Consider the following 55928-nt stretch of genomic DNA (forward strand, 5'->3'; position numbering starts at 1 on the left):
GGGAAGCCGTTGAAGGCGGTGTTCGCGGCCAGGACCAGCACCAGGGCGGTGGCGGCCTGGATGAAGTAGAAGCCGACGCTGTTCTCGCCGCCGAACACGGAAGCCGCCAGCTGCGCGATCACCGTGCGCTGCGTGTAGCCGTCGCAGTCGGCCAGCCCCGTCAGCCGGCAGGCGTCGTCGGTGATGTGCACCTTGGCGATGATCGCGAGGGTGGTGACGCCGACGAACATGGTGATGGCGATGATGCCCATCGCGGCCATGGTGGTCGCGGCGTTCTGGGACTTGGGCTTGCGGAAGGCGGGCACGCCGTTGGAGATCGCCTCCACACCGGTCAGCGCAGTACAGCCGCTGGAGAACGCGCGCAGGACCAGCATCACCAATGCGAGACCCGCCAGGTTCGCATCCCCCGGCTCCGCCTTCACGCCGTACGCGGCGGACTCGGCCACCGGCGCGTCCCCCATCAGATAGCGGAACAGGCCGGTTCCGACCATGATCAGCACGCCACCGATGAACAGATAGGTGGGGGCGGCGAACAACCGGCCGGACTCACGCACGCCACGCAGGTTCATCGCGGTCAGGACGGCGACGAAGACCAGCGCCATCAGCACCCGGTAGTCGACCAGGGCGGGCACCGCCGAGATGATGTTGTCCACGCCGGAGGCGACCGAGACGGCCACGGTCATCACGTAGTCGACCAGCAGCGAGGCGGCGACCACCAGACCGGCCGAGGGGCCCAGGTTCGTCGAGGCGACCTCGTACGATCCGCCGCCGCTCGGATAGGCGTGCACCACCTGGCGGTAGGACAGCACCACCACGGTCATCAGGGCAACGACCGCGCCCGCGATGTACGGCGTGAAGTGCAGATAGGCCAGGCCGCCCAACGTGAGCACCAGCAGGATCTCCTGGGTGGCATAGGCCACCGAGGACAGCGGGTCGGAAGCGAAGATCGGCAGGGCGAGCCGCTTGGGCAGCAGCGTCTCGCCCAGCTCCTCGCTGCGCTTGGCACGGCCGATAACCAGCCGCTTGAGTATCCCGGTCACATTGAGCACGGCGCGAGCGTAAGCCGCCCCACCAGCCCAAAAGCACCCTCACCGAGGCCTGAGGGGCATCAAGAACTCGTTAGGATTCCACGAGAGTTCGTACATATGGCGCAATTACGCCCGTAGCGGGGTGGTCCTCGCTACCTCAGTCCAGAGATCTTGAAGACGGAATGGGCGGTCTCGCCGTCGATCCGCCGCGACATCTGCTTCAGGGCGGTCGCCCCGGACAACAGCGTCCCTCGGCCCAGGGAGGTTCGGGCGCCCTCGTCCAGCAGACGCCACAGCGGAGGATTGGCGACGAGCACCCGCGGGTCCAGCTCGACCCGTCCACCGTCCAGGTCGCGCAGGACCAGCCGCTGCGCGACGCCGTCCGACCAGCGCACCGCCACGAGGCAGTCCGTGCGCACTCTCCGTTCGCGCAGCAGGCCGCGCGACGCCAGCCAGCCCTCGCCGGCGGTCACCCTTGCCGGCAGCAGCACCACGAACAGCAGGATCGCGAGCGCCGTCCAGAGCGCGGCGCTCGCGAAGGTGAGGGCGCCGGAGCCGCCGTCGATCACCAGCAGCAGACAGAGAAGCAGCGTGGCGCAGCCGACGGCCGATCGCATGTCGCCAGTCCAGTTCTCGTCGCGCACAGCATCTCCGGGGGGCTTCGCGCGGTCGGCGTCGCGCCCCGGACGAGATGGTGTGATCCGCCGTCCCATGCAACTGACGCTAGGGGCGTCGAGGGCCTGCGCTCGGCTCATTGATGAACCGCTTACGTGGTGTCGGTCAACTTTGACGTTGCCCTAATGGCTCTCGTCATGATCTCGTGAATTTGCGGCCATGACGCGACAAGGACGCGTCAGCACCGAGCAAGACCGGCCGGATACGGGCACACCCTGAGCGGACCTGGAACAAAGGAGCCCACCCGCATGTCCGTCCTGTCCGCCGAGACCGGCGCTGCGCCCAGCGCAGAGGATCCCCCGGATACCGACGCCCGTCACAAGCTCACCGCTGTCACCGGCCTCGCCGCGCTCTCACTCGATGCAATGGCCTCGGTCGCCTATGGCCCCGAGGCCATCGTGCTGGTACTCGCTGCGGCAGGCGGCTACGGGCTGGGCTTCACGCTTCCCGTCACGCTCGCCATCGCGGGACTGCTGGCGGTCCTGGTCGCCTCGTACCGGCAGGTGATCGCCGCCTTTCCGGACGGCGGCGGCAGTTACGCGGTCGCCAAGGCGCATCTGGGCGCCCGTACGAGCCTGGTCGCGGCCGCATCGCTCGTCCTGGACTACGTCCTCAACGTCGCTGTCGCAGTCACCGCTGGCGTTGCCGCGCTCACGTCCGCCTTTCCTGAGCTGTACGGCGACCGGATGTGGCTGTGCCTCGCGGTCCTCGTCCTGATCACAGCGGTGAATCTGCGCGGCATCGTCGAGTCGGCGCGCGCCTTCATCGTGCCGACTGTCGTGTTCATCGGTTCGATCCTGGTGCTGATTGCCATCGGGCTGTTCCGCGACGCCCCGGCCTCGACCGAGGCGGCCGCCGGTCACGCCTCCGTACTCGCCGACAACGCCACCACCGTCGGCGCGCTGCTCCTGCTGAAGGCCTTCGCCTCCGGCTGCTCGGCGCTGACCGGCGTCGAAGCCATCGCCAACGCCGTCCCGTCCTTCCGCGCTCCGGCCGCCCGCCGCGCCCAGCGGGCCGAGGTCGCCCTCGGCGCGCTGCTCGGAGTGATGCTGATCGGCCTGTCCGTCCTGATCTCCCGCTTCGGACTGCAGCCGGTCGAGGGCGTTACCGTCCTCGCACAGCTCGCCGATGCGTCCCTCGGCCACAACTGGGCTTTCTACGTCATCCAGTTCGCGACCATGACGCTGCTGGCGCTTTCCGCCAACACCTCCTTCGGCGGCCTGCCGGTACTGCTGAAGCTGCTGGCCCGCGACAACTACCTGCCCCACGTCTTCGGGCTGAAGGCGGACCGGCAGGTACACCGGCACGGTGTGCTGACCCTCGCCGGTGTCTCCGCCGCGCTGCTGGTCTTCTCCGGCGGCGACACCAACACCCTGGTGCCGCTCTTCGCGATCGGCGTCTTCGTCGGCTTCACCATCGCGCAGACCGGCATGGTCCTGCACTGGCGGCAGCTGCGCGGGCCACGCTCGGCGGGCAAGGCGCTCCTCAACGGCCTCGGTGCCCTCCTCACCGGCATCTCCGCCGTCGTCGTCACCGCGACCAAGTTCCACGACGGTGCCTGGCTGATCGTGGTCGCGCTGCCGCTGCTGGTCGTCACGTTCGAGTTGGTGCACCGTGCGTACGAGAAGATCGGCGGGCGCCTCGGGGTGGGCCGTATCCCGGAACCTCCGCACCGCGACCGCTCGTTGGTCATCGTCCCGGTCTCCTCCCTGACCCGCCTCACCAGCGAGGCCCTGACGGCGGCTGTGTCGCTGGGTGACGAGGTCCGGGCGGTCACGGTCTGCCACCCCGACGCGGAGGACCGCGCCCAGACCGAGGCACTGGAGCACGACTGGGCGCTGTGGAACCCGGGTGTGGAGCTGGTGCGGGTGTCGTCGGACCGCCGCACGCTGGGCCGCCCGGTCGCCGCGTACGTACGGGAGCTGGCGGCGTCCGCGCCCGGGGCCCGGATCACCGTGCTGATCCCCGAGGTCGAGCCCGCCCACCTGTGGCAGCGGGTCCTGCAGAACCAGCGCGGTGCGGTCGTCGCACATGCGGTGCGCAGGGACACGGACGCGGTGATCTGCCGGCTCCGGTTCCGGCTGGACTGAGGTTCCGGACTGAGTGCCGAGCAGGCGGCCGCCGACCTCGGGCGCGGCGGGCCGCCCACCGAGGGTCAGCGCCGGCCGGCCCTGCGGCCGTGGTTCGCCTTCTTCTTGCGGCGGGCCTTCTTCTTGCGGGAGCGCTTCGACATCTGGTTCCGGGGTCCCTTCAGGCGCTGTGGCCGACGAGAACGTCGGCGAGCTTGGTGAGGCGCTTGATCGTGCGCTCCTCGGTGGCGGCTGGAGCGGGCTGGACCCGCTTGTCGCCTTCGTAGTACGCGCCGTTGACGATCTCCACCGCCGGGTCGCAGAGCCGTACGACATGGCAGGCGCCGTCGGTGGCGGTGGCCCCGTTGTGCCCGTACAGCGGCAGCAGCGCGGTCTCGCAGATGCCGGGGTGGACGGAGACGGCCGTCACGCGCGGGTCTGCGGCGAAGACGGTGAGCGCCAGCTGCGATTGGGCGTAGGCGGCGAGCCGCGAGTAGCGGCGCGCGCGATTGGGGTCGCTCCACTGGATGGAGCCGGTGCGGTGCAGCGAGGAGGAGACGTTGATGACTCTGCCGACGCGGCCGCCCGGCACCCCGTTCAGTGCCCGCCCCAGCAGGCAGGTGAGCAGGTAGTGGGCGAGGAAGTTGACCTGGAAGGCGATCACAGGCGCTCGCCCGGGATTCCGGCGGTGCTGACGAGCCTGTCGGTCGCCGCCCGCGCCTCTTCGGCGGTGCGGCCGTGCATGAGAACGGTGGTGCCGCGCTCGGCGAGCAGCCTGGCCGTCTCGTAGCCGATGCCGGAGGTGGCTCCGGTGACAAGGACAGTGCGGGAGGAAAGGGTTGAGCCGGACATGTCATCCAAGGGTGTGGGGCGTACGGATGCGATGAGCGCATACGAAGAAGGGGCGCCGGACAAGGTTTCGGCGCCCCGGGGACTACGGACTACGTGTCAGCCGACGGCTGCCAGCCGAAGGCCGGCGTGTCCGGGCAGCGGGGCACCCGACGGGGCGACGCCTGATGAGGCGGCCGGTCGAGAAGGAGCCACTCGCTGTTCACTCTGTCATCCAACTGGCTTGCGGGCAGCGGCTCAAGGGCGACGGGTTTTCCTTGACATCCCCCTGACGACGCCCCCGCTGACGAGACTCAGCCCAGGCCCGGCACGTTCGAGATCAGCAGGTCGATGAGCTTGATCCCGGCGAAGGGCAGCACCAGCCCGCCCAGCCCGTACACGGCGAGATTGCGGCGCAGCAGGTCGTGCGCGGTGGCGGGGGTGTAGCGCACGCCGCGCAGGGCGAGCGGGATCAGCGCCACGATGATCAGGGCGTTGAAGATGATCGCCGAGGTAATCGCGGAGGTCGGGCTGTGCAGGCCCATGAGATTGAGGGCCTCGAGCCCGGGATAGGCGCCTGCGAACATCGCCGGGATGATCGCGAAGTACTTCGCCACGTCGTTCGTGATCGAGAAGGTGGTCAACGCACCGCGGGTGATGAGGAGTTGCTTGCCGATCTCGACGATGTCGATCAGCTTGGTGGGGTTGGAGTCGAGGTCCACCATGTTCCCGGCCTCCTTCGCGGCCGAGGTACCGGTGTTCATCGCGACGCCGACATCCGCCTGGGCGAGCGCGGGCGCGTCATTCGTACCGTCGCCCGTCATGGCGACGAGCTTGCCACCCTCCTGTTCCTGCCGGATCAGGGCCAGTTTGTCCTCGGGGGTGGCCTCGGCGAGGTAGTCGTCCACGCCCGCCTCCTCCGCGATCGCCTTCGCGGTCAGCGGATTGTCCCCGGTGACCATCACTGTCCGGATGCCCATCCTCCGCAGTTCCGCGAACCGTTCGCGGATACCGTCCTTGATGACGTCCTTGAGATGGATGATGCCGAGCATCCGCGGTCCGTCCCAGTCGTGGACGGCGACCAGCAGCGGCGTACCACCGCTCGCGGCGATCGAGTCGGCCCAGATGGCCGCCTGGGACGGGACGAGACCGCCGCGCATCTCCACCCAGTTGATCACCTGGGCGGCTGCGCCTTTGCGGATGAAGCAGGCCGCCCCGTTGTCCCACCGCAGATCGACGCCGCTCATCCGGGTCTGGGCGCTGAATTCCACGAACTGTGCGTTGCTCAACTCGCCCTGGGCCGGGGCCCGCAGTCCGTACTTCTCCTTGGCCAGGACGACGACGGAGCGCCCCTCCGGAGTCCCGTCGGCGAGCGAGGAGAGCTGAGCTGCGTCGGCGAGGATCAGCTCGTCGACGCCGGGCAGCGGTACGAAGCCGGCGGCCTCGCGATTGCCGAGGGTGATGGTGCCGGTCTTGTCGAGGAGGAGGGTGTTGACGTCGCCCGCGGCTTCGACCGCCCGGCCGGACATGGCCAGGACATTGCGCTGCACCAGGCGGTCCATGCCCGCTATGCCGATGGCGGAGAGCAGCGCGCCGATCGTGGTGGGTATCAAAGTGACCAGGAGGGCGACGAGAACGGTGGTCGACTGGGCGGCATTGGCGTACGCGGCCATCGGCTGCAGGGTGACCACGACCAGGACGAAGACGATGGTCAGCGCGGCCAGCAGGATGTTGAGCGCGATCTCGTTGGGTGTCTTCTGCCGTCGCGCGCCTTCGACCAGGGCGATCATCCGGTCCAGGAAGGAGTGCCCGGGGCGTGAGGTGACGCGTACGACGACCCGGTCGGACAGCACCGTGGTGCCGCCCGTGACGCCGCTGCGGTCGCCGCCCGACTCCCGGACGACGGGGGCCGATTCACCGGTGATGGCGGACTCGTCGACCGCCGCGATGCCGTCGACGACATCACCGTCCGCCGGGATCAGCTCGCCCGCCTCGACGAGGACGAAGTCGAACAGTTGAAGGTCGGTTGCTGCGACAGCCTCGGTCTCGGCGCTGTTCAGGTTGGTCCCGTAGCGCCAGTGCCGCAGCCGCAGCGCGACCGTGTCCGTACGCGCGCGGCGCAGTGACTCGGCCTGCGCCTTGCCGCGGCCCTCGGCCACCGCCTCGGCGAGATTCGCGAAGATCACCGTCAGCCACAGCCAGATGCTGATCACCCAGGTGAAGACGGACGGATGGAAGAGCGCGGAGAGCGTGGTGAGCACCGATCCGGCGGCGACGACGAACAGCACGGGGTTCTTGACCAGGGCGCGCGGGTGCAGCTTGTGCAGTGCCTCCGGGAAGGACTTCAACAACTGCACCGGATCGAAGAGCCCGCCCTGCCCGGAGCGCTTCCGGTGCGGGTGGGCGTGTGGCGGACTTCCATCCGGTGCCTGTGCTGTCGGAGCCTGCTGAGGAGCGGCGGGGAGCATCGCGGAACACCTTCTGATGGGGGCCTGCAGGAGAGAAGCGTCAGGCGCTGAGGCCTGGTCGACGCCGGGGCGCCCCGGCGTCGACCAGGCTGACTGCGGCCGCGACGCGGGGAGCCGCCGCGTACCCGCCGCCGAACACGCGTCATTCCACTGACGTCCGCGGTTCCAGCGGCCGAAAGGCAATCTAGCCGCCGCAAAACCCTCATCTCGCCTTTGCCCAGGGGTATTTACGGCCCTCTGACAGGCGCAGGCGGTGGGGCATCAAGCCCGCATCAAGAAGCACTGACATGGCGTCAGGGCGGCATCAAGGGAGGCCGATTCGTGTTGGAGCGTGGCTGAGACTCATCGCACGGGGGAACGGACGATCGTCCGTGGTGTGAGCTTGGAGGGCGTGTGACCATCACCGCCGGTACCGCGCAGAGTCCTGAGGCGGGATCCCGGACCGAAGCCGGAACACGCCACGCGACGGCCGTACGACCAGTCGGGAAGCCCGGCCCGCGGCCACGAGGGAGGCAGCTGCCGGGCCGCCCGCGCCTGGACGCCCTGAAGCAGCGGCTGCGGCGTCGCTGGGCGACCCTGCCGGCCAGGCTGCGTCTGGCACGTACGGGGATTGTGCTGCTCACGGCCGCGCTCGGGCTGCTGCTGCTACTGGCTGGGCTCGCCGTCTCCGATACATGGCACACCGTTGCGGGACGCGACGCCCCGCGCACCACCAGCGCCGCCGGTCTCGGTCTCGCGCTCAACGACATGGACGCGCAGGCTGCCAACATTCTGCTGTCCAGCGGGGACGGGGGCGCGGGCCGCATGGAGGTCCCGTACGACAAGGCCACCGGCTTCTACGACTCAGCTCGTCGCACGGTCAGCCGCGAACTGCGTACGCTCGCCGTGGCCGCCGAGGGCGACGCGCAGTCCGAGCGCACCGTCGAGGCGTTGACCGAGAACTTCGCCCGCTACCAGGAGCTGATCGGTCGCGCGCTGGAGAACGACGGCCGCTCGGGCGGCAAGGCCGCGGCCCTGGACGACTACCAGTCGGCCACCCGCCTGCTCGGCAGCCATATCCGGCCCGAATCACAGGCGTTGATCGCCGCCAACAACGAGGCGTACGAAGCCGAGTACGACGCCGCACGCTCCCGGCTCGACGCCGAACTGATCGCTGCGGTCGTGCTCGGCCTGCTGCTCCTCGCCGCTCTCGTCGTATTGCAGTGGTATCTCGCGAAGCAGTTCCACCGGATTCTCAACCCGGCACTCCTGGCCGGCACGCTCTGCGCCTTCCTCGCGTTCGCCCTGGGCGGCCAGGCACTTGCCGCCTCCTCCGATCATCTGCGCGGCGCCCGCCGTGACGCCTTCGACTCTGTCGTCGCGCTGTCCCGGGCACGCGCCATCGCCTACGACGGGAACGCCGACGAAAGCCGCTACCTCCTCTTCAGGCAGGAGCGGACCGCCTACGAGCAGTCCTTCCTCGACAAGTCACAGCAGCTGTACGGCATCGAGGGGGCGACCCTCGCGACGTACGACACAGGCGTGGACGAGACTTGGGCCGCCTACCGCACCGACCATGCCGATCTGCGCTTCACCGGTGAGTTCCGGCGCGAGCTCGACAACATCACTTTCCCTGGCGAACGCACCGCCGCCGAGCGGACCGTCGAGGCGTACGCCGTCTACCAGCGCGACGACCGCACCATCCGCCGTCTGATCGCGGAGGGCAAGGAGAAGGAGGCCATCGCCTTCTGCATCAGCTGGGACCCGGGCAAGTCCAACGCCCACTTCGGCGCCTGGATGGCCGCACTCGACCAGGTCACCGACATCAACCGGACCCAATTCGCGGCATCGGTGCGCGAGGGCAGGGGTGCTGTCTCCGGCCTGCTGCCCGGGGCCGGCGGCGCTCTCGTGGCGGCCGCGGCGCTGACCGTACTCGGTCTGCGCCCGCGGCTGGCCGAGTTCCGTGCCTGAGCGGGCGGGGTGATGTCCTCGTGTCAGGGAGTCGTCAAGGTCCGCGGGACCGGCAGCCCGGACGGGGTTCCCGGGCGGACGCTTTCCTTGTGAGCGCTGAGAATGCAGTCGGTCTTGTCATCGCTGTCGGCCTCGTCGGGTACCTGGTGGCGGCGCTGATCTTCCCGGAGAAGTTCTGAAGCCCCAAGACGCGAGGTGGGCCATGAGAACTCCGCTTCGTGACACGGTCGCGCTGGGTGCCGCCCTGCTCGCCCCGCCCGCGGTGGCTGCTGTCCTGGTGCCTTTCCGTGATGACGCGACGAACGCGACCCTGGCACTGATCCTTGTCGTGGTCGTGGTGGCGGTCGCCGCGATTGGCAACCGCACGGCGGGAGCCCTCGCGGCGCTGTCGGCGGCCGCCTGGTTCGACTTCTTCCTCACCCGGCCGTACCAGCAGTTCACCATCAACGATGCCGACGACATCGAGACGGCCGTCCTGCTGCTGGTCGTGGGCATCGTGGTGTCGCAGCTCGCCGCACGCGCCCGGAAACTCCAGGTGATCGCGGTGACCGACGCCGGTCAGCTGGCCCGTCTCCATGAGACCGCCCAGCTCGTCCAGGCCTCCGGGTCTCCCGACAAGGTCGTCGATCATGTGCGGCGCCAGCTCGTCGACGTACTGGAGCTGCGGGGCTGCCGCTTCGAGTACGACAGTCTGCTCGGGCAGCCGCCGCGGCTGGAGCAGGACGGCGGCATGGTCGTGGCGCGCAAGCACTGGGACGTCGAGCGGCGCGGCTGGCCGGAAGGCGAGATCGAGCTCCGCGTCTTCGGCAACGGCCACTACCGCGGCCGGTTCATGCTGCGGCCCGGCCCCGGGTCCGTCCCCTCTCTCCAGGCGCGGCTGGTCGCCGTGACCCTCGCCGACCAGACCGGCGCGGCCCTGAACACGGCAGGCCCTGTGCTGGAGCACTGACCTCCTGGGCCTTCCGGCCCCCTGACGTGTGTCGGATGACCGGAAAGGACGTCGTCGGCGGGCCACGGGTCCCATTCCGGGGTGTGACGGGCCTGTATTTCCAGTGGTCGGGGTCCGAGCGCGTAAGAGCTCCGTCAAGAGCGCTCCAATGGCCGTAAGAGGCCCGTCAACGGAACGCATATGCGCTGGGCGGGGCGCTTTCCTGGTCAGGTCCGTTCAATACGAATCTCTTCCAGGAGCTCACGATGGCCGACGTGGCCTTCGTCGTCACCACGATCGCGGTCTTCGCGCTGGTGGCCTTCATCGCCAAGGGGGTGGCAAAGCTGTGACTGCCGAGAACATTGTCGGGCTGATCGTGGCCGTCGCCCTGCTGGGCTACCTCGTCCTCGCCCTTGTGTACCCGGAGAGGTTCTGAGCACAGATATGAGCCCCGAACTCGCCGGTGTGCTCCAGCTGCTCGCGCTGATCGCAGCGCTCGCGCTGGCATACCGCCCGCTGGGCGACTACATGGCCCGCGTCTACTCCTCGACCAGGCACCTGCGGGTGGAGAAGTGGATATACAAGGCCATCGGCGCCAACCCCAATGCCGAGATGCGCTGGCCCGCCTATCTGCGCGGCGTCCTCGCCTTCTCCGCGGTCAGTGTCCTGTTCCTCTATCTGCTTCAGCGGCTCCAGGGTTCCCTGCCCGGCTCGCTCGGCTTCTCCTCCATCGACCCGGACCAGGCGTTCAACACCGCCGCGTCGTTCGTGTCGAACACCAACTGGCAGTCGTACTACGGCGAGCAGGCCATGGGCCACGTCGTGCAGACCGGCGGCCTGGCGGTGCAGAACTTCGTCTCCGCCGCGGTGGGTATCGCGGTGGCGGTGGCTCTGGTGCGGGGCTTCGCCCGCTCGCGGACCGGTGAGCTGGGCAACTTCTGGGCGGACCTGGTGCGCGGCACGGTCCGCATCCTGATCCCGCTCTCGGTGATCGGCGCGATCGTACTTGTCGCCTGTGGCGCGATCCAGAACTTCGCCGGGATCCACGAGGTCGGCCAGTTCATGGGCGGCTCGCAGCAGTGGAACGGTGGCGCGGTCGCCTCGCAGGAGGCGATCAAGGAGATCGGCACCAACGGTGGCGGTTACTTCAACGCCAACTCGGCGCACCCCTTCGAGAACCCCAACGCCTTCTCGAACCTGTTCGAGATCTTCCTCATCCTGCTCATCCCGTTCGCGCTGACCCGCACGTTCGGCAGGATGGTCGGCTCGATCAAGCAGGGTTACGCGATCCTCGCCACGATGGTCACCATCTGGGTCGGCTTCGTGCTGCTCATGATGTGGACGGAGTTCGCACACCACGGTCCGGCGTTCGAGGTCGCGGGCGGTGCGCTGGAGGGCAAGGAGACCCGCTTCGGCGTCGGTGCCTCGTCGATCTTCTCGATCTCCACGACGCTCACCTCGACCGGCGCGGTCGACTCCTTCCACTCGTCCAACACCGGTCTGGGCGGCGGGCTCAACCTGCTGGGTATGCAGCTGGGCGAGATCGCGCCCGGTGGTGTCGGCTCCGGCCTCTACGGCATGCTGATCATGGCGATCATCGCGGTGTTCATCGCGGGCCTGATGGTGGGCCGTACGCCCGAGTACCTCGGGAAGAAGATCGGCACCCGTGAGATCAAGCTGGCGGCCTGCTACATCCTCATCACCCCGGCGCTGGTGCTCTGCTTCACCGCCGCGGCGATGGCGCTGCCGACCCCAGTGAACTCGATGACCAACAGCGGTGCGCACGGCTTCTCCGAGATCCTCTACGCCTACACCTCGGCCGGCAACAACAACGGCTCGGCCTTCGCCGGTCTGAACGCGGACACGCAGTGGTTCAACACCACCCTCGGTCTGGCGATGCTGCTCGGCCGGTTCCTGCCGATGGTGTTCGTGCTGGCGCTGGCGGGCTCGCTCGCCGAGCAGAAGCCGGTCCCGGAGACCGCCGGCACCCTGCGGACCAACAAGCCGCTCTTCACCGGGCTGCTGGTCGGCACGATCCTGATCATCACCGGTCTGACCTACTTCCCGGCCCTGGCGCTGGGTCCGCTCGCCGAAGGGCTGGCGTCATGACCACCAACGTAAAGAAGCAAGAGGAGCCCGGCTCCATGTCCACTGTCACTCCGACCCGGGCGCCGCACTCCGATGTACCGACCGGTCACAAGACCGAGCCCGGCCGCGTCGGCGGGGGTCTCTTCGACCCCAAGCAGCTGCTCAAGTCCTTCCCGGACGCGGTCAGGAAGCTCGACCCGCGGGTGATGATCAAGTCGCCCGTGATGTTTGTGGTCCTGGTCGGCTCCGTGCTGACCACCATCTTCGCGATCAAGGACACGACCGACTGGTTCGGCTGGGCGATCGCCGCCTGGCTGTGGCTGACCACGATCTTCGCCAATCTGGCGGAGGCGGTGGCCGAGGGCCGCGGCAAGGCGCAGGCGGACACCCTGCGCAAGGCCAAGACCGACACGGTCGCCCGCCGCCTGTCCAAGGACGGCAAGACCGAGGAGCGGGTGCCCGGTACCGACCTGCGCATCGGAGACCTGGTGGTCTGCGAGGCGGGCGACATCATCCCCGGCGACGGAGACGTCGTCGAGGGTGTGGCCTCCGTCGACGAGTCGGCCATCACCGGCGAGTCCGCTCCGGTCATCCGGGAGTCGGGCGGCGACCGGTCCGCGGTCACGGGCGGTACGAAGGTGCTGTCGGACCGGATCGTCATCAAGATCACGACGAAGCCGGGCGAGACCTTCATCGACCGCATGATCAACCTGGTCGAGGGCGCTGCCCGGCAGAAGACGCCCAACGAGATCGCGCTCAACATCCTGCTCGCGTCCCTCACGATCGTCTTCCTGCTCGCGGTCGTCACCCTGCAGCCGTTCGCCAAGTACGCGCACGCCGAACAGACCATGATCGTGCTGGTCGCGCTGCTGGTCTGCCTGATCCCGACGACTATTGGCGCGCTGCTCTCGGCGATCGGCATCGCTGGCATGGACCGGCTCGTGCAGCGCAATGTGCTCGCGATGTCCGGCCGGGCCGTCGAGGCCGCCGGTGACGTCTCCACGCTGCTGCTCGACAAGACCGGCACCATCACGCTCGGTAATCGCCAGGCGGCCGAGTTCGTACCGGTGCAGGGTGTCACCGAGGCCGAGCTGGCGGATGCCGCCCAGCTGTCCTCGCTCGCCGACGAGACTCCCGAGGGCCGTTCCATCGTGGTCCTGGCGAAGGAGAAGTACGGCCTGCGCGAGCGTCACCAGGGCGAGCTGGAGCATGCGGAGTGGGTGCCCTTCACTGCCCAGACCCGCATGAGCGGGGTGGACCTCTCCGAGAACGGTGAGGCCCGCAAGGTCCGCAAGGGCGCGACCGGTTCGGTGCTCACGTGGGTCAGGGAGCACGGCGGCCAGGTGGCCGACGACGCCGACCGGGCCGCCAACACGATCTCTCAGGCCGGCGGCACTCCGCTGCTGGTCGCGGTCGAGGACGATAAGGGCGCCCGTGTGCTGGGTGTCATCCACCTCAAGGACGTCGTCAAGGACGGCATGCGCGAGCGGTTCGACGAGCTGCGCCGCATGGGCATCAAGACCGTCATGATCACGGGCGACAACCCGCTGACCGCCAAGGCGATCGCGGAGGAGGCGGGCGTGGACGACTTCCTCGCCGAGGCCACCCCCGAGGACAAGATGGCGCTCATCAAGCGCGAGCAGGCCGGTGGCAAGCTCGTCGCGATGACCGGTGACGGCACCAACGACGCTCCGGCGCTCGCCCAGGCGGATGTCGGCGTTGCGATGAACACCGGTACCTCGGCCGCCAAGGAGGCCGGGAACATGGTGGACCTCGACTCCAACCCGACCAAGCTGATCGAGATCGTCGAGATCGGCAAGCAACTCCTCATCACCCGGGGCGCGTTGACGACCTTCTCGATCGCCAACGACGTCGCGAAGTACTTCGCGATCATCCCGGCGATGTTCGCGGTGGTCTACCCGGGCCTGGACAAGCTCAACATCATGAACCTGTCCTCCCCGGAGTCCGCGATCCTGTCCGCCGTCATCTTCAACGCGCTGATCATCATCGCGCTGGTGCCGCTCGCCCTGAAGGGCGTGCAGTACCGGCCGACCAGCGCGGACAAGATGCTCCGCCGCAACATCGGGATCTACGGGCTGGGCGGCCTGATCGCCCCGTTCATCGGCATCAAGCTCATCGACCTGCTCATCTCCCTCATCCCCGGAATCGGCTGACTGTCATGAACAACTCTGTAGGCAGCACCGCACGGTTGATCGGGGCCGGGCTCCGGGCCCTGCTCGTCCTGACCGTCATCTGCGGCGTCATCTACCCGCTCGCCGTCACCGGTGTCGCGCAGGCCCTGTTCAACGACAAGGCCAACGGCTCCGAGATCAAGTCCGGCGGCAAGGTGGTCGGCTCCGAGCTGATCGGGCAGACGTACAACCAGCCGAAGAAGGACCCCAACGACGCGGAGGAGGCCGCGGTCCTGGACCTGAAGTGGTTCCAGCCGCGCCCGTCCAACGGCCTCGCCACCAACAGCGTCAACACGCAGTACTCGATCATCCTGTCCGGCGCGACCAACCGGTCCGGCGACAACGGCGCGAAGGACGGCCGCTGCCCGACGGACCCGAAGAAGATGGCGGAAGGCAGTCTCTGCGCCCAGGTCGTCACCGCCCAGGACGCCGTGATCGCGGACAACTCCACCGCCACCTACAAGGTCAAGCCCTCGGACGTGCCGGCCGACGCCGTCACCTCCTCCGGCTCCGGCCTGGACCCCGACATCTCCCCGGCGTACGCAAAGCTCCAGATCCACCGCGTCGCCGAGAAGAACCACCTCTCCGTCGCCGAGGTCGACAAGCTCGTCAAGGAGCACACCGACGGCCGGATCCTCGGCTTCATGGGTGAGTCGACGGTGAACGTCCTTCAGCTCAATATCGCGCTCAAGGAACTCATCGAGAAGTGATCTTGTTATGGCAGCAGGCGGGAGTCCGAGGCCACAGGGTTCTCCTGGGGTCGCCGGCTCCCGCCTCGGTCCAGGACCGCACAACCCTCGCGCACAGAAAGGCGGCACGCCGATGACCCGGGTGCTTGTGGTGGAGGACGAACCGCAGCTCGTACGGGCTCTCGAGATCAATCTGAGAGCACGCAAGTACGAGGTGGACTCCGCGCCCGACGGGGAAACGGCCCTTCGGCTCGCCGCCGCGCGCCGCCCGGACGTCGTACTGCTGGACCTCGGGCTGCCCGACATGGACGGCACCGACGTGATCAAGGGCCTTCGCGGCTGGACCCGGGTGCCGATCCTGGTGGTCTCCGCCCGCCGGACCTCGGACGAGAAGGTCGAAGCACTCGACGCGGGCGCCGACGACTACGTCACGAAGCCCTTCAGCATGGACGAGCTGCTGGCCCGGCTGCGGGCCGCATCCCGCCGAACAGCCACTGCGACGCCCACCGACGAGTCGGTGATCGTCACGACGGAGGACTTCACCGTCGATCTCCTGGCGAAGAAGGTCAAGCGTGACGGGTGCGACGTCCGCCTCACCCCGACCGAATGGCACCTGCTGGAAATCCTCATCCACAATCGCGGGAGACTTGTCACCCAGAAGCACCTCCTGCAAGAAGTGTGGGGCCCGGCCTACGGCACGCAGGCCAACTACCTCCGCGTCTACATGGCCCAGCTGAGGCGCAAACTCGAAGCAGACCCTTCACATCCCAGGTATCTCATCACCGCTCCGGGCATGGGCTACCGCTTCGAGATGTGAAGTGTCCCCACAACCATGAAGATCGGAACAATGGCACGCGGCAAGCTTCGGATCTACCTCGGCGCGGCACCGGGCGTCGGCAAGACGTACGCGATGCTCGCCGAGGCGCACCGCCGTATCGAACGCGGCACCGACTGCGTGGTCGCCTTCGTGGAGCACCACGACCGGCCGCGCACCGAAGTGATGCTGCACGGCCTGGAACAGATCGAGCGGCGTGAGATCGAGTACCGGGACACAGTCTTCACCGAGATGGACGTGGACGCGGTCCTGGAACGCCACCCGGCCGTCGCCCTCGTCGACGAACTCGCGCACACCAACGTCCCCGGCTCCCGCAACGCCAAGCGCTGGCGAGATGTCGAGGAGCTCCTCGATGCGGGTATCGACGTCGTCTCCACGGTGAACATCCAGCACCTGGAGTCGCTCGGTGACGTGGTCGAGTCCATAACCGGCGTACGGCAGCGGGAGACCGTACCCGACGAGGTGGTCCGCCGGGCCGACCAGATCGAGCTGGTCGACATGTCCCCGCAGGCGCTGCGCCGCCGGATGGCTCACGGAAACATCTACAAGCCGGACAAGCTCGACGCGGCCCTCTCCAACTACTTCCGCCCGGGAAATCTCACCGCCCTGCGTGAGCTGGCGCTGCTCTGGGTCGCGGACCGGGTCGACGAGTATCTCCGCGAGTACCGGGGCGAGCACAACATCCGCTCCACCTGGCAGGCCCGTGAGCGGATCGTCGTCGGACTCACCGGCGGCCCCGAGGGCCGCACTCTCATCCGCCGTGCCGCCCGGCTGGCGGAGAAGGGTGCCGGCGGCGAGGTTCTGGCGGTCTACATCGCCCGCAGCGACGGGCTGACCTCCGCGTCGCCGAAGGAGCTGGCGGTCCAGCGCACGCTCGTCGAGGACCTCGGCGGCACCTTCCACCACGTCATAGGGGAGGATGTCCCGTCCGCCCTGCTGGAGTTCGCGCGCGGGGTGAACGCCACCCAGATCGTGCTCGGCGTCAGCCGCCGCAGGACGTGGCAGTACATCCTCGGCCCCGGCGTCAGCGCCACCGTCGCCCGGGACTCGGGACCCGATCTCGACGTCCACATCGTCACCCACGAAGCGGTGGCGCAGGGACGCGGCCTGCCGGTCGCACGCGGGGCGCGGCTCGGCCGCTCCAGGATCATCTGGGGCTGGCTGGTGGGCGTGGCCGGCCCCGCCCTGCTGACGGTGCTGCTGACCAATGTGGATGCGGACCTCGGCCTCGCCAACGACATGCTGCTCTTCCTGGCGCTGACCGTGGCCGCGGCCATGGTCGGCGGGCTGCTGCCGGCGCTGGCCTCCGCGGCCTTCGGCTCGCTGCTGCTGAACTACTACTTCACCCCGCCGCTGCATCGGCTGACCATCGCCGACCCCAAGAACATCGTCGCCATCGTGATCTTCGTCGCGGTGGCGATCTCGGTGGCCTCCGTCGTCGACCTGGCCGCACGCCGCACCCACCAGGCCGCGCGGCTGCGTGCCGAGTCCGAGATCCTCTCCTTCCTGGCCGGCAGTGTGCTGCGCGGCGACACGAGCCTGGAGGCACTGCTGGAGCGGGTACGGGAGACCTTCGGCATGGAGTCGGTGGCGCTGCTGGAGCGGGAGAGCGACATCGCGCCATGGACCTGCACCGGGAGCGTCGGCCCCCGCGCGGTCATACGGCCGGAGGACGCGGACGTCGACATGCCCGTCGGCGACCACCTGGCGCTGGCCCTCTCGGGCCGGGTCCTGCCCGCCGAGGACCGCCGCGTGCTCTCCGCCTTCGCCGCCCAGGCCGCCGTCGTACTGGACCGCCAGCGCCTGGTCGGCGAGGCGGCGCAGGCCCGCGAGCTGGCCGAGGGCAACCGCATCCGCACCGCCCTGCTGGCCGCCGTCAGCCACGACCTGCGTACCCCACTGGCGAGCATCAAGGCGTCGGTCACCTCCCTGCGCTCGGACGACGTCGAGTGGTCCGAGGAGGACGAGGCGGAGCTCCTCGAAGCCATCGAGGACGGCGCCGATCGGCTCGACCATCTCGTCGGCAACCTGCTCGACATGTCCCGGCTGCAGACTGGCACCGTCGCCCCGCTGATCCGGGTGACCGACCTCGACGAGGTTGTCCCGATGGCGCTCGTCGGAGTGCCTGTGGAGAGCGTCGAACTGGATATCCCGGAGACGCTGCCGATGGTGGCTGTCGACCGGGGCCTGCTGGAGCGGGCCGTCGCAAACCTCGTTGAGAACGCCGTCAAGTACAGCCCCGACGCCACACCGGTCGCCGTGTCGGCGAGCGCGCTGGGCGACCGGGTCGAACTGCGGGTCGCGGACCGCGGACCCGGCGTCCCCGATGACGCAAAAGAGCGGATTTTTGAGCCGTTCCAGCGCTACGGTGACGCTCCACGCGGTGCCGGAGTGGGCCTCGGCCTCGCGGTCGCGCGCGGCTTCGTCGAGGCCATGGGCGGCACCCTCACCGCCGAGGACACCCCCGGCGGCGGCATGACAATGGTCCTCACCCTCGGCGCGGCGCCCGGCCTCGCTCCGGTCAGCCCCGAACTTCCCGCCTGGGGCACCTCATGACCGGGCGGACCAGTGCAGAGACGACAGTGGAGAAAGGCAGGCTGGCAATGACCCGGGTGCTCGTGGTCGACGACGAGCCGCAGATCGTACGCGCCCTTGTGATCAATCTGAAGGCGCGCAAGTACGAGGTGGACGCGGCTGCCGACGGTGCGACCGCGCTCAAGCTGGCGGCGGCCCGCCACCCCGATGCCGTCGTGCTCGACCTGGGTCTGCCCGACATGGACGGCGTTGAGGTGATCAGGGGTCTGCGCGGCTGGACCCGGGTCCCGATCCTGGTCCTGTCCGCCCGGCACACCTCCGACGAAAAGGTCGAGGCGCTGGACGCAGGCGCCGACGACTACGTCACCAAGCCCTTCGGTATGGACGAGCTGCTGGCCCGGCTGCGCGCCGCGGTCCGCAGGGCCGAGCCGGTCGGCGGCGGGGACGACGATGTGGTGATCGTCGAGACGGAGGGTTTCGCCGTCGATCTCGCGGCGAAGAAGGTGCAGCGGGACGGGCGCGATGTGCGGCTGACGCCGACCGAATGGCATCTGCTTGAGGTGCTGGTACGCAACGCCGGGCGGCTGGTGAGCCAGAAGCAGCTGCTCCAGGAGGTCTGGGGCCCCTCGTACGGCACCGAGACCAACTATCTGCGGGTCTACATGGCCCAGCTGCGGCGCAAGCTGGAGGCCGATCCTTCGCACCCGAAGCACTTTGTGACCGAGCCGGGCATGGGATACCGCTTCGAGCGCTGATGCCAGGCTGTTGCCCGCGGTCAGCCGACGTGGACGCGGGGGCGCTTCGACCGGATGGGCTCGGCCTCGCGCAGGACTTCGCGTGTGACCGGGGCGACTTCTCCCTGGCCGAAGAGGAAGAAGCGGAGGAAGTTGGTGAAGGGGTTGCCCTCGGTCCATTCGAAGTAGATGTGCGGGCGCTGCCCGGTGGTGTTGCGGACGTGCAGGAGCAGGGCAGCCAGGGCGTTGGGGATGGAGGAGGACTCCAGGGTCAGGACCCGGTAGCGGCCGTGCAGCACTTCGCCGCGTACGTTCAGACCGGCCTCGAACTCCGAGGGGTCGAGGACGGTGACCTCCACGAAGACGAAGTCGTCCTGGGCCGGGACGTCGTTGTCCGCCCGGATCTGCTCGATCTTCTCGCGGTACTCGGTGATGTCGCGGTTGTCGGGTTCGTTGGCGATGAACCTGATCCTGCGGCTGGCGATGTCCCGTACGAACCGCTCGGCCATGTCGTCCAGGGTCACGCTGGTGACCCGCAGCTCGAAGGCGCGGGCGAGCCGGGACAGGAGCGAGACGAGGATGATCCCCGCGATGAAGCAGGCGCCGATCTTCACACCGTCGGGCCGCTCGATGACGTTGACCACGGTGGTGTAGAGGAAGACCGCGGAGATGACGGCGAAGCCGATGGTCCAGTTGCGCTGCCCGGCACGGCGGGCAGCGATGGTCACCGCGATGGCCGCGGAACAGATCAGCACCAGCACGCCGGTGGCGTAGGCACCGCCCTGGGCGTCGACGTCGGCGTCGAAGATCCAGGTGACCAGGAACGCCACCAGGATGAAGACGATCACCATCGGGCGCACGGCGCGCGCCCAGTGCGGGGCCATGCCGTAGCGGGGCAGGTAGCGCGGCATCAGGTTGAGCAGTCCGGCCATGGCGGAGGCACCGGCGAACCACAGGATGGCGATGGTCGCGACGTCGTAGACGGTGCCGAAGCCACCTCCGAGGTACTCGTGCGCCAGATACGCGAGCGCGCGCCCGTTGGCCTCGCCGCCCGGCTCGAACTCCTTCTCCGGGATGAGGAGGGTGGTGATGAAACTGGTGGCGATCAGGAACACGCTCATGATCAGCGCGGCGGTGGTCAGCAGCGTCTTCGTGCCGCGGATACGCCCTGCGGGCTTCTCCTCGGTGTCGCCGGCGTCGCCCTCGACGTGCGGCATGACCGCCACGCCGGTCTCGAAGCCGGACAGGCCCAGCGCCAGCTTGGGAAAGACCAGCAGCGCCACCCCGACCATGGCCACAACGTTTCCGTGCTCGGCGGTCAGGGCGCTGGACCAGTCGGTGACCACGTGCGCGGCGGTGGCGACGTGCCACAGGCCCACGACCACGACGACCGCGTTGAGGGCCAGATACAGGCCGACCAGGACGACGGCTACGCCGATCGCCTCCAGGAAGCCCTTGAGGAACACCGCCCCCAGCAGGGCGACGAGCACCAGCGTGACGACCAACTGCTGCCCCTGCAGCACGCTGGGCACATGCGGATTCTCCACCAGGTGCGTGGAGGCGTCCGCCGCCGACAGGGTGATGGTGATCAGGAAGTCGGTGGCCGCGAAGCCGAGCAGGGTCAGAACGAACAGCTTGCCCTTCCAGAACGACAACAAGCGCTCCAGCATGGCGATCGAGCCCTCGCCGTGCGGGCTCTCCTCCGCCACCCGCCGGTACACCGGCAGCGCGCCCGCCAGGGTCACGATCACCAGCACGATTGTGGCCACCGGCGACAGCAGCCCGGCCGCGAGCGCGGCGATGCCCGGCTGATAGCCCAGCGTGGAGAAGTAGTCGACGCCGGTCAGGCACATCACCCGCCACCATCGCTGCCCCTTGTGCGCGGGCGCGGGTTCCGTCTCGGCCTGCGGCCCCTGCTGGTGCCTGGCCATGTCGGACAGGCCTTCCAGCATCCACGCGCGCAGGCGCTGCCGTGGGGTGACAGCGGAATCGGAAGCCGTAGGGGTGGGACTGGCCACCGGGTACTCCTGTCGTACGCAAAAGGAATCCGCCGTCGTGGGGACGGCCCGATCAGCGTACGCAACGCGGCCCGAGGGTGATTCGGCTGGTCAGGGTTAGTCGATGTGAGCCTTGGCGCCTCGGCCGGAGCACCTCGCCGCGGCGGTCGGCCGGCCACGGCGCCACACGCGGTCGGCCGCCCCGGCTACTGGGACGGCGCCACCGAACAAGGGCTGCTCGGCGTGCATCTTGCCGAGGCGTGCGGCGGCGCAGGAGGGACGATCCTCGACCTGGCCGTCGTCCTGGAGGAAACGGGGCGCGCGGCGCGAGCGTACGCAAACTCGTCCAGACCCGCCCACCAGCAGAAGGTCGCCAGCTGGGTCTCGAACTGCTCGGCCCCGAGGGCGCGTTGCGAGAACGAGCCGGTGGGCGGGCTGTGCACGGCTTTCTCATGTCGCGCTGTCTGACCATCGCGGGCGGCACCACACAGGTTCAGCTCAACGTCGTCGCGGAACGGATTCTGGGGCTGCCGCGGGACTGAACAGGGCCGTCACCCCGCGATGTGCGGGGTGACAGCCCTCGGTCGTCGGGTCGCGCCGGCATTGCTCAGAGGCGGACGAGGGCCGGGGCTCCGGGGGCGCGCAGGGTGTTGTGGCGGGCGCGGCCGGACTTGGCGAGCAGGGTGAGGGTGCGGGACAGAAGCATGCCCATGGCGAGGAAGATCAGGGAGTCGGTCAGGGCGTCGGGGGTGATGCGGTGGGTGGCGAGCCAGTGGCCGAGCTGGGTGGGAAAGACGTGGACGGAGGCGTAGGCGAAGTACAGGCGGGCGCCGATCACGGCGGCCCACAGAGCCGCGTAGGCCGCGCCGGCGCGGGAGAAGGCGCTGGACTTGGCGGTGTCGTACTCGACGGGCATCAACGCGGCTGCCAGCAGGCCCAGCAGGATGCCCGTGGCGGCACCGGTGATCTCCAGGGTGAGTCCGTTCCCCGAAGTGGCTCCGTTCTTGATGAAGACCGGGATGACGGCACCGGCCAGCAGGAGAGGTCGGGCCAGACGGAACCAGCCGATCTTGCGCCGCCCGAGGTCGGATTCCAGGACGGCGGTCAGGACTGCGAGGTTGATGATCCAGACGCTGGCGCTCATGGCGGCTTCCTCCGGGTTGTCGGGGGTGGTGGGCTCATGGGTGGTGGAACGCCTCCCACGCTAGGAATCGGCATGGCTCCGGGGCGTCGAACCGGGGGTGGAAGGGGGGTTGACGGCGGGTGGAGGCGCCAGCCTCAACCCAGGGCACAACCAGCAGTTGACGCCGGTCCACCCACCGCGTTCCTACGTTCGTCGTGTGCCGCTCGGCCACACGGGCAGGGCGCAACGATCAGGACGGAAGTGAGCCGCGATGGATGCTGCACGGATCGCCTTGGTGGCCGTACTCGTTGGCTTCGTCGTCGTCAGACGGTTGCGGGGAGAGGCGGTGGTCGCCAAGCGGATGTCCACGGTGCCGCTGGCGCTGACCGCGGTCGGTGCCGCCGACCTCAGACGCGCTTCGGAGGCGCTCAGTGCAACGGACGTCGGCATGCTGGTACTGATGTGCGCCGTGGCGCTGCTCCTGGGGGCGGCGCGGGCCACGACGATCGAACTGTCCGGGCGGGACGGCCGGCTGTGGCAGCGCTACCGCTGGTCGACGCTGGCCATCTGGGCCGCGTTGGTGGCCGCGCGCGTCGGGCTGGGACTGGCCGCGCACGCAGCGGGGGCCGACGCCGTCACGGGCACCAGTAGCCTGCTGCTCACGTTGGGGCTCACGCTGGGGGCGGAGGCGGTCGTGGTGACCCGCCGGGCGGCCGTCGCGGGCCTGCCCCCGGCCACTGCCGCGCCCGGGCGGTAGCGGGCGGACTTCCCCGACACGTCATCCCCATCATGGAGAGCGGCCACGATGTCAGTGCCTTTGACGACCATCCGAGAGCGTCCCGCGTTCGTCTGGGGAATCCGGGCGATGCGGGTCGCGGGCCTGGTGGCTCTGCTGGCGACCACTTCCGCCGCGCAGCCGCACCCCGGGTGGCACGGCCGTCAACTGGCCATCAGCTGCGCCTTGATCGTGGCAGCGGTGGGCTGGGTCGGCTGGCTGCTCAACGAGCGGCACATGCGTGTGACGACGGCCGCACTCGCCACCATGGCGCTGTCCGGCGGGCTGCTCGGTGGGCTGACGCCGCACAGCCCGGCCATCGCGGTTGCCGCCGTCGCCGCCCTCGCCGCAGGAGGCGTCCTGAAGACGGAGGTGTCCATCGCCATCGCCGTCGGGGCTGCACTCGCGCTCACCGCCTCGGTGCTGACGGTGGGCGGCAGCACCGCGACGATGCTCGGCTATCTCGTCCTGATCGGCGCCGGACTGGGCGCGGGATTCATCCGCCTGGGTTACACCCAACGCGCCGACCAGGCCGAACTTCTCCTCGCCCAGACCCAGCGGGCGCGGCAGGCCGAGGCCCACGCCGCCGCTCTGGCGGAACGCACCCGCATCGCCCGCGAGATCCACGACATCCTCGCCCACACGCTGGGCGGCCTGGCCCTGCAACTGGAGGCCGCCCGCGCCCTGCTGGCCGCGGACTCCCTGCCCTCGGGCGATCCGAGCCTCGCCAAGGCCATCGGCTGCGTCGACAGCGCAGGGCAGTTGACCCGGGAGGGGCTGAGCGAGACCCGCCGGGCCGTCCACGCGCTGCGTGAGGACACCACCTCCCTGCCCGACCTGCTCACCGCGCTGATCGGCACCCGCCGGAGCGCGGACGAGAAGGTCCGGCTGAGCCTGCACATCAGTGGAACCTGGCGGCGTATCGAGGCGGACGCGACGCTCGCCCTGTACCGCACCGCCCAGGAAGCCCTCAGCAATGCCGCCAAGCATGCCCCCGGCCAACCCGTCGCCCTCACCTTGGACTACGCGCCGGACCGCGTCCGGCTCACCGCCGTCAACCCACTTCCCGACACGACCACGCCCAGGCCGCTCGGCACGACCGGCGGCGGCTGGGGACTGACCGGGCTGCGCGAGCGGGCCGAGCTGACCGGCGGCACACTCACCGCTGGGGCAACCGACGGCGGTTGGCGCGTATGCGTCACCATTCCCACGTGAGCAGCCACGAAGAGGACCCGATGAACCCACCGATCCGCGTCGTGATCGCGGACGACCAGTCCACCGTGCGCGAGGGCCTGGCCCTGCTCCTGGGCACGGTGCCCGGCCTCGTGGTCGTCGGAGCGGCAGCGGACGGGACAGCCGCCGTCGAACTCGTCACAGCGACTTCCCCGGACGTGGTCCTGATCGACCTGAACATGCCGCGCTGCGACGGGATCGCCGCCACCGCCCGGATCGTGGCCGAGCACCCCGCCACCCGGGTTGTGGTGCTGACCACCTATGCGGACGACACCTCCATCGTGGGCGCACTTCAGGCCGGAGCCCTGGGTTATCTGACCAAGGACGCCACCCGCGCCGACATCGAACGCGCCGTCAAGGCGGCCGCCGCGGGCCAGGCCGTACTCGACCCGCACGTCCAGCAACGCCTCGTCGCCGCGGCCACCGGCACTGCCCCCACCGCGTCCGACGGGTCGGCGGGCTCGGACAGTCTTACCGCCCGCGAGAGCGAGGTCCTGCGGCTGATCGCCGCTGGCTGCTCCAACCGCGAGATCGCCCGCACGCTCGTCGTCAGCGACGCCACGGTCAAGACCCACATCAACCGGATCTTCACCAAGACCGGAAGCCACGACCGCGCCCAGGCCGTCCGCTACGCCTACACCCATGGCTACGCCGAACCCGGCCCCGGTGCCTGACGCGGTCACCCGGGCAAGGCACGCGGCCTTCCGTCGGCTGCCCGGTCCTGTCACTATCTGACGCATCGTCAGATAGTGACAGAGGGGCGGCATCATGAAGGCGTACATCGTCGGCGTCGGTACGACGAAGTTCGAGAAGCCGGAGACCCGCGACTGGCAGTACTGGGACATGGCGAAGGAGTCGGGGACGCAGGCGCTCGCCGATGCGGGGATCTCGTACGACCTCGTCGAGCAGGTGCCCGTCGGCTACTGCTTCCAGGCCTCGACGGCGGGCCAGCGGGCCGCGTACGAACTGGGTCTGACCGGCGTGCCCGTCTACAACGTCAACAACAACTGCGCGACGGGCTCGACGGCGCTGATGATGGCGCGGCAGTTCGTCGAGGGCGGTATCAGCGACTGCGTACTGGCGCTGGGCTTCGAGAAGATGACCCGCGGGGCGCTCGGCGCGGGCTCCGACGGGGGAGACTTCAGCGCCTCGCCCGTCGCCCGGCACTACGGGGTGATGGCGGCAGCGCACGGCTTCGAGATGAGTCCGCCCACCGCCCAGATCTTCGGCAACGCCGCCCGCGAGCACATGGAGCGGTACGGGACGACCGAGGCGCAGCTCGCCGCCGTGGGCGCGAAGAACCACCGGCACTCGGCGAACAATCCCGACGCCCAGTTCCAGGACGTCTACTCGGTCGACGAGATCCTGGCCGCCAAGACGATCCACCGGCCGCTGACCAAGCTCCAGTGCTCGCCCACGTCGGACGGCTCGGCCGCCGCCGTCGTCGTCTCCGAACGCTTCCTTGTGAGGCACGGGTTGCACGGGCGCGCGGTGGAGATCGCCGCCCAGGCCATGACCACCGACACCGAGGAGTCCTTCGCCTCCGGTTCCTGCATCGACGTCGTCGGAAAGCCGATGTCGCGGGCGGCGGCACGGGCCGTGTACGAGAAGTCCGGGCTCGGCATCGAGGACGTCGACGTCGTCGAGCTGCACGACTGCTTCTCCGTCAACGAACTCCTCACCTACGAGGCGCTGGGCATGTGCGACGACGGCGAGTCCGGCAAACTCGTCGAGTCCGGCGCGACGACCTACGGCGGCCGCTGGGTGGTCAACCCCTCGGGCGGCCTGATCTCCAAGGGCCATCCGCTCGGCGCGACCGGTCTTGCCCAGGCGGCGGAACTGGTACGGCAGTTGAGGGACGAGGCGGGTCCGCGGCAGGTGACGGGCGCACGGGTGGGGCTCGCGCACAACATCGGGCTCGGCGGGGCGGCAGTGGTCACCCTGCTGCGGAAGTCCTAGGTCTCCAGGGCTTCCGTCTCGTACACCGAATTCCTGATGTACGGGCCGCCGGGCGGCTGCGACCATGACGCCCATGGTCCAAGCCCGCTCAGACGCCCGCCAGCCCCTCGTACCGACAACCACCGCCCGGCCCGCGCGTACCTGGGCGGTGATCCTTGCCGCGTGCGCCGGGCAGTTCCTCGTCGTGCTCGACGTGTCCGTGGTCAATGTGGCGCTGCCGTCGATGCGCGCGGACCTCGGGCTGACGACGACGGGCCTGCAGTGGGTCCTCAACGCGTACTCCATCGCCTTCGCCGGGTTCATGCTGCTCGGCGGGCGGGCCGCGGACATCTTCGGCCGCAAGCGGATGTTTCTCGTGGGGCTCGGGCTCTTCACGGCCGCGTCCGTCGCGGGCGGGCTCGCCCAGGAGGGCTGGCAGCTGCTCGTCGCCCGGGCCGTCCAGGGGCTCGGTGCGGCGGTGCTCGCGCCGGCGACGCTCACCATCGTGACGGCGGCCGTGCCGCCGGGTCCGGCGCGGACCCGGGCGATCGGCACCTGGACGGCGGTGGGCGCGGCGGGCGGCGCGGCCGGCGGACTCGTCGGCGGGGTCCTCACCGATCTGCTGTCCTGGCGCTGGGTGTTGCTGATCAATGTGCCGGTCGGCGTGCTGGTGCTGGCGGGTGCGACCATGTGGCTCACCGGTGGGGGTACCGGCGGTACCTCGCCCGCGGAAGGACGAGGGGGAGGCCGCAGGCTCGATCTGCCGGGCGCGGTGCTTGTCACGGGCGGCCTCGCGACGGTCGCGTACGGCATCGTGCAGACCGAACAGGCGGGCTGGGCCGCGCCCGCCACGCTGCTGCCGCTGCTCGGCGGGCTCGCTGTGCTCGGGGCGTTCGTGGCCGTGGAGGCGCGCACCGGGGTGCCGCTGATGCCGCTGAAGCTGTTCCGGTCGCGGGCGGTCTCCGCGGCGAACGTGGCCATGCTGGTGTGCGGTTCGGCGTCCTTCGCCATGTGGTTCTTCATGACGGTGTACGCGCAGAACGTGCTGGGCTACACACCTCTGCAAGCCGGCCTGGCGCTCATTCCCAGCTCGGTCAGCGTCATCGTCGGCTCGAAGCTCGCGCCCCGCCTGATGGTGCGGGCCGGTGGCAGGAACGTCGCGGTCATCGGGGCGCTGGTCGCCGCGACCGGGTTCGGCTGGCAGTCCACGATGACCGCGGACGGCACCTATGCCGCCTCGATCCTCGGCCCCGGCATCCTGATGATGGTGGGCGTCGGCCTCGCCGCGACGCCGCTCGCGGCCCTGGCCACCACGGGCGCGGCACCGGGCGACGCGGGCCTCGTCTCGGGGCTGATCAACACCTCCCGCACGATGGGCGGTGCGCTGGGGCTGGCCGTCCTCTCCACGGTTGCGGCGGCCCGCACGGCGGGCGGCACCGACCCGCAGGCGCTGACGGCCGGTTACGCGCTGGCGTTCCGCACGGGGACGGGGGTGCTGCTGGCGGCGGCGGTGCTGATGCTGCTGTGGCTGCCCGGCGCCGCTGCCACGAAGGAATCCGCGCAGGGCACTCCGCCGGGGTGAGGCACTCCGGCGGGGTGAGGCGCTTCGGCGGGGTGAGGCAACGGTTTCGATCCCTCAGGGACTCCAGTGTGTGAGGAGGTGCCCATGGGGGAGAAGCAGACGCTGGACGAGGAGTTCCAGCAATTCGCGGCCGTTCGATGGCCCAAACTGCTGCGCACGGCCTATCTGTTGACGGGGGAGCAGCACGCGGCGGAGGACTTGGTCCAGTCGTCACTGGAGCGGGTCTATGTGGCCTGGCGCAAGGTGAGCGCCGCCGATGACCGGGACGCCTATGTCAGACGGGTCATGGTCAACGCCCATGCCCGCAAGCACCGTAAGCGGCTCAAGGAGTACCTGTCGGCGCACGACGACACCGGAATCGGCTCCGATCTGCCCGAGCGCGGCGACCGGATCGCTCAGGCCGACGACCGGGCGGCGCTGCTGCGCGCACTGGTCCAACTGCCGCCGCGTCAGCGCGAGGCGGTGGTCCTGCGCTACTGGGAGGACCTGAGCGAGGTGCAGGCGGCGGAGTGCATGGGGTGCTCCGTGGGTGCCGTGAAGAGCAATGCAGCCAGGGGGATCGCGAAGTTGCGCGCCATACCCGCCCTGGCGAACGCAGTCGGAAGCCGAGGGACCTGGTGATGGAAGAAGAGCGGCAGAGCGCGTTGGAGATGGAGCTGGGCGTGGCGCTGGCTGAGGCAGCGGACAGCGTATGGATCGGGCCTGTGCCCACCGCGGCGGTGATGGCCGGGGGCCGCCGTCGCAGGGCGCGCCGCCGGGCGGGAGTGGCAGCGCTGGCAGCGCTGGCCGTGCTACTGCCGGCGGGCGGTTTCGCGGTGGCGGTGGCGACGGACGGCGAGGGGATCAGGAGCGCGGACCGGGTGGCGGCCCCGCCGGCGGTTCCCGGCTTGCTGACGCCGGTGACGGTGTCGTTGGGGACGTTCACGTACCCGGACGGGGCGGTGCGGAAAGCGGAGGTCACGGTGTACGGGGCGCCGCGCACCAAGGAGGAGTCGCTGCGGCAGATCCAGCTCGCGGAGGAACGGGGGGACCTGCCCGGGGGGTTGTCCACTGCGGCCAAGAACACAGAGCCGGGCTCGGAACAGGCTGCCCACACCTTGCACATCGGCAGCATCTGGTACGTCGCCTCCTACGTGGAGGGTGGCGAGCGGCATATGTTCTCATCGTCCTCCGTCAGTCCCGGGGGCAGCAGCTCCCAGGGCAGCGGTGGCGGCGGTGCATACAACCGTCGTGGCAAGCACATCGGAGTGTGGGTGGGCGAAGTCGGAAGCCAGTACGGCGCGGTGGAGATCGGCTGGGGCAGGCAGGCCAAGCTGAGGCCCAGGCTCGTTTCCGTTCCCGGAGTCGCCGACAAGTTCTATGCCGCAGCCATGCCGGAGAAGGCCGGCCCGTTTCACATCACGCTCTACGACAAGGAGGGCAAGGTCGTCTCCCGGCACTGAGCCGGGCAGCGAGGCGGCCGACGGCACGTCGCCGTCACAGCCAGCCCTGCTGACGTGCTGCCCGGACCGCCTCCATGCGGTTGCGGGTGCCCGTCTTGCCGATCGCGGAGGAGAGATAGTTCCGTACGGTCGACTCGGACAGATGCAGGGCCCCCGCTATGTCCGAGACGGTCGCCCCGTCCACCGAGGCGTTCAGCACATCACGCTCCCGCGCGGTCAGCGGACTCGGCCCCGCGCTCAACGCGGCCGCGGCGAGCGCCGGATCGATCACCGTCTCCCCGGTCAGCACCCGTCGAATTGCCTCGGCCAGCTCCTCGACGGGCCCGTCCTTGACGAGGAACCCGGCGGCCCCGGCCTCCATCGCCCGGCGCAGATAGCCGGGCCGACCGAAGGTGGTGAGGATCAGCACCCGGCAGTCGGGCACCTCGTCCCGCAGCTGCGCGGCCGCGTCGAGACCACTGCATCCGGGCAACTCGATGTCCAGCAGGGCCACATCGGGCCGCGAGGTGAGCGCGGCATCGACGATGGCGTCGCCCCGGCCGACCTGGGCGACGACCTCGATGTCCTCCTCAAGCCCGAGAAGGAGGGCGAGCGCGCCGCGCATCATGCCCTGATCCTCGGCGAGGAGGACCCGTACGGACTTGGCGGGCCGATGGTCCCGGGGCATCTCTTCCACGGCGTAAGAGTACGTCCGACCAGCTCATTCGGCGTGTGCAGGTGCTGCTTCGGGTTCCTGCACGGCGTCCACCGGGAGTTCGGCCCGGACCCGGAAGCCGCCGCGCGGGGATGCGCCCGCCTCCAGGGAGCCGCCCGCTGCCGCGACCCGTTCGCGCAGACCCTCCAGCCCGCTACCGGGCGTGCCCGAGCCAACGCCCCGGCCGTCATCCGTGATCACCAGGCGGACCCGGCCGGGGGTCCCGCTGACCTCGATCTCGCAGCGCGACGCCTTGGAGTGGCGTACGGCGTTGGTGACGGACTCGCGGACCACCCAGCTCAGCAGCGCTTCGGTCTGCGGCTCCAACGGCGGTCCCGACTGCCGTACGACCGGCTCGATGCCGACCGTCGTGAGGATGTCGCGAGCCCGGTCGAGCTCTGTGGCCAGGCTGCCTTCGCGGTAGCCGGTCACCGCCTCGCGTATCTCGGTGAGGGCCTGGCGGCCGACGGACTCGATGTCGGTGATCTGGACGATCGCGGCGTCCAGATCCCGAGGGGCCAGCCGGCGGGCGGCCTCCGACTTGACCACGATCACCGACAGCGTGTGGCCGAGCAGATCGTGCAGATCGCGCGAGAAGCGCAGCCGTTCCTTCTCCACGGCACTGCGGGCCAACTCCTCCTTTGTCGCCCGCAGTTCCCTGACCGTCTCGGACAGGGCGAGAACGGCCGCGGTGACCATCGAGGAGATGAAGGTGCCGTACGCGACGTTGACCGCGCCCCATCCGTCGCGCCAGGCGGCGATGCCCCCGGCGGCGAGGCAGAGCGGGAAGACCACCTGGGGAAGCCTGCGTCCGCGCAGTACCGAGCCGACGGCCAGCCCGAGCAGCGGGAAGAAGAGCAGCCACTCGCCGCCGTACGCGATGGCGAGGAAGGAGGTGACACAGGCCAGGGCGACAAGCAACCATCGGGTGGAGGGTGCCTCCCGCGCCTCCTTGACGAAGGCGCGGAACACCACGGAGATATAGAGGGAGTTGAAGGCGAGCAGACCAAGGCCGCCGATCCAGGGGTTCGGGGTCTTGCCCTGGAGGAGGTTGGAGAAGGCCCCCATGCCCATCAGCAGCCACGGCAGCATCGCGAAGCCGTTGGGCGGAACCCCCTCCTCGGGGGCGTCCCTACGCCGCTTCTTCCCGTCGCGCCAGGCGTCCCGCCGAGCCGGCCACTGGGCCTTGAAGGCCGCCATGCGCTCGGTGTACCCCTGGCTTCTCCAGTCCCACTTCCTCCGGCACATCGTCGCTCCCCTCACGCCGTCCTCGCGGACCGACGGTACGAGACCACCGCGTACGAACCGAACAGCAGGGCCCACGCGATCAGCACGGCCACCGTGGTGAGCGCGGGGGCGGTGCCGTCGGTCATGGCGCGGCCCAGCTCGGCGAACCGGTTGGTCGGGGTGTACTCGGACAGGGAGCGCAGCCAGCCGGGGAACAACTCGACCGGGAACCACAGGCCGCCGACGACCCCGAGCCCGACGTTGCAGGCGACGTTCACGACGCCGGTGGCCTGGGCGGAGAGCCGGTAGCCGTTGCCGATGCCGAGAAAGGTGAAGGGGAGCGCGCCGAGCCACAGCGCGACGGCGAGGGCCGCCCACTGCCAGGCGGCCAGGTGGACGCCGTTGACGATCGCGCCCGCGGCGAGGACGGCCACGATGGAGGGCAGGACCACCACCGAGCCGGTGATCGCACGCCCTGCGACGATCTGGCGCGGGCTCATCGGGGTGATCCTCAACTGGCGCAGCCAGCCGAGCGACTTGTCCTCGGCGACACCGGTGCCGCTGGACAGGGCCGCACCGAGCGCGCCGTATGCCGCCATGCCGACCATGGAGGCCCTCTTCCAGTCGGAGGCGTCGTTGCCGATGTTGGTGAAGAGCAGATACATCAGCACCGGCATTCCGATGCCGAAGACCACGAATCCGGTGTCGCGCAGCGTGCGGCGGACTTCCAGCTTGACGTAGGCGAGGGTCATCGCACGGTCTCCAGTTCGGGCGTGGCGGTCAGGGTGAGGAAGACGTCTTCGAGGGAGACGGGGGCGACTTCGAGGCCGCGGATCGCGCCCAGACCGGCGATCGCGACGACGGTCGCGTCCGAGTCGTCCGTACGCAGCCGGGCCCGGTCCCCGCGTATCTCCACCGATACGACGCCGGGCAGCAGGGTCAGTCCTTCGGTGCCCCGCCCGGCCAGGTCGAAGGAGACGAGACTGCCGCCGACCGAGCGCTTGAGCTGGTCGCTGCTGCCGTCGGCGACGACCCGGCCGTGGTCGATGACGACGATCCGGTCGGCGTGGTCGTCGGCCTCCTCCAGATAGTGGGTGGAGAAGAGCACGGTGTTGCCGCGCGCCGCATAGCCGCGCATGGACGTCCAGAAGGCGTGCCGCGCTTCGACGTCCAGTGCCGCGGTCGGCTCGTCGAGGATGATCAGTTCCGGGTTGCCGGCCAGCGCGACGGCGAACCGTACGCGCTGGATCTGGCCGCCGGAGAGCCGGTCGGCGCGACGGTCCGCGAGCTCGGTGAGTCCGGCAAGAGCGAGTGCCTCGGCGACCGGCAGGGGCCGCGGATAGGCGCGGGCCACGAAGGTGATCAGTTCGCGCACGGTCACCCGCGGGATCGGCCGCCCGTCCTGGAGCATCGCGCCGACGCGGCCGGCTTCGACCGCCTGCTCCGGCGCGACACCGAGGATCTCGACCCGGCCGGCGTCGGGCTCGTTCAGGCCGAGCATCAGGCTGATGGCGGTGGACTTGCCCGCGCCGTTGCGGCCGAGGAGGGCGACCGTCTCGCCGCGCCGGATGGCGAGGTCGATGCCGTCGACGGCGCGTACGTCGCCGAAGACCTTGGCCGCTCCGGCGAAGCGCACCGCCCCTGCGGTGTCCGGTGTCTGAGGATGCGTCTGCGTCATGTGGATCACGCTACGGAGCGGGGCCGGGCCCCGGCAGATGCGCATGTACGGACTCGGCAGTGACAAATGTCCCGGGGCCCCGGGACAGCGGTGGCACCTCTTCTGACATGGCGTCAGTAGTCTTCACATGTACTGGAGGCTGCGTTATACATAGGGGCCAACCGACCCTAGAACGCGTTCTAGAACAGGCGCCCGGGCCGGTCCCGTACGACCTCGGTGCGGCCGACGGTGCGGACGGCCGCGCCGAGGTCTTCCCCTCATCAAGGAGCAGCTTCCACATGCCCATTGATGCCGCCAAAGCCGTCGCGGCCGAAGCCCGCAGCACCGAGATCCACTGGGGCCACAAGGACGTCCAGCTCTACCACCTCGGCCTCGGCGCGGGTGTCCCCGCAACGGACCCCGACGAACTGCGCTACACGCTCGAGTCGAAGCTGCATGTGCTGCCCAGTTTCGCCACCGTCGCGGGCGCGAGCCAGGGAGTGGTGGGCGGGCTCTTCGGCCCCGGCCTGGACATCGACCTGGCAGCCGTACTGCACGGCGGACAGACGATCGAGCTGCACCGCCCCATCCCGGTCAGCGGCGCGGCGGTCTCCACCGCGCGCGTCGCCGCCGTCTACGACAAGGGCAAGGCCGCGATCCTCGTCCTGCGCACCGAGGCCGCCGACGACGAAGGCCCGCTGTGGACGAGCGACGCCCAGATCTTCGTACGCGGAGAAGGCGGCTTCGGGGGCGAGCGCGGCCCCTCCTCGCGCCTGGAGCTCCCCTCGCGCGAGCCCGACAAGACGATCGACAAGAGTGTCCGCGAGGACCAGGCGCTGCTCTACCGGCTCTCCGGCGACTACAACCCGCTGCACGCGGACCCGGAGTTCGCCGCGCGCGCGGGCTTCGACCGGCCCATCCTGCACGGACTCTGCTCGTACGGAATGACGCTCAAGGCGGTCGTCGACACGGTGCTCGGCGGGGACGTCGACCGTGTCCGCTCGTACACCACACGCTTCGCCGGGGTGGTCCACCCCGGCGAGACCCTGCGTATCCGGATGTGGCAGCTGGGCGGCAAGGTCCAGGTGTCGGTCACCGCGGTCGAGCGGGACGACGCACCGGTGCTCGCCGACACCATCGTCGAACATTCGTGATTGGAGCCGCACCATGCGCGCAGCCGTACTGCACGAAATCGGGCAGGACAAGCTCGAAGTCCTCGACGATGTCGAGGCGGTGGGCTTCGGCCCGGGGAAGGTGAGGATCCGGGTCCGGTCCACCGGACTGTGCCACTCCGACATCTCGGCGATGAACGGCGTGCTGCCGCAGCCCGCGCCGTTCGTCCCCGGACACGAGGGCGCCGGTGAGATCGTCGACGTCGGCGACGGCGTGAGCACCCTCAAGCAGGGCGACCGGGTGCTGTTGTGCTGGCTGCCCGCCTGCCGCGTCTGTCCCGCCTGCAAGCGCGGCCAGACCGAGCTCTGTCTGGCCGGTTTCATGAACGCGGGCACCCCCAACTTCAAACGCCCCGGCGGTGACGTCTTCGGCTTCGCCGGCACCGGTACCTTCACCGAGGAGGTCGTCGTCGACGCCGGGTGCGCCGTGCCGATCCCCGACGACGTGCCCTTCGACATCGCCGCGCTGATCGGCTGCGGAGTCACCACGGGCCTCGGCGCCGCCATCAACACCGCTGATGTGGCCGCCGGTTCGTCGGTTGCCGTCATCGGCTGCGGCGGCGTCGGCATCTCCGCGATCCAGGGCGCGCGGCTCAAGGGCGCGGCCCAGATCGTCGCGGTGGACCCCGTCGCGAACCGGCGCGAGGCCGGCTTGAGGTTCGGCGCCACGGAGGCCGTCTCGCCGGACGGGCTGGCCGACGCCAAGCAGCGCGTCACCGCGGGTGAGGGCTTCGACTATGTCTTCGAGGTCGTCGGCAAGTCCGCCACCGCCCGTACGGCGTACGAGACGACCCGGCGCGGCGGCACCCTGTGCATCGTCGGCGCGGGCGCCATGGACGACTTCCTCCAGCTCAACATGTTCGAGCTGTTCTTCGACGAGAAGCGGATCCTGCCGTCCATGTACGGCGGCGGCGACGTGCTCACCTCCTACGAACGGGCCATCGCGCTGTGGCGCGCGGGCCGTATCGACCTCGAAGGGCTGATCACCCACCGGGTGCAGCTCGCCGAGATCAACGACGCGCTGGCACAGATGCGTACGGGCGAGGCGCTGCGCACCTGCATCGAGATCTGAAGGGGCTCCGATGTCACTGCCACTCGACGGCCTGTCCGCGATCGTCACCGGGGCGGGCCGTGGCCTCGGGCGCGCCGAAGCGCTCGAACTCGCCCGCCTGGGCGCGAGCGTTGTCGTCAACGACTACGGACGGCCGGGCCGCGACGGCTCGGGGGAGGCGTCGGCGACCCCGGCCGAGGAGGTCGCCGCCCAGATCCGCGAGGCGGGCGGCTCCGCCGTGGCCCACCACGGGGACGTCTCCGACTTCGCGTCCGCCCGTGCACTCGTCGAACTCGCCGTCACCAGCTACGGAAAGCTGGACATCCTCGTCAACAACGCGGGCATCCTGAGGGACCGGATGGTCTTCTCGATGACCGAGAGCGAATGGGACTCGGTCATCCGCGTCCACCTCAAGGGCCACTTCAATACGACCCACTTCGCATCAGTGCACTGGCGCGAGCGCTCCAAGGCCGCGGGCGGGCCGGTCTACGGGCGGATCGTCAACACCTCCTCGGAGGCCTTCCTCGCGGGCTCGGCGGGCCAGCCGAACTACGCGGCGGCCAAGGGCGGCATCGTCGGCCTCACCACCTCGACGGCGCTGGCGCTGGCCAAGTACGGGGTCACCGCCAATGTGATCTGCCCGCGCGCCAGGACCCGGATGACCGAGGACGTCTTCGCGGGCTTCGCCGAACCGGTGAACGGCGGTCTCGACCCGCTGGCACCGGAGCATGTGTCCCCGCTGGTGGGCTACCTGGCCTCGCCCGCGGCGGCCAGGGTGAACGGCCAGCTGCTGGTTGTGCACGGCGGGATGGTGGCGATCGTCGAACGGCCCAGGGTGGCGGCGAAGTTCGACACCTCGAAGGAGGCGTTCAGTTACGAGGAGCTGGACGGGCTGCTCACGTCGCACTACGCGGGCCGCGCGGAGAACGAGACGTTCGGGGCGACGGAGGTCCTGGCCCTGCAGCGAAAATCAAGCCCCGCCGGCGATTGAGGCGCCGGGGGTCCCCCTACGCCCGCAGGGCGTAGGGGGCGGGTCCGGGGCGGAGCCCCGGTGCCGGGTCAGGCTGCCGCGGACTCCGCAGGGCGGCGATGGCGGCCGTGCGCCTGCGTCGCCGCATTCTCCTTGGCCGCACCACCCCGGTGCCTCCCGGCACCTCCCGCCTCGGCCGCCCCCTGCGGCCGCTCCTGGATGGTGTCGGATCGTGCTTCAGACATTGGGAAGTCCCCCGTTGAGATCGCTGACTTACGTGTGGCAAAGCCGAGAGTTTATCCAGGGTCACCACGGCCGGTGAGAGGTGCCTGCTGCAAAGGCACGGGCCGGTAACCAACAAGACCCGCCGCACCCCCGGACGGTTCCCCACCTGCGCATTCCGCTTGTGCCGGTTCCGTGATCACGTCCTTCCCTTCGGTGATCGTGTCGTGTCCGTCGATCCTCGCCACCCCGCACGGCACCGCCCGCGTCGCGTACGGCAGTTGCAGCACCCCGTCGCGGCTCCACAGCCCCGCCCCCGCCAGCCATCCGTCCGGCGCGGCCAGTTGATGCAGCTTCTTCGCCGAGGGACGCCATACGCCCAGCCGGCTTCCCGCCGCCCCGTCGATCCGCAGCGCCACCGCGCAGCTCTCCGGCATCAGTACCTGGCCCGGCTGCACCGCGAACGGTGTCACCGCGCAGTCCGGGAGCCGCAGGCATTCGGCGAAACGCACCGGCCGCAGACTCCCCAGCACGCCCCAGCCCAGCCGGTCGTGCCCCGCCGCGTTGGAGCGGATCAGCAGCAGCCCGCTGTCCGCGTCGGCCAGCAGCAGCCGGTCGTCGCTCTCCTCGGTGATCTGGAGCAGCGGCGTGACCTCCCCGCCCCGCTCCAGATCGACCGCCACCGCCTTCACCGGGCCGCCGTCCACCTGCCCGTCGAGGGCCAGCATCCGTCCCGTACGGTCCAGCCACACCCCGCCGGAGCAGTGGCCGGGCACGTCGGCGACGTACTCGGGGCCGAACGTTCCGCCCGCCACCAGCCAGATCGCCGTCGACGTCGCACCCGGCGCCAGCGCGTACGCGCGCACGCCGTCCGGCGACGGCGGGAGCAGCGTCAGCTCGGCCGACTCGATGACGCCGAGCGGTAGTTCACCCGTTCCCGGCCCGGTCGGATACAGCAGCGAGAAGGCGTGCCGTCCCGCCACCCGCCGCCGGATCAGCACCCTCCCGTCGGCCAGCGGCAGCACCTCGGTGTCGCGTTCCTCGGGCTGGTCCAGCGGCAGCGGCACCGCATAGGGCTCGGGCCCGTCGAGCGTCCAGCGTTCCGGGTACAGGGCCTCACCGACCCCGGTGAGCCGGGCCGCGTATGCGCCGTTCGCGGTGATCGTGAGCCGCGTGGTCGCCGTGATTCCCGTCTTCCCCACGGCTCCGTCCTCCGTGGCGGTCTCCATGGCACAGGCTGTCATCGACTGGTCACCTCCGGCGACGAAGCTAGGTTTCGCACTTCCTGCCGAACAACAGAAGAACCGTCACTTCACACATACGGGTGTCCATGACGGCATTCGCCTGAGGTGGAGCGGGCGACTGTGCTCAGGGGGCTGGTCAAGAAGCCGGTCCAGGAGCCCAGGCGTCCCCGGCCGGAAGGGCTGCCCCAGGAGCGCAGGCGTCTCCGGCCGGAAAGCCGCCCCCGCAGCCCAGGCCACCGGGGCGCGGGGGACAGGTAGCCTTTCCTCCGTGCCCCGTCTGTCTGAAGTCATCGCCGCGCTCGATGCCCTGTGGCCTCCCGAGCGGGCCGAACAGTGGGACGCCGTCGGCACGGTCTGCGGCGACCCCGACGCCGAGGTCAGCCGCGTTCTGTTCGCCGTCGACCCGGTCCAGCAGATCGCCGACGAGGCGATCAAGCTCGGCGCCCAGCTGATCGTGACGCACCACCCGCTCTATCTGCGCGGTACGACGACGGTCGCCGCCTCCCACTTCAAGGGCCGGGTCGTGCACACCCTGATCAAGCACGACGTCGCGCTGCATGTCGCGCACACCAACGCGGACACCGCCGACCCCGGCGTGTCCGACGCCCTCGCGGGCGCCCTGGACCTGCGGGTCACCGGCCCTCTCGTACCCGAAACCGGACTCGGCCGGATCTGCGAGCTCGACCACCCCGAAACGCTCCGCGAGTTCGCGGCGCGCGCCGCCAAGCGGCTGCCGGCCACCGCGCAGGGCATCCGCATCGCGGGTGACCCGGACGCCGTGGTGCGTACGGTGGCGGTCAGCGGCGGCTCCGGCGACGGCCTCTTCGACGTCGTCCGGGCCGCGGGCGTGGACGCCTTCCTCACCGCCGACCTGCGCCACCATCCGGCCTCCGAGGCCACCCAGCACTCACCGCTGGGCCTGGTCGACGCCGCCCACTGGGCCACCGAGTGGCCCTGGTGCGAGCAGGCCGCCGCCCAGCTCGACGAGATTTCCGACCGGCACGGCTGGGGCCTTCGGGTCCATGTCTCGCGCACGGTCACCGACCCGTGGTCCTCCCACCACTCTTCCTCTGGAGCCCCCAACTGAACGCCGCGCCCGCCGACCAGATCCGACTTCTCGACGTCCAGGCACTCGACGTACGACTGTCGCAGCTTGCCCACAAGCGCAAGTCGCTGCCCGAGCACGCCGAGATCGAGTCGCTCAACAAGGACCTCACGCAGCTGCGCGACCTGCTGGTCGCCGCGCAGACCGAGGAGAGCGACACCGCCCGCGAGCAGACCAAGGCGGAGCAGGACGTCGACCAGGTGCGCCAGCGCGCCGTGCGCGACCAGCAGCGTCTCGACTCGGGCGCGGTCACCTCGCCCAAGGACCTGGAGAGCCTGCAGCACGAGATCGTCTCGCTCGCCAAGCGTCAGGGCGACCTGGAGGACGTCGTCCTCGAGGTCATGGAGCGCCGCGAGTCCGCGCAGGAGCGGGTCGCCGAGCTGACCGAGCGGGTCTCCTCCGTGCAGGCCAAGGTCGACGACGCGACCACGCGCCGGGACGCCGCGCAGGAGGGGATCGACGCCGAGGTCGCGTCGGCCACCAAGGAGCGCGAGGTCGTGGCGGGTTCGGTACCGGCGGATCTGCTGAAGCTGTACGAGAAGCTGCGCGTCCAGCAGGGCGGGGTGGGCGCGGCCCGCCTGTACCAGCGGCGCTGCGAGGGCTGCCAGTTGGAGCTGAACATCACCGAGGTGAACGAGGTCCGCGCGGCGGCTCCCGACACGGTGCTGCGCTGCGAGAACTGCCGCCGGATCCTGGTCCGTACCTCCGAGTCGGGGCTGTAGTGCCTGTACTGCGGGAGTTCGTCGTCGAGGCCGACGGCGGTTCCCGGGGGAATCCGGGACCGGCCGGATACGGCGCGGTCGTGCTCGACCCGAAGACGGGGGAGACGCTGGCGGAGACGGCGGAGTACATCGGCATCGCGACGAACAACGTCGCCGAGTACAAGGGCCTCGTCGCCGGGCTGAAGGCAGCGAAGGCGCTCGACCCCGAGGCGTCGGTCCGGGTGCGGATGGACTCCAAGCTGGTCGTCGAGCAGATGTCGGGCCGCTGGAAGATCAAGCACCCGGACATGAAGCCGCTGGCGGCGGAGGCGGGGCGGATCTTCCCGCGGGACCGGGTGACGTACGAGTGGATCCCGCGCGAGAAGAACAAGCACGCGGACCGGCTCGCCAACGAGGCGATGGACGCGGGGAAGAAGGGCAGGCAGTGGGAGCCGTCGCGCTCCACGGCGGAGCTCGACACGCGTGATGCCGAGGCGGCGCGTGTGGTGGGCGACGCGGCGGCGGGCGCGGCGAAGGCGAGGGCGGCGCTGGGCCGTCCGTCCGCCGGGTCCGCGCGGCCGGGCGAGGCGGCCGAGACCGTGGGCGCGGGGGCGTCTGCGCCGGCCGGCGGGCGATCGGCCCTGGCCGAGGCCGGATCCGCGTCTGCTCCGGGCGTCGGGCGGCCGGCCCTGCCCGAGACCGACATAGGATCCGCGGCGGCCGGAGCCACCGAGGAGAGCACGGCCGTCGGCTGGGGACCCGCCGACCTCGGCACCCCCGCCACCTTCGTCCTCCTGCGGCACGGCGAGACCCCGCTCACCCCCGAGAAGCGCTTCTCGGGCAGTGGCGGCACCGACCCCTCCCTCTCCCCGGTCGGCCGCCACCAGGCGGAGGCCGTCGCGTCCGCGCTCGCCGCGCGCGGCACGATCCAGGACATCGTCAGCTCCCCGCTGAAGCGCTGCCGCGAGACCGCGGAGGCCGTCGCGGCCCGCCTGAACCTCGATGTCCGTATCGAGGACGGCCTGCGCGAGGCGGACTTCGGCGCCTGGGAAGGGCTGACGTTCGCGGAGGTGCAGGAGCGGTACCCCGACGACCTGACCGCGTGGCTCGCCTCCCCGAAGGTGGCTCCGTCGGGAGGCGGCGAGAGCTTCGCGACCGTCGCGCGCCGGGTGGCGGCGACCCGCGACAAGCTGATCGCCCGCTATGCGGGCCGTACGGTCCTGCTGGTCACCCATGTCACACCGGTCAAGACCTTTGTCCGCCTGGCGCTGGGAGCCCCGCCGGAATCCCTGTTCCGGATGGAGCTCTCGGCGGCGTCGATCTCGGCGGTGGCGTACTACCGGGACGGCACCGCGTCGCTGCGCCTGCTGAACGACACGTCGCACCTGCGCTGAGCGGGACGGCCCGGTGCGCAGCACGCGCCGGGCCACCCCCGCGCGATCGTAGGAGTATCGCGCCCACCTTCCGCGCTTCCGTACCCCTTGCACCGGATCTAGTGTCAGAGATATGGACAGCGAGAACCTGCTCGGGCAGTTCCTGCGTGCCCGCCGTGCACTCGTGCGGCCCGAGGACTCAGGGCTGCCGGCCGGAAGCCGACGCCGGGTGGCGGGGCTGCGCCGGGAAGAGGTCGCGCTGCTGGCGGGGGTCAGCACCGACTACTACATGCGCCTGGAGCAGGGCCGGGAACGGCATCCGTCGGCGCAGGTGATCGATGCGCTGGCCCGGGCGCTGGGTCTGGACGAGGAAGCGGCAGCCCATCTGCACCGGCTGGCGCGCCCCGCCTCCGGCCGACGCCGTCCGGGCACACGGCGAGAGCGGGTCAGCCCGACCCTGCTGCGCATGATGGAAGGCTGGCACCGCACTCCGGCGGTGGTGCTGGGACGCTGCCTGACCGTGCTGGCCCACAACACTCTGGGCCGGGCCTTGTTCGACGGTCACGCCCACAGCGGGGATCTGGTGCGGCTGGTGTTCCTCGACCCGAACGCGAAAGAGTTCTATCCGGACTGGGAGCGGGTGGCGGTCAACACCGTGGCCGGACTGCGATCGGCGGCCGGTGCCGACTACGACGACGCCCGGCTGATCGAAACGGTCGGCGAACTGTCGCTGAACAGCGAAGAGTTCCGCCGGCTGTGGGCCCGCCACGACATCCGCCGGAAGACCCGCGAGACCAAGCGCTTCCGGCACCCCCTGGTCGGGGAGCTGACGCTGGACTACGAGTCGCTGACCGTCAACAGCGCCCCCGGCCAGCAACTGGTGGTCTACCAGGCCGTCCCCGGCAGCCCGTCCGAACAGGCCCTTTCCCTGCTGGGCAGCCTCAGCGCCGACGAGAGCGCCAAGGCTCCGTGGCCGTCGGAGAACGCATCCCCCAGCGAACGGTGAGCATGCCGGCCGCTCGCGGACGACATGGACCTGGACGTCACCTGAGCGCGGCCGCTTCCGCCGCCAGCGTCTCGACCCGCGCCCAGTCCCCGGCCGCGATCGCGTCCGCCGGCAGCATCCACGTACCGCCGACGCAGCCCACGTTCCGCAGCGCCAGATACGCGGACGCGGAGGCGAGCGAGATCCCGCCCGTCGGGCAGAAGCGGGCCTGAGGCAGCGGTCCCGCAAGGGACTTGAGATACGCCGTGCCGCCCGCTGCCTCGGCCGGGAAGAACTTCATCTCGCGCACCCCTCGCTCCAGCAGCGCCACGACCTCCGAGGTCGTCGAAACCCCGGGCAGAAACGGCACGCCCGACGCCTTCATCCCGTCCAGCAGCCGCTCCGTCCACCCGGGGCTCACCAGGAACCGCGCCCCTGCCGCCACCGCCGCGTCGACGCCCTCGGCGGAGATGACCGTGCCCGCGCCGACGAACGCCTCCGGCACGTCCGCCGCGATCGCGCGGATCGCATCCAGCGCGGCCGGCGTCCGCAGCGTCACCTCGATCGCGCGCAGACCGCCCGCGACCAGGGCCCGCGCGAGCGGTACGGCATCGGTGGCGTCCTCGATGACGACGACGGGAACGACGGGCGCACGGTCCAGGACAGAGGGCACGGAGGTCATGCCCCCATCCTGCCGGTCGCACTGCGCACCACGCAACGAGCGTTGCACACACTGCAATGCGTCAGTGGATCTCCGAGACGACGACGTCGAGCGCCCATGCCTTCCCGGCCTTCAGGGGCGCCTGCGCCTCCACCACATGGCCCAGCTCCCGCAGCGCCTCCACCAGCGCCTCCGGCGACTTCGGCGCGGCCCCCGCCTCCAGCAGGCTCCGTACGATCCGGCCCTTCGTCGCCTTGTTGAAGTGGCTGACCACCGACCGTTTCTCGACCCCGTCGACCAGCTGCGAGTGCAGCACCCGGACCGTCGCCGTACGACCCGCCACCTCCCCCTTCGGCTTCCACGCCGCCGCGTACGCGGAAGAACGCAGATCGAGTACGAGACCGTCACCGGCCGCCTCCGGCAGGACGGACGCCATCGGCTCACGCCAGTACGCACCCAGCGCGCCCAGACCGGGCAGCTTCACCCCCATCGAGCAGCGGTAGGAGGGAATCCGGTCGCCGATCCGCACCGCGCCCCAGAGCCCCGAGAAGACCAGCAGCGACTGCCGGGCCCGGCGGCGCGCGTCCGGCTCCAGAGTGGCCAGGCCGAGCGCGTCGTACAGCACACCCGTGTAGATCTCCCCGGCAGGCCGGGTTCCCGCGGTCCGCAGCTCCACGTTCTTCGCGATCTCGCCGCGCAGGCCCTCGCTCAGCCCGAGGACCTCGCGCGCCTTGTCCTCGTCGGCGGCGCACAGCTCGACCAGTTCGTCCAGCACCGCGGCGCGCGCTCCGGCAAGACCCGGCAGCGACAGGGACTCCGGCTTCAGCGGAGCGCCGCGCCCGGAAGCGGCCTTACCCTCCGACGGCGGCAACAGCACGAGCACGGCAAGTCTCCTTCGTACGTACGGGGGCAGGGGGTGCGGCCCCCGCGCCAGCGTACGGGGTGCCAAGGTCCCCACCCCGCCATACGCTCGGTCCATGCCCCGCCGCCATGTGCACATGACCGGCGCAGCCGAGGCTCCGCTGCGGGCCGCCCTCCGGGAGCTGCGTACGACGCTCGACCTGCCGGAGGGCTTCCCGCCCGACGTCCTCGCCGAGGCGGAAGCCGCCGCCAGGGCCCCGCGCCTGCCCGAGGCGGACGCCACCGACATCCCGTTCTTCACCATCGACCCGCCCGGCTCCGTCGACCTCGACCAGGCGATGCACCTCGCCCGTCGCGACCGGGGCTACCGGGTGCGCTACGCGATCGCCGACGTCGCGGCCTTTGTCGCACCCGGCGGCGCGCTCGACGCCGAGGCACACCGCCGCGTACAGACGCTGTACTTCCCGGACGAGAAGGTTCCGCTCCATCCGGCCGTGCTCTCCGAGGCCGCGGCCAGCCTGCTGCCCGACCGGACCGCACCCGCGCTGCTCTGGCAGTTCGACCTCGACGCCGAGGGCCGCACGGTCGCGACCGAGGTACGGCGGGCGATGGTACGCAGCCGGGCCAAGCTCGACTACGCGGGGGTGCAGCGGCAGATCGACGCGGGCACCGCCGAGGAGCCGCTCGCGCTGCTCAAGGACATCGGGCTGCTGCGGGAGCAGTTGGAGATCGAGCGCGGCGGGATCTCGCTCAACGTCCCCGAGCAGGAGATCGTCGAGCGGGACGGCAGGTACTCCCTCGAATACCGCGCCCCGCTTCCCGCCGACGGCTGGAACGCCCAGATCTCGCTGCTCACAGGCATGGCCGCGGCCGACCTCATGATCGCGGCCGGGGCCGGCATCCTGCGTACGCTGCCCACCGCCCCGGGCGGCGCGGTGGCGCGGCTGCGGCGTTCGGCCGAGGCCCTGCGGATCGACTGGCCGCACCATGTCTCCTACGCCCAACTGGTCCGCTCCCTGGACCCGGAGAACACCCGCCATGCCGCCTTCCTGCAGGACTGCACGACCCTCCTGCGCGGCGCGGGCTACAGCGCCTTCACGGGCGGTGAGCTGCCCTCGCCCGCGGTCCACGCGGCGGTGGCTCACGAGTACACGCACTGCACCGCGCCGCTGCGGCGGCTCGTCGACCGGTACGCGGGCGAGCTGTGCGTGGCGGCGGTGGCCGGCCAGGAGCCGCCGGAGTGGGCCCTGGCCGCGCTGGAGGTGCTGCCGAAGGAGATGGCGGCGGGCTCGCAGCGCGCCAACACGGTGGAGCGGGAGTGCCTCGACATCGTCGAGGCGGCGCTGCTGAAGGAGCGGGTCGGCGATGTCTTCGACGCGTTCGTGGTGGATGTGAAGGAAAACGAACCGGCGGTCGGCACGGTGCATCTGGAGGACCCGGCGGTGGTGGCACGGATCGAGGGCGGCGGGGCGGAACTGCCGCTGGGGGAACGGCTGCGGGTCAGGCTCACCCAGGCGGACCCGGGTTCGGCGAAGGTGCTGTTCACGCCCGCGTGAGCTCGGCCGGGCCGGGCCCGCTCGGGCGCGGAGCCTGGTCGACCGGCGCCCCGCGCTTCGCCCCCGGGCCTGCCGGGTAGCATGGTCACCACGGCAGACGAGCCGGGCGGACGGCCGCGTGGAGATCTTCTGGATCTCCTCGAGGAACGTCCGGGCTCCACAGGGCAAGGTGGTGGGTAACGCCCACCCGGGGTGACCCGCGGGACAGTGCCACAGAAAACAGACCGCCGGGGACCTCGGTCCTCGGTAAGGGTGAAACGGTGGTGTAAGAGACCACCAGCGCCTGGGGTGACCCAGGCGGCTAGGTAAACCCCACCTGGAGCAAGGTCAAGAGGGGCCGCCGTAAAAAGCGGCCCTGCGCGGACGTTCGAGGGCTGCCCGCCCGAGTCCGCGGGTAGACCGCACGAGACCGGCGGCAACGCCGGTCCTAGATGGATGGCCGTCTCCCCGGCCGCCGCGAGGCGACCGGGCGACAGAACCCGGCGTACAGCCCGACTCGTCTGCCGCCTGCATTTCAGCAGGTCAGGGCATGTTCTTCGCGCCCCCTCCGGCGTACGCGCCGGGCCGAAGGGCGGCTGGTGCGGTGACCGCGCAGCGATGCCTGATCCGACTTGGCGCATTCGCCGGTCAACTACCTCAGTCTTCGTACGGGTTGTGCGGGGCAGGCACCACTCTGGCCCGGCTGATGTCGATGAACGGGATGACGCCGTCGTTGACGGGGTCTCTCGTCTGTCTGGTGGTGTAGGTGCCGGTGACTTCGAGCCAGGTATCGGGTTGCAGGATGGGGGGAATCTGTCCGGACAGGCCGATCTTGACTGGTTGGGCGTCGGCAGCACAGCAGTTGAGGACCATGCGTGTGAGGTAGGGCGCGCCGCTGCGGTCGAGGGTGATGAACCCGGTGACGCTGATCCGCCGGCCGCCCAGGGAGCGTCCGTGGTCGTAGACCGCGCGACCGGCGTAGTCGACGACGGTGAGTCGGAGAGGGTCGCCGGTGGGAAGGGTGGGGAAGCCCAACGGCGCTTGAAGGGCCGTGCCGGTGCGCATGGCGCTGTAGGAGCCCAGTGCGGGTGGGGCGACCAGGATGAGAGCGACCAGGGGCAGGACGAGGAGCCACGATATTCGTGGTTCGTGGTGGGCGTGGCCGCCCTGGTCGTCGTGCTCACGCTCGGGCTGGTGCTCCGGGGTCGCGCGCGGCCGTCTCAGTTCATGCCAGACGGTGGCAATGGCGGCGGCGATCAGGACGATGCCGGCCACGATCAGCAGCGGGCGCAACCCGGCCTTGACGTAGCGCAGACAGAGGTCGGTGAAGCTGGCGCGCAGCACCGCCCCGCCGACGAGGAACAGCACGGCTGCCTGCGCCTGCCGGTTCACAGCAGCACCGCCCCTACCAGGGCCGATATCAGGACGGCCACGGTGAAGGTCGCGGGGGCGAACCGCAGCGCGAACCCGCGGCCGAACGTGCCGGCCTGCATGGCGAACAGCTTCAGGTCGATCATCGGTCCGACGACGAGGAATGCCAGCCGGGCGGTGAGCGAGAACTGGGACAGGGACGCGGCCACGAACGCGTCGGCCTCGGAGCAGATCGACAACAGCACCGCAAGGATCGCCAGGGCGAGGATCGACACCACCGGGATAGTGGCCGCGGTGTGCAGCCAGCTTGCCGGTACCACGGCTTTGAGCGTTGCCGCGGCCATCGCGCCGACGACGAGGAAGCCGCCGGCGTGCATCACGTCGTGCCGTACGGATCCCCAGAACGCCGCCCCCTTGCCGAGGCCGTCGGGCGACGGTCGATCCGGTGGGCGCAGCCAGTCGGTGCGGCCCAGCCGCTGCCACAACCAGCCCATCGCGCATGCCACGAGCAGACTCGCCACGAACCGGGTGAGGACCATCTCGGGGTTGCGGGGAAAGGCCACGGCGGTGGCGGTCAGCACGATCGGGTTGATCGCCGGGGCGGACAGCAGGAACGCCAACGCTGCCGCGGGGGTGATGCCCCGGCGCACAAGTGCCCCGGCCACCGGCACGGAGGCGCACTCGCAGCCGGGCAGGACCGCCCCGGCCATCCCGGCGACCGGCACCGCGAGGGCGGGCCGTCTCGGCAGCGCGCGGGCGAAGAACGACGGTGGGACGAACACCGCGATGATCGCCGACAGCAGCACGCCGATGACGAGGAAGGGCAGGGCCTGGAGGACCACCGCGACGAACACGGTCATCCAGCTCTGCATCACCGGCGCGGACAACCCCCGGCGGATCGGCCCCTGCAGCGCGACCACCAGGAGCAGCAGCATGGTCAGGACGAGGGACGAGTTGAACTGCCAACCCTGCGGATCGTCGGCGTCGCGGTGGTCAACCCGGGTCGGGGCTGCTTTGGTGGCCACGGGTGAGGTACCTCCGGTAGGGCAGGGCTTCGTGGGTTGGTTCCAGGTTGGTTCCCCTCCACCCTTCAGTACGCCGGTTCAGCCACAGCTTCTCACCCTGCGCCGAGACCCTCTCAAGTGGGCGCCAAGGGCCGCCCGACCGACACATACCGCCCGCCCACCCCCGCCAGCGCGGCGAGCACGGCGTCATTGGCCTCCCGGCTGCCCACCGTGAGCCGGATTCCCTCGCCGGGGTAGTGCCGGGCCGCCACGCCGCCGGCGGTGAGCGCGGACGCGCAGTCCTCGATCGGGTCGGGGGCGGCGAGCCAGAGGGAGTTGGCGTGGCTCGGGCGTATGTGCCGGCCGAGGCCGAGGAGTTCGCGGCGGAGTCGTTCGCGTTCGGCGACGAGGGTGTCCACGCGGCGGCGCAACTCGTCGTCGGCACGCAGTGAGGCCTCCACCGCCGCCGCTGCCACCCCGTTGATCCCGAACGGCAGCTGCTGCCGGCGGATCCGGGCCACCAGGTCGGGGCTGCCGAGCCCGTAGCCGACCCGCAGGGCCGCCAGGCCGTACGCCTTGGAGAAGGTGCGCAGGACCAGCAGGTTCGGGTGCGCGCCCAGCAGCGCCCGAGAATCCGTCAGATCGGTGTCGCGGGCGAACTCGATGTACGCCTCGTCGAGCAGCACGGTGACATGTTCGGGGACCTGCCGCAGGAACGCGGACAGCGCGTCCGCGGTGATCAGGCTTCCGGTGGGGTTGTGCGGATTGCACAGCACCACGACGCGGGCCCGGGCGTGGAGCACCGCGAGCAGGGCGGCAAGGTCCTGGCGGCCGTCCGGCAGCAGCGGTACCGGAACCGACTGGGCGCCGACCATGGCGGTCAGCAGGGGATAGGCGTCGAAGGTGCGCCAGGCGTAGGCGACCGTGTCGCCGCGCCGGACCACCGCCTGAAGCAACTGCAGCGCCACGCCCACCGATCCGCTGCCGACCGCAACGCAGTCGGGGGCCACCCCGCACCAGTCGGCGATCCGCTCGGTGAGCAGGTCCGGGTGGAACTGCGGGTACCGGTTGGCCTGCGCGACGGCACGCCGCATCGCCCTGCGTACCGACGGCAGCGGCGGGTACGGGCTCTCGTTCAGGGCAAGCCGGTGCAGTACGGGGATGTCCATCGCTCAGCCCCGCCCGCCGTGCCAGCGGATGGCCACGGCACCGGCGAAGTCGCCGGCGTGGGCGAATCCCCCGAGCACCACCAGGTCGCCGTCCTCGACCTGCTGCGAGCGGATGGCGCGGTCCAAGGTGATCGGGATCGCTGCTCCGAAGAGATTCCCGCATTGATCGAATGTGTGCAGATGCCGTTCGGCAGGCAGTTGCAGCGCTTCTCGCCAGTTCCGCAGGAACGTGCGGTTGGGCTGGTTGGTGATGAGTACGTCGATCTCGGTGGTCGCCACTCCGAGCCGCCCGCACAGGTCTGTGACCACCTCCGGCACCAGGCGGTTCCCGCGTGCCAGCACCTTGGCGACGCTGGCGTCGGTGAACCCGATCCGCAGCTGGGACTCTCCTGGCTCCCAGTACTTGCGGCCGTCGTCGACCGCCACGGTCATGTCACCGGCGTACTCGCCGATGTGCCGGGTCTCCACGTCCAGCACCGGCGTATCGGCCGACGTCGTCACATATCCGACGCCGCAGCCGTCGCCGGGGATCGCGGCCTGGGCGAGCCTGCGCACCTCGGACTGGGTGAACCACTGGCCGGCCGCGCTTTGCGCGTTGCAGATCAGGGCGGTCTTCGCATCGGTGGTGGTGAGCAGCCGGCGGGCCAGTTTGAGCATGTACACGAATGACGCGCAGCCCGCGTTGGCCACGTCGATCAGCCATTCCGGGCGCAGGCCGAGCCGGCGCGCCACTTCGGTGCCCGCACCCACGAACGGCAGGTCCGGCAGCTGGCTGTGCACCAGCAGCACATCCACGTTGCGGATCTCGTCCCTGCCGTGCCGCTCGATCAGGGGCTGAACCGCGCGCTCGACCATGTCCGCGTTGGTCTCGTCCGCGGCCACGTGGTGCCGTAACGGCGGGATCCTGAACATGGGGTGGTCGCGGAGCTTGTCCTCGGCTCCGGGGTACGCGGTGTAGAACTCCGCGGGGACCGGCTCGCCGGGGAGGTAGCTTGCGACATCGGTGAGGCTGACCGTGTTCACCTCACCACCGCCGTCGCGGGCGGGGCACTGACGGGCAGGCCGCCGCGATGGCGGTGCTCCAGGATCGCTTTGAGGTTCTGCATCTCCACGGTGTGGCCCGCGTAGAACAGATCCCAGTAGTCGCCCACCCACGGCCGGTCCGGGCGGGCCGCCAGCTCGGGGTGCGGATTGTCGTCGTAGTACGGGTGCTTGCAGTTGGTCCAGGTGATCACCGACCCCGGCTTGTCGAGCACCAGCCGGGCCGGGACGACGCGCATCAGGTAGATCATCCACAGCTTGTCGCCCTGGTCCCAGGAGCAGTGGTAATCCACCGTCATGGCCTCGGGGTTGGCCACCACCGTGCAGTAGATCGTGGTGTCGTCCTCCAGCCGGTCGTGGCCGACCCACAGCCCCGGGGTACCGGCGGGCGCGAAGTCCCGCAGGCTGCAGGTCCACTCCTCCAGGTGGTGGCCCTGGCGCAGATAGTCATAGGCCTGCTCCGGCGGGCAGTCGACGTACTCGTGGATGGTGCAGTACTGCCCGTAGACCTGATGGTGCGGGTAGACCGCGTGGGTGAGATCCATGCAGTGGGCGGCCAACTCCTCCTTGCCGGTGTTCTCGATGCGCATCAAGCCGGGGATGTCAGCCAACATGGACGGGTCCGCGCTCATCGGAACTCTCCTCGCTTTCGGTGCTTTCGGCGTTCTTGGTGCTTGCGGTGTGCCCGGTGCTTGCGGTGATGGACAGGAAGGGAAGGAACGGCGGGATCTCCCGGGCGTCGCAGTCCAGCGCGACGAACGCCGGGCCGCTGCCCGCGTTGCCGCGCAGCAACGCCCGGCGCAACTGCGCACCGTCCCCCGCCCAGCTGGCGTCGAGGGCCGGGAAGGCGGCGGCCACCCCGGCGGCGATGTCGGTCCGCGCGAACAGGTCGTCGTTGCGGACCCCGCCCTGGATGAGCTCTTCGCGGACGGCGCACATGGCGTGGGCGTTGTTGTTGAAGATCACGAAGGTCACGGGTGCGTCGTACTCCGCGGCGGTGTGCACTTCCATCCCGTGCATGAAGAACGCACCGTCGCCCGCGAGTACGTAGGTCCGTCGGCCCGTGGCGAGCGCGGCGCCGATGCCCGCCCCGAAGGTGTAGCCCATGCCGCCCATGCCGACCGCCACGACAAAGCGGCCGTGGCGCGGTGCAGGAAGCAGATGGACCGCGCTGGCGCCCGCGTTGCCGGCGTCCACGAAGACGTGCGCGTCCTGGGGGAGTGCCGCCTCGACCGCGGCGACCGCCTCGGCGTAGGAGAGGGTTCCAGCACCGGCCTGCGGAACGGGAGTCGGCGGGAGCGTCGGCAGCGGACCGGCGTGCTCCGGGCAGGGAAGCGGGCGCGACGGGAGCCGGTCGGCCACTGCACGCAGCGCGTCCCGCAGGTTCCCGCCGAGCGCGATGCCGGCCACGAACGGTGGTTCGGGATCGATGCAGACGACCGGGGTGGCTGCCAGGGCCTGGTCGAGACCGCCGCGCGCCAGTAACGGCAGGCGGGTGCCGACCAGCAGGCACACATCGGCCCGCCGCAGGCAGTCTTCGACATTGGTATGCCCCATCACCCCGGCCACACCTGCGAACCGGATGGCCCGGTTGTCGAACACGTCCTTGGCGTCCGGGGTGACCGCGACCCAGGCCCCGAGCCGTCGGGCGAGCTCCGACAGTTCCGCGCGCGCATCCGCGGCGGCCACCCCTTCACCGGCGATGACGAGGACACGGCTCGCGCCGCGAAGCGCGGCCGACGCGGCGTCCAGGGCCTCGAGCCCTGGCTTCGACGCGGTCGGCATCGGCACGACCGGGGCCGACCGCACGCCGCGGACGGGTAACTCGACCTGCGCCTGCTGGACGTCCTTGGGCAGCAGCAGCACCGCCGGCCCCTTTGGATCGGCCTGTGCCGCCGCGATCGCCCGGGGCAGCAACTCCGCGAGCGAGTCCGGCTCGTCGACCCGGGCGCAGAACCGGGAGACGGGCGTGAACACCTCCCGGGCGTCGAAGGAGCCCGCCCTGCCGCTGGAGTCCTGGAACGCCCCAAGGCCCTCCTGGCCGGTGGGCGGCTGTCCTACGAGCGCCAGCACCGGCACCCGCGAGGCGTACGCCTCCGCCAGGCCCGGCACGAGATTCATCGCACCGCCGCCCGAGGTGGCCGCGACGACGCCGAGGCGCCTGGTGGCACGGGCGTATCCGTCGGCCATGGTGACGGCGGAGAACTCGTGTTTGGCGACGACGCCTCGGATGGTGCCGACGCGGTGGACGGCGTCGTACAGGTCCTCGATGTTCGCACCGCCGACGCCGAACATATGGGTGACGCCGGCCCTGGTCAGCTCTGCGGCCAGGTAGTCGACAAGGCGTACCGTGCCTTCCTCGGGAATCTCGAGCGCTGTGTCCGTCATGGCGGTCATGCGGAGCTCCTGTCCGCTTGGTCGGGCTGGACGACGAGGCCGGACGGCGACACGACCTGAAAGCGGTGCCGGTACTCGTTCGGGGTGAGTCCGAGGGCTCGTCCGAAGCATCTGAAGAACGTCTCGGGGGCCGCGAATCCGCAGCGGCGCGCTACCTGGCTGGCCGTCAGATCGGTGGTCTCCAGCAGCTCGCGGGCGCGGGCGATACGCGTCTGCTCGACGTACTGACCCGGGGTCGTGCCCACCTCGCGCCGGAACACCCGGGCGAAGTTTCGCAGGCTCATATTGGCCCGCTGCGCGATCTCGGCCACGGGCAGCGGATCCTGAAGGTTGTCCAGGATCCACTCCTGCGCGGCCCGGATCGGCGCGTGATCGGCCAACTGCGCGTCGAGGACGGCGCTGAACTGCGACTGTCCGCCGTGCCGCTTGAGGAACAGCACCAGAAACCGTGCCACCTCCAGCGCGAGTGCCGCGCCGTGGTCGGCCTCCACCAGAGCGAGCGCCATGTCGATGCCGGTCGACACTCCTGCCGAGGTGACGAACCGACCGTCCCAGATGAAGATCGGCTCGGGGTCCACCGTCACGGCCGGGTAGCGGCAGGCCATCTCCTCGCTGTACGCCCAGTGGGTGGTGGCGCGCCGCCCGTCGAGCAGGCCCGCCTCGGCCAGCAGAAAGGATCCCCCGCATACGGAGGCGACTCTCCGCGACCGGGCGGCTGCCCGGCCGATCCACGAGATCAGCGCCGGGTCCGCCAGCGCGTCCTTCAGGCCCCATCCGCCCGGGACGAGCAGGGTGTCGATCGCGCCCTGCCCCGCGTCCAGCGGCGCGGCTTCGATCATCACCCCCGAGCCGGTCCGCACCAGTGGCGCATCGACGGAGACGAACTCGATCCGGTAGGCCGACTCCTGGAGCAGCCGGTTGACGGTATCGAACACTTCAATGGGTCCGGTGATGTCCAGGGCCTGCGCACCGGAGTACACCACCACCACAACTCGTCGCTCTAACACGGTCACAGCCTGTATTCGACAACGAACTGGCCGCAATGACAGCTTGCTGACGAATACGGCCAACGTGTGGTCGTCGACGGCTGGAGAGCGGCGCTGATCAGGCAGTTCGTGCACCTGACTGGCAGGCTTGGGTGAGGTAGGTCACAGCGGACCCGAGGACGCCCCGTGAACGCAACCACCCGGACCAACCAGTACGAGGGCCCCTGCCTCGTGTGCGGTGAGATCGTGCCCGCCGGACAGGGCGTCCTGCTGCCCGGAGGACACGGGGGCTGGGAGGTCTACCACCCCGAGCATGCGCGCGAACCCGCTCCGCCGCCCCGCGGCGGACACCCGGGCTGGCACCGCCGCCGTCTCATGGCCGTGGACATCGCGACAACAGGCAACCGCACCGGCATCGACCGGATCCTCGCCGTGGCGGTACGCACCACCGACGGTCAGAGCCGGGACTGGCTGATCGACCCGGGACCGGGACTCGCCATCGATCCGGGGAAGACGCACGGCATCACCCTGGACCGGGCATGCGCTGACGGCGTTCCGGCGTCCGCGGCGCTGGAGGAGCTCGCCGCGCATCTCGCCGGGCATCTGGCGACGAAGGACCCGCTGATTGTCTGGCACGCTCCGTACGTACTCACCTTCCTCGAGTCCGAATTGCTGCGCCATGGGCTGCGAGTGCTGTCCGACCGTCGCCCCGCAGGGCTGTTTCCGATCTGCGATCCGCTCATCCTGGACCGGCATGTTGATCGTTTCCGGTCAGGCGGCCGTGCGTTGGAGACGGTCGCGGAGTGGTACGGAGTGCCCCACGACCGCGATGGAAAGCCCGGCAGCGACGCGGAGGCCGCTCTCGTGCTGGCGCAGGTCCTCGGTGCGTGTCATGCGTCAGTCGGCAGGCTGTCCCGGCCTGCGCTGCACTATGAGCAAGTGCGGTGGCGGGAGGAACAGGCGCGTGAGGCGGAAGAGTTCGATCCGTCGAGAAAACGGGATCACCGCTGGCCGCTGGGCACGGTCGAGGCGCTGCCCTGGGAGCCTCCGGCAGCCGCCGGCCCGTAGCTCACGAGGATCCTTATGACGTGGCGTTCGACGTCACGTTCAGGGAGCGCTCCGCCACGCTCCCGAGATGCGACGCGAAGACCTCCGCGGCGTCCGGCGTGAGCGTGCGCAGTGCGACCATCGCCGTGATGATCACGTCGCACAGCTCCGACTCGACGTCCTGCCAGCTGTGCGTCGTGCCTTTGCGCGGGTTCTGGCCCGTCGCGCCGATGATGGCCTGCGCGACCTCGCCGACCTCCTCCGTCAGCTTCAACATCCTCAGCAGCGCCTCCTGTTGGGGCGGCAGCTCGCTCTCCGCGTCGAGCCATCCGTGCAGGCGGTCGACCGTGTCCCAGATGGGGTCCATGGTCTCCATGGTGCGGTCCAGGGTGGGGTTCATGGTGGCGTTCATGGGGTGATCCATAGCGGAAGCCTGTCCTGTGTAGGGTTCCCGGATGATATTCGGAGCTGACACATTCGCCGGTGCCGTCGCGGAGTTCGAGGCGTCGGTGCAGACGCGGGACGGGGAGCGTTCGGAGGGGGCGTTCACCCAGATGCGGCAGACCTTCGGGCAGGCGGGGGCGGACGAGGTGGCGCAGGCGGCGCCGCGGCTCGCCGCGCTGCTCGGCGAAGTGCCCCCGGGGCCGCGGGCCGTCGCCGCCGTCGTGGTCGGCGCCTGTGTCGAGCGCGGGGCCGATCCCGTGCCGTGTGCGACCGGCGTGTTCGCGGTGGTACGGGACGCCTTCGAGGCCGCCGCGCAGTTCTGCGAACGCTGGGCCGAAAGCGGCGGCGGGGACCTTCCGGACCCCGACCAGACCGAGCTCACCGACGACATCATCGACCGGGTCGGCTACGCGACCGCCCTCGGCTGGTGGACGCTCCAGCAGTTCCAGATGGCGGCCCTCGCGCTGCTCAACAGCAGGACGGTGCGGCAACAGCTGGGCGGCAAGAGCGAGTTGCTGGCGCTGGTCGAACGGGCCGACGAGGCGACGGAGGGCGGGTACAAGGGGCTCTCGTACGCGCTGCGCGTGCTCGACGACGAGCCGCTGGTGGTCCTGCACCGGGAGAGCCGTACGGGATACGCCCTGCGCATGACCGGCATCGGCGACAACTTCCAGCTGCACACGCTGCTGGCCGGCGCCCTGATCGGCGGGCTGCACATTCCGGGCGAGAGCCCGTCCGCGGAGGCGATCGCCGTGTGCCGGGACGCGGAGGGGCAGGCCCCCACCACGGGGTCGTTCAATCTGGTGGCACCCGACGGCGGCTGGATCTGGAACGAGGGCACGCCCTCCGACATCCCCGTCGTCGACGGCGTACGGCTGCTGGTGCTCGACCCTCCGCCGTATCAGCGCGGCTGGCCGGCCGGGCGGTACTTCCCCCATATGCCGGGCAACCTGGTCATGGAGCGGGTGCTCGGGGCGGGGGAGACCGCGGGGTGGTTCGCGCAGGTGGCCGACGCCAAGGGGTGACGGGCGGTCAGTCCCCCACCCCGCCCCTTCCCGCTGGATGAGTTTGCGGCTCCGCCGCGTGGTGGCCCCTTGGGCCACTGCACGTCGGCGTACTCGGCAGCACGCCGCAGACGCGCCGCACGGGAGGTCGGGCCCCGGGCGCCGGGCTCAGCCGGAGCCCCGTGGGGCCGGTCCGCGGCCCAGGGCCCGGTGGACCGGGCAGCCGCTCAGCCGCGGCCGATGTATGGCATCGACGTTGCCATCACCGTTGCGAACTGCACATTCGCCTCCAGTGGCAGCTCCGCCATATGGAGCACCGTCCGCGCCACGTCCGCCGCGTCCATCACCGGCTCCACCACGACCTCCCCGTTCGCCTGCAGGATCCCCGCCTGCATTCGCTGCGTCATCTCCGTCGCCGCGTTGCCGATGTCGATCTGGCCGCAGGCGATCCCGTACGCCCTGCCGTCCAGTGACAGGGACTTCGTCAGGCCCGTCATCGCGTGCTTCGTCGAGGTGTACGGCGCCGAGTGCGGGCGGGGCACATGGGCCGAGATCGAGCCGTTGTTGATGATCCGTCCGCCCTGCGGGGACTGGGTCTTCATCGTGCGAAAGGCCGCCTGCGCGCACAGAAAGGCGCCCGTCAGATTGACGTCCACCACCGCGCGCCAGTCCTCGTAGGAGATGTCCTCGAAGCGAACCCGTGGGCCGGACGTACCAGCGTTGTTGAACAGTAGGCCAACACGGCCGTGGCGCTCACGCGCGGTGGCGAACAGCGTGGTGACATCCGTCGGTGACGTCACATCAGTGGGGACGCACAGCACGTCCCCACCCGCCAGCGACGCCGTTTCCTCCAGTGCCACGGCGCGCCGCCCCGCCAGAACCACCGACCAGCCCGCAC

General features: G+C 70.3%; 52 protein-coding genes, 1 other RNA gene and 2 pseudogenes (1 of these 55 running past the window's edge). 31 read left to right on the top strand and 24 right to left on the bottom strand.

Going from position 1 to position 55928, the window contains the following annotated elements; genetic code table 11:
• A partial coding sequence (locus tag ACI2LP_RS29410; RefSeq protein WP_404727564.1) for an APC family permease occupies positions 1-1049 on the bottom strand: 1049 nt, incomplete at its 3' end.
• Between the two features lie 131 nt (positions 1050-1180).
• Positions 1181-1645 (bottom strand): hypothetical protein, encoded by a 465-nt coding sequence (locus ACI2LP_RS29415; RefSeq protein WP_404727565.1) that lies wholly within the window; start codon positions 1643-1645, stop codon positions 1181-1183.
• A gap of 306 nt (positions 1646-1951) precedes the next feature.
• Here ACI2LP_RS29415 and ACI2LP_RS29420 point away from each other — a divergent pair, with 306 nt between their 5' ends.
• On the top strand, positions 1952-3793 hold the full coding sequence (locus ACI2LP_RS29420; protein ID WP_404727566.1) for an APC family permease: 1842 nt from the start codon (positions 1952-1954) through the stop codon (positions 3791-3793).
• Between the two features lie 65 nt (positions 3794-3858).
• On the opposite strand, the gene ACI2LP_RS29425 is transcribed toward ACI2LP_RS29420, so the two are convergent.
• The 3 genes and pseudogenes from ACI2LP_RS29425 to kdpB (ACI2LP_RS29435) form a co-directional block, all read right to left on the bottom strand.
• Positions 3859-3936, bottom strand: a complete 78-nt coding sequence (locus ACI2LP_RS29425) for a 50S ribosomal protein bL37 (RefSeq protein ID WP_404727680.1) — start codon at positions 3934-3936, stop codon at positions 3859-3861.
• Between the two features lie 17 nt (positions 3937-3953).
• A pseudogene (locus ACI2LP_RS29430) lies at positions 3954-4624 on the bottom strand (SDR family NAD(P)-dependent oxidoreductase).
• Positions 4625-4914: 290 nt separating this feature from the next.
• On the bottom strand, positions 4915-7068 hold the full coding sequence (gene kdpB / locus ACI2LP_RS29435; RefSeq protein ID WP_404727567.1) for a potassium-transporting ATPase subunit KdpB: 2154 nt from the start codon (positions 7066-7068) through the stop codon (positions 4915-4917).
• A 393-nt stretch (positions 7069-7461) separates the two neighbouring features.
• On the opposite strand from kdpB (ACI2LP_RS29435), the gene ACI2LP_RS29440 reads away from it, so the two are divergent.
• The 10 genes from ACI2LP_RS29440 to ACI2LP_RS29485 all read left to right on the top strand — a co-directional run bounded on the left by ACI2LP_RS29440 (position 7462) and on the right by ACI2LP_RS29485 (position 19040).
• A complete protein-coding gene (locus tag ACI2LP_RS29440; protein ID WP_404727568.1) occupies positions 7462-9018 on the top strand; it encodes a hypothetical protein in 1557 nt (518 codons plus the stop codon).
• Between the two features lie 89 nt (positions 9019-9107).
• Positions 9108-9197, top strand: a complete 90-nt coding sequence (gene kdpF / locus ACI2LP_RS29445; RefSeq protein WP_404727569.1) for a K(+)-transporting ATPase subunit F — start codon at positions 9108-9110, stop codon at positions 9195-9197.
• A gap of 23 nt (positions 9198-9220) precedes the next feature.
• Positions 9221-9967: a DUF4118 domain-containing protein gene (locus ACI2LP_RS29450; protein WP_404727570.1), complete on the top strand. Its 747-nt coding sequence runs from the start codon at positions 9221-9223 to the stop codon at positions 9965-9967.
• Positions 9968-10292: 325 nt separating this feature from the next.
• On the top strand, positions 10293-10382 hold the full coding sequence (gene kdpF, locus ACI2LP_RS29455; RefSeq protein ID WP_063801986.1) for a K(+)-transporting ATPase subunit F: 90 nt from the start codon (positions 10293-10295) through the stop codon (positions 10380-10382).
• A gap of 8 nt (positions 10383-10390) precedes the next feature.
• Entirely contained in the window at positions 10391-12055 is a 1665-nt protein-coding gene (gene kdpA / locus ACI2LP_RS29460; RefSeq protein ID WP_404727571.1) for a potassium-transporting ATPase subunit KdpA, read from the top strand.
• On the top strand, positions 12052-14208 hold the full coding sequence (gene kdpB, locus ACI2LP_RS29465; RefSeq protein ID WP_404727572.1) for a potassium-transporting ATPase subunit KdpB: 2157 nt from the start codon (positions 12052-12054) through the stop codon (positions 14206-14208). Before kdpA ends, kdpB (ACI2LP_RS29465) begins: the two co-directional genes overlap by 4 nt.
• 5 nt (positions 14209-14213) lie before the next feature.
• A complete protein-coding gene (locus ACI2LP_RS29470; RefSeq protein WP_404727573.1) occupies positions 14214-14936 on the top strand; it encodes a potassium-transporting ATPase subunit C in 723 nt (240 codons plus the stop codon).
• A 112-nt stretch (positions 14937-15048) separates the two neighbouring features.
• On the top strand, positions 15049-15732 hold the full coding sequence (locus ACI2LP_RS29475) for a response regulator (protein WP_404727574.1): 684 nt from the start codon (positions 15049-15051) through the stop codon (positions 15730-15732).
• A 30-nt stretch (positions 15733-15762) separates the two neighbouring features.
• The gene (locus tag ACI2LP_RS29480; protein WP_404727681.1) at positions 15763-18306 is read left to right on the top strand and encodes an ATP-binding protein; all 2544 of its coding nucleotides are present in this window, start codon (positions 15763-15765) and stop codon (positions 18304-18306) included.
• A 47-nt stretch (positions 18307-18353) separates the two neighbouring features.
• On the top strand, positions 18354-19040 hold the full coding sequence (locus ACI2LP_RS29485; protein ID WP_404727575.1) for a response regulator: 687 nt from the start codon (positions 18354-18356) through the stop codon (positions 19038-19040).
• A 20-nt stretch (positions 19041-19060) separates the two neighbouring features.
• Here ACI2LP_RS29485 and ACI2LP_RS29490 read toward each other — a convergent pair whose 3' ends face one another.
• Positions 19061-20971, bottom strand: a complete 1911-nt coding sequence (locus ACI2LP_RS29490) for an amino acid transporter (RefSeq protein WP_404727682.1) — start codon at positions 20969-20971, stop codon at positions 19061-19063.
• A gap of 171 nt (positions 20972-21142) precedes the next feature.
• Here ACI2LP_RS29490 and ACI2LP_RS29495 point away from each other — a divergent pair.
• Both ACI2LP_RS29495 and ACI2LP_RS29500 read left to right on the top strand, forming a co-directional pair.
• Positions 21143-21295: pseudogene (locus tag ACI2LP_RS29495) on the top strand (hypothetical protein); the annotation flags it as partial.
• Positions 21226-21558 (top strand): acyl-CoA dehydrogenase family protein, encoded by a 333-nt coding sequence (locus ACI2LP_RS29500; protein ID WP_404727683.1) that lies wholly within the window; start codon positions 21226-21228, stop codon positions 21556-21558. The pseudogene ACI2LP_RS29495 and the gene ACI2LP_RS29500, both read left to right, overlap by 70 nt.
• A 65-nt stretch (positions 21559-21623) precedes the next feature.
• Here the strand turns inward: ACI2LP_RS29500 and ACI2LP_RS29505 are convergent, their stop codons facing one another.
• Positions 21624-22160 carry a hypothetical protein gene (locus tag ACI2LP_RS29505; protein WP_404727576.1) on the bottom strand — a complete coding sequence of 179 codons (537 nt, stop codon included), beginning with the start codon at positions 22158-22160 and terminating at the stop codon, positions 21624-21626.
• Between the two features lie 250 nt (positions 22161-22410).
• On the opposite strand from ACI2LP_RS29505, the gene ACI2LP_RS29510 reads away from it, so the two are divergent.
• From ACI2LP_RS29510 to ACI2LP_RS29540, 7 genes are all read left to right on the top strand, one after another.
• Positions 22411-22896, top strand: coding sequence for a hypothetical protein (locus ACI2LP_RS29510; RefSeq protein ID WP_404727577.1), 486 nt, complete (start codon positions 22411-22413; stop codon positions 22894-22896).
• A gap of 60 nt (positions 22897-22956) precedes the next feature.
• Positions 22957-24129 (top strand): sensor histidine kinase, encoded by a 1173-nt coding sequence (locus ACI2LP_RS29515; protein WP_404727578.1) that lies wholly within the window; start codon positions 22957-22959, stop codon positions 24127-24129.
• Positions 24130-24149: 20 nt separating this feature from the next.
• Complete coding sequence (locus ACI2LP_RS29520) at positions 24150-24821, top strand: response regulator (RefSeq protein ID WP_404727684.1); 672 nt, start codon at positions 24150-24152, stop codon at positions 24819-24821.
• A gap of 94 nt (positions 24822-24915) precedes the next feature.
• On the top strand, positions 24916-26106 hold the full coding sequence (locus ACI2LP_RS29525) for a lipid-transfer protein (protein WP_404727579.1): 1191 nt from the start codon (positions 24916-24918) through the stop codon (positions 26104-26106).
• 73 nt (positions 26107-26179) lie between these two features.
• The gene (locus ACI2LP_RS29530; protein ID WP_404727580.1) at positions 26180-27667 is read left to right on the top strand and encodes an MFS transporter; all 1488 of its coding nucleotides are present in this window, start codon (positions 26180-26182) and stop codon (positions 27665-27667) included.
• A gap of 84 nt (positions 27668-27751) precedes the next feature.
• Positions 27752-28288: a SigE family RNA polymerase sigma factor gene (locus tag ACI2LP_RS29535; protein WP_404727581.1), complete on the top strand. Its 537-nt coding sequence runs from the start codon at positions 27752-27754 to the stop codon at positions 28286-28288.
• Positions 28288-29109 (top strand): hypothetical protein, encoded by an 822-nt coding sequence (locus ACI2LP_RS29540; RefSeq protein ID WP_404727582.1) that lies wholly within the window; start codon positions 28288-28290, stop codon positions 29107-29109. The genes ACI2LP_RS29535 and ACI2LP_RS29540 overlap by 1 nt, the downstream gene beginning before the upstream one ends.
• 34 nt (positions 29110-29143) lie before the next feature.
• On the opposite strand, the gene ACI2LP_RS29545 is transcribed toward ACI2LP_RS29540, so the two are convergent.
• From ACI2LP_RS29545 to ACI2LP_RS29560, 4 genes are read right to left on the bottom strand one after another with little or no spacing between them, the layout of a single operon-like run.
• Positions 29144-29776, bottom strand: coding sequence for a response regulator transcription factor (locus ACI2LP_RS29545; protein ID WP_360874871.1), 633 nt, complete (start codon positions 29774-29776; stop codon positions 29144-29146).
• 33 nt (positions 29777-29809) lie between these two features.
• Entirely contained in the window at positions 29810-31003 is a 1194-nt protein-coding gene (locus ACI2LP_RS29550) for a sensor histidine kinase (protein ID WP_404727583.1), read from the bottom strand.
• A gap of 59 nt (positions 31004-31062) precedes the next feature.
• Positions 31063-31782, bottom strand: coding sequence for an ABC transporter permease (locus ACI2LP_RS29555; protein WP_404727584.1), 720 nt, complete (start codon positions 31780-31782; stop codon positions 31063-31065).
• Positions 31779-32708, bottom strand: coding sequence for an ATP-binding cassette domain-containing protein (locus ACI2LP_RS29560; protein ID WP_404727585.1), 930 nt, complete (start codon positions 32706-32708; stop codon positions 31779-31781). The genes ACI2LP_RS29555 and ACI2LP_RS29560 overlap by 4 nt, the downstream gene beginning before the upstream one ends.
• 278 nt (positions 32709-32986) lie before the next feature.
• Between ACI2LP_RS29560 and ACI2LP_RS29565 the strand changes: the two genes are divergently transcribed.
• The 3 genes from ACI2LP_RS29565 to ACI2LP_RS29575 are packed head-to-tail and all read left to right on the top strand — an operon-like array spanning position 32987 to position 35901.
• A complete protein-coding gene (locus tag ACI2LP_RS29565; protein ID WP_404727586.1) occupies positions 32987-33841 on the top strand; it encodes a MaoC/PaaZ C-terminal domain-containing protein in 855 nt (284 codons plus the stop codon).
• 13 nt (positions 33842-33854) lie between these two features.
• Entirely contained in the window at positions 33855-34931 is a 1077-nt protein-coding gene (locus tag ACI2LP_RS29570; protein ID WP_404727587.1) for a Zn-dependent alcohol dehydrogenase, read from the top strand.
• 10 nt (positions 34932-34941) lie between these two features.
• The gene (locus ACI2LP_RS29575) at positions 34942-35901 is read left to right on the top strand and encodes a 3-oxoacyl-ACP reductase (protein ID WP_404727588.1); all 960 of its coding nucleotides are present in this window, start codon (positions 34942-34944) and stop codon (positions 35899-35901) included.
• 68 nt (positions 35902-35969) lie between these two features.
• Here the strand turns inward: ACI2LP_RS29575 and ACI2LP_RS29580 are convergent, their stop codons facing one another.
• Both ACI2LP_RS29580 and ACI2LP_RS29585 read right to left on the bottom strand, forming a co-directional pair.
• Complete coding sequence (locus ACI2LP_RS29580) at positions 35970-36125, bottom strand: hypothetical protein (RefSeq protein ID WP_404727589.1); 156 nt, start codon at positions 36123-36125, stop codon at positions 35970-35972.
• A gap of 51 nt (positions 36126-36176) precedes the next feature.
• Positions 36177-37346: a hypothetical protein gene (locus ACI2LP_RS29585; RefSeq protein WP_404727590.1), complete on the bottom strand. Its 1170-nt coding sequence runs from the start codon at positions 37344-37346 to the stop codon at positions 36177-36179.
• 268 nt (positions 37347-37614) lie between these two features.
• Here ACI2LP_RS29585 and ACI2LP_RS29590 point away from each other — a divergent pair, with 268 nt between their 5' ends.
• The 4 genes from ACI2LP_RS29590 to ACI2LP_RS29605 all read left to right on the top strand — a co-directional run bounded on the left by ACI2LP_RS29590 (position 37615) and on the right by ACI2LP_RS29605 (position 41531).
• Complete coding sequence (locus ACI2LP_RS29590; protein ID WP_404727591.1) at positions 37615-38433, top strand: Nif3-like dinuclear metal center hexameric protein; 819 nt, start codon at positions 37615-37617, stop codon at positions 38431-38433.
• Positions 38430-39173: a zinc ribbon domain-containing protein gene (locus ACI2LP_RS29595; RefSeq protein WP_404727685.1), complete on the top strand. Its 744-nt coding sequence runs from the start codon at positions 38430-38432 to the stop codon at positions 39171-39173. Before ACI2LP_RS29590 ends, ACI2LP_RS29595 begins: the two co-directional genes overlap by 4 nt.
• An 8-nt stretch (positions 39174-39181) precedes the next feature.
• On the top strand, positions 39182-40546 hold the full coding sequence (locus tag ACI2LP_RS29600; RefSeq protein WP_404727686.1) for a bifunctional RNase H/acid phosphatase: 1365 nt from the start codon (positions 39182-39184) through the stop codon (positions 40544-40546).
• Between the two features lie 112 nt (positions 40547-40658).
• Positions 40659-41531 carry a helix-turn-helix transcriptional regulator gene (locus tag ACI2LP_RS29605; protein ID WP_404727592.1) on the top strand — a complete coding sequence of 291 codons (873 nt, stop codon included), beginning with the start codon at positions 40659-40661 and terminating at the stop codon, positions 41529-41531.
• A gap of 37 nt (positions 41532-41568) precedes the next feature.
• Here ACI2LP_RS29605 and eda read toward each other — a convergent pair whose 3' ends face one another.
• Together eda and yaaA are read right to left on the bottom strand one after the other, a co-directional pair.
• On the bottom strand, positions 41569-42192 hold the full coding sequence (gene eda, locus ACI2LP_RS29610; protein WP_404727593.1) for a bifunctional 4-hydroxy-2-oxoglutarate aldolase/2-dehydro-3-deoxy-phosphogluconate aldolase: 624 nt from the start codon (positions 42190-42192) through the stop codon (positions 41569-41571).
• 61 nt (positions 42193-42253) lie between these two features.
• Positions 42254-43054 (bottom strand): peroxide stress protein YaaA, encoded by an 801-nt coding sequence (yaaA, locus tag ACI2LP_RS29615; RefSeq protein ID WP_404727594.1) that lies wholly within the window; start codon positions 43052-43054, stop codon positions 42254-42256.
• A gap of 94 nt (positions 43055-43148) precedes the next feature.
• Between yaaA and ACI2LP_RS29620 the strand changes: the two genes are divergently transcribed.
• Both ACI2LP_RS29620 and rnpB read left to right on the top strand, forming a co-directional pair.
• Complete coding sequence (locus ACI2LP_RS29620; RefSeq protein WP_404727595.1) at positions 43149-44588, top strand: RNB domain-containing ribonuclease; 1440 nt, start codon at positions 43149-43151, stop codon at positions 44586-44588.
• 98 nt (positions 44589-44686) lie between these two features.
• Positions 44687-45091: RNase P RNA component class A (gene rnpB, locus ACI2LP_RS29625), an RNA gene on the top strand.
• A 133-nt stretch (positions 45092-45224) separates the two neighbouring features.
• Here rnpB and ACI2LP_RS29630 read toward each other — a convergent pair.
• The 7 genes from ACI2LP_RS29630 to ACI2LP_RS29660 all read right to left on the bottom strand — a co-directional run bounded on the left by ACI2LP_RS29630 (position 45225) and on the right by ACI2LP_RS29660 (position 52556).
• Positions 45225-45959 (bottom strand): TIGR03943 family putative permease subunit, encoded by a 735-nt coding sequence (locus ACI2LP_RS29630; protein WP_404727596.1) that lies wholly within the window; start codon positions 45957-45959, stop codon positions 45225-45227.
• Complete coding sequence (locus ACI2LP_RS29635; protein ID WP_404727597.1) at positions 45956-46963, bottom strand: permease; 1008 nt, start codon at positions 46961-46963, stop codon at positions 45956-45958. The genes ACI2LP_RS29630 and ACI2LP_RS29635 overlap by 4 nt, the downstream gene beginning before the upstream one ends.
• 113 nt (positions 46964-47076) lie before the next feature.
• The gene (locus ACI2LP_RS29640) at positions 47077-48111 is read right to left on the bottom strand and encodes a histidinol-phosphate transaminase (RefSeq protein ID WP_404727598.1); all 1035 of its coding nucleotides are present in this window, start codon (positions 48109-48111) and stop codon (positions 47077-47079) included.
• Between the two features lie 3 nt (positions 48112-48114).
• Positions 48115-49134: a 3-oxoacyl-ACP synthase III family protein gene (locus ACI2LP_RS29645; protein ID WP_404727599.1), complete on the bottom strand. Its 1020-nt coding sequence runs from the start codon at positions 49132-49134 to the stop codon at positions 48115-48117.
• Complete coding sequence (locus tag ACI2LP_RS29650; RefSeq protein ID WP_404727600.1) at positions 49131-49784, bottom strand: SRPBCC family protein; 654 nt, start codon at positions 49782-49784, stop codon at positions 49131-49133. Before ACI2LP_RS29650 ends, ACI2LP_RS29645 begins: the two co-directional genes overlap by 4 nt.
• Complete coding sequence (locus ACI2LP_RS29655) at positions 49756-51549, bottom strand: thiamine pyrophosphate-binding protein (protein WP_404727601.1); 1794 nt, start codon at positions 51547-51549, stop codon at positions 49756-49758. Before ACI2LP_RS29655 ends, ACI2LP_RS29650 begins: the two co-directional genes overlap by 29 nt.
• Positions 51546-52556: a GlxA family transcriptional regulator gene (locus ACI2LP_RS29660; RefSeq protein ID WP_404727602.1), complete on the bottom strand. Its 1011-nt coding sequence runs from the start codon at positions 52554-52556 to the stop codon at positions 51546-51548. The genes ACI2LP_RS29655 and ACI2LP_RS29660 overlap by 4 nt, the downstream gene beginning before the upstream one ends.
• A 165-nt stretch (positions 52557-52721) precedes the next feature.
• Here ACI2LP_RS29660 and ACI2LP_RS29665 point away from each other — a divergent pair, with 165 nt between their 5' ends.
• The gene (locus ACI2LP_RS29665) at positions 52722-53603 is read left to right on the top strand and encodes a hypothetical protein (RefSeq protein ID WP_404727603.1); all 882 of its coding nucleotides are present in this window, start codon (positions 52722-52724) and stop codon (positions 53601-53603) included.
• A gap of 13 nt (positions 53604-53616) precedes the next feature.
• On the opposite strand, the gene ACI2LP_RS29670 is transcribed toward ACI2LP_RS29665, so the two are convergent.
• Complete coding sequence (locus ACI2LP_RS29670) at positions 53617-53994, bottom strand: MazG-like family protein (protein WP_404727604.1); 378 nt, start codon at positions 53992-53994, stop codon at positions 53617-53619.
• 43 nt (positions 53995-54037) lie between these two features.
• Here ACI2LP_RS29670 and ACI2LP_RS29675 point away from each other — a divergent pair, with 43 nt between their 5' ends.
• The gene (locus ACI2LP_RS29675; protein WP_404727605.1) at positions 54038-55051 is read left to right on the top strand and encodes a hypothetical protein; all 1014 of its coding nucleotides are present in this window, start codon (positions 54038-54040) and stop codon (positions 55049-55051) included.
• A gap of 206 nt (positions 55052-55257) precedes the next feature.
• Here ACI2LP_RS29675 and ACI2LP_RS29680 read toward each other — a convergent pair whose 3' ends face one another.
• Positions 55258-55928 carry the 3' portion of an SDR family oxidoreductase gene (locus ACI2LP_RS29680; protein WP_404727606.1) on the bottom strand. The gene runs 79 nt beyond the window's last position, so the window shows 671 of its 750 coding nt (coding positions 80-750); the start codon falls outside the window, past its right edge; its stop codon occupies positions 55258-55260.

The sequence above is a fragment of the Streptomyces sp. NPDC019890 genome, from assembly GCF_044903445.1.
Lineage (GTDB): Bacteria > Actinomycetota > Actinomycetes > Streptomycetales > Streptomycetaceae > Streptomyces.

Bases quoted from the DNA above. Each gene is read 5' to 3' on its own strand.
- ACI2LP_RS29420 (WP_404727566.1), top strand. From the start codon at position 1,952: ATGTCCGTCCTGTCCGCCGAGACCGGCGCTGCGCCCAGCGCAGAGGAT.
- kdpB (WP_404727567.1), bottom strand. From the start codon at position 7,068: ATGCTCCCCGCCGCTCCTCAGCAGGCTCCGACAGCACAGGCACCGGAT.
- ACI2LP_RS29505 (WP_404727576.1), bottom strand. From the start codon at position 22,160: ATGAGCGCCAGCGTCTGGATCATCAACCTCGCAGTCCTGACCGCCGTC.
- ACI2LP_RS29510 (WP_404727577.1), top strand. From the start codon at position 22,411: ATGGATGCTGCACGGATCGCCTTGGTGGCCGTACTCGTTGGCTTCGTC.
- ACI2LP_RS29425 (WP_404727680.1), bottom strand. From the start codon at position 3,936: ATGTCGAAGCGCTCCCGCAAGAAGAAGGCCCGCCGCAAGAAGAAGGCG.
- ACI2LP_RS29540 (WP_404727582.1), top strand. From the start codon at position 28,288: ATGGAAGAAGAGCGGCAGAGCGCGTTGGAGATGGAGCTGGGCGTGGCG.
- ACI2LP_RS29545 (WP_360874871.1), bottom strand. From the start codon at position 29,776: ATGCCCCGGGACCATCGGCCCGCCAAGTCCGTACGGGTCCTCCTCGCC.
- ACI2LP_RS29585 (WP_404727590.1), bottom strand. From the start codon at position 37,346: ATGACAGCCTGTGCCATGGAGACCGCCACGGAGGACGGAGCCGTGGGG.
- kdpA (WP_404727571.1), top strand. From the start codon at position 10,391: ATGAGCCCCGAACTCGCCGGTGTGCTCCAGCTGCTCGCGCTGATCGCA.
- kdpB (WP_404727572.1), top strand. From the start codon at position 12,052: ATGACCACCAACGTAAAGAAGCAAGAGGAGCCCGGCTCCATGTCCACT.
- ACI2LP_RS29575 (WP_404727588.1), top strand. From the start codon at position 34,942: ATGTCACTGCCACTCGACGGCCTGTCCGCGATCGTCACCGGGGCGGGC.
- ACI2LP_RS29550 (WP_404727583.1), bottom strand. From the start codon at position 31,003: ATGGCGGCCTTCAAGGCCCAGTGGCCGGCTCGGCGGGACGCCTGGCGC.
- ACI2LP_RS29675 (WP_404727605.1), top strand. From the start codon at position 54,038: ATGATATTCGGAGCTGACACATTCGCCGGTGCCGTCGCGGAGTTCGAG.
- ACI2LP_RS29490 (WP_404727682.1), bottom strand. From the start codon at position 20,971: ATGCTGGAAGGCCTGTCCGACATGGCCAGGCACCAGCAGGGGCCGCAG.
- ACI2LP_RS29535 (WP_404727581.1), top strand. From the start codon at position 27,752: ATGGGGGAGAAGCAGACGCTGGACGAGGAGTTCCAGCAATTCGCGGCC.
- ACI2LP_RS29670 (WP_404727604.1), bottom strand. From the start codon at position 53,994: ATGAACGCCACCATGAACCCCACCCTGGACCGCACCATGGAGACCATG.
- ACI2LP_RS29520 (WP_404727684.1), top strand. From the start codon at position 24,150: ATGAACCCACCGATCCGCGTCGTGATCGCGGACGACCAGTCCACCGTG.
- ACI2LP_RS29580 (WP_404727589.1), bottom strand. From the start codon at position 36,125: ATGTCTGAAGCACGATCCGACACCATCCAGGAGCGGCCGCAGGGGGCG.
- ACI2LP_RS29650 (WP_404727600.1), bottom strand. From the start codon at position 49,784: ATGAGCGCGGACCCGTCCATGTTGGCTGACATCCCCGGCTTGATGCGC.
- ACI2LP_RS29655 (WP_404727601.1), bottom strand. From the start codon at position 51,549: ATGACCGCCATGACGGACACAGCGCTCGAGATTCCCGAGGAAGGCACG.
- ACI2LP_RS29620 (WP_404727595.1), top strand. From the start codon at position 43,149: ATGCCCCGCCGCCATGTGCACATGACCGGCGCAGCCGAGGCTCCGCTG.
- eda (WP_404727593.1), bottom strand. From the start codon at position 42,192: ATGACCTCCGTGCCCTCTGTCCTGGACCGTGCGCCCGTCGTTCCCGTC.
- ACI2LP_RS29555 (WP_404727584.1), bottom strand. From the start codon at position 31,782: ATGACCCTCGCCTACGTCAAGCTGGAAGTCCGCCGCACGCTGCGCGAC.
- ACI2LP_RS29570 (WP_404727587.1), top strand. From the start codon at position 33,855: ATGCGCGCAGCCGTACTGCACGAAATCGGGCAGGACAAGCTCGAAGTC.
- ACI2LP_RS29525 (WP_404727579.1), top strand. From the start codon at position 24,916: ATGAAGGCGTACATCGTCGGCGTCGGTACGACGAAGTTCGAGAAGCCG.
- ACI2LP_RS29640 (WP_404727598.1), bottom strand. From the start codon at position 48,111: ATGGACATCCCCGTACTGCACCGGCTTGCCCTGAACGAGAGCCCGTAC.
- ACI2LP_RS29415 (WP_404727565.1), bottom strand. From the start codon at position 1,645: ATGCGATCGGCCGTCGGCTGCGCCACGCTGCTTCTCTGTCTGCTGCTG.
- ACI2LP_RS29530 (WP_404727580.1), top strand. From the start codon at position 26,180: ATGGTCCAAGCCCGCTCAGACGCCCGCCAGCCCCTCGTACCGACAACC.
- ACI2LP_RS29560 (WP_404727585.1), bottom strand. From the start codon at position 32,708: ATGACGCAGACGCATCCTCAGACACCGGACACCGCAGGGGCGGTGCGC.
- ACI2LP_RS29470 (WP_404727573.1), top strand. From the start codon at position 14,214: ATGAACAACTCTGTAGGCAGCACCGCACGGTTGATCGGGGCCGGGCTC.
- ACI2LP_RS29475 (WP_404727574.1), top strand. From the start codon at position 15,049: ATGACCCGGGTGCTTGTGGTGGAGGACGAACCGCAGCTCGTACGGGCT.
- ACI2LP_RS29605 (WP_404727592.1), top strand. From the start codon at position 40,659: ATGGACAGCGAGAACCTGCTCGGGCAGTTCCTGCGTGCCCGCCGTGCA.
- ACI2LP_RS29485 (WP_404727575.1), top strand. From the start codon at position 18,354: ATGACCCGGGTGCTCGTGGTCGACGACGAGCCGCAGATCGTACGCGCC.
- ACI2LP_RS29565 (WP_404727586.1), top strand. From the start codon at position 32,987: ATGCCCATTGATGCCGCCAAAGCCGTCGCGGCCGAAGCCCGCAGCACC.
- ACI2LP_RS29480 (WP_404727681.1), top strand. From the start codon at position 15,763: ATGGCACGCGGCAAGCTTCGGATCTACCTCGGCGCGGCACCGGGCGTC.
- ACI2LP_RS29450 (WP_404727570.1), top strand. From the start codon at position 9,221: ATGAGAACTCCGCTTCGTGACACGGTCGCGCTGGGTGCCGCCCTGCTC.